General features: G+C 58.9%; 52 protein-coding genes, 1 tRNA gene and 3 pseudogenes (2 of these 56 cut by a window edge). 22 read left to right on the top strand and 34 right to left on the bottom strand.

From position 1 onward, the window contains the following. From DFR37_RS07880 to DFR37_RS07865, 4 genes are all read right to left on the bottom strand, one after another. On the bottom strand, positions 1-264 hold the 5' portion of the coding sequence (locus DFR37_RS07880; RefSeq protein WP_113932676.1) for a curli assembly protein CsgF. It extends 207 nt beyond the left edge of the window; the window shows 264 of its 471 coding nt (coding positions 1-264); its start codon is at positions 262-264; the stop codon falls past the left edge of the window. Then, positions 261-734, bottom strand: a complete 474-nt coding sequence (locus DFR37_RS07875) for a CsgE family curli-type amyloid fiber assembly protein (protein ID WP_170139858.1) — start codon at positions 732-734, stop codon at positions 261-263. The genes DFR37_RS07880 and DFR37_RS07875 overlap by 4 nt, the downstream gene beginning before the upstream one ends. Before the next feature lie 474 nt (positions 735-1,208). After that, positions 1,209-2,048, bottom strand: a complete 840-nt coding sequence (locus DFR37_RS07870) for a response regulator transcription factor (protein ID WP_113932674.1) — start codon at positions 2,046-2,048, stop codon at positions 1,209-1,211. A 237-nt stretch (positions 2,049-2,285) separates the two neighbouring features. Then, positions 2,286-3,155 carry an ADP-polyphosphate phosphotransferase gene (locus tag DFR37_RS07865; protein WP_113932673.1) on the bottom strand — a complete coding sequence of 290 codons (870 nt, stop codon included), beginning with the start codon at positions 3,153-3,155 and terminating at the stop codon, positions 2,286-2,288. 131 nt (positions 3,156-3,286) lie between these two features. Here DFR37_RS07865 and DFR37_RS07860 point away from each other — a divergent pair, with 131 nt between their 5' ends. Further along, the gene (locus DFR37_RS07860) at positions 3,287-4,006 is read left to right on the top strand and encodes a pseudouridine synthase (RefSeq protein WP_113932672.1); all 720 of its coding nucleotides are present in this window, start codon (positions 3,287-3,289) and stop codon (positions 4,004-4,006) included. A gap of 83 nt (positions 4,007-4,089) precedes the next feature. On the opposite strand, the gene DFR37_RS07855 is transcribed toward DFR37_RS07860, so the two are convergent. Continuing rightward, the gene (locus DFR37_RS07855) at positions 4,090-5,268 is read right to left on the bottom strand and encodes an MFS transporter (protein ID WP_242341750.1); all 1,179 of its coding nucleotides are present in this window, start codon (positions 5,266-5,268) and stop codon (positions 4,090-4,092) included. Between the two features lie 157 nt (positions 5,269-5,425). Here DFR37_RS07855 and paeA point away from each other — a divergent pair, with 157 nt between their 5' ends. After that, entirely contained in the window at positions 5,426-6,721 is a 1,296-nt protein-coding gene (paeA, locus tag DFR37_RS07850) for a polyamine export protein PaeA (RefSeq protein WP_113932671.1), read from the top strand. Between the two features lie 39 nt (positions 6,722-6,760). Here the strand turns inward: paeA and DFR37_RS07845 are convergent, their stop codons facing one another. From DFR37_RS07845 to DFR37_RS07820, 6 genes are all read right to left on the bottom strand, one after another. After that, entirely contained in the window at positions 6,761-7,345 is a 585-nt protein-coding gene (locus DFR37_RS07845; protein WP_113932670.1) for a hypothetical protein, read from the bottom strand. A gap of 104 nt (positions 7,346-7,449) precedes the next feature. Then, the gene (locus DFR37_RS07840; protein WP_242341751.1) at positions 7,450-8,130 is read right to left on the bottom strand and encodes a GGDEF domain-containing protein; all 681 of its coding nucleotides are present in this window, start codon (positions 8,128-8,130) and stop codon (positions 7,450-7,452) included. A 29-nt stretch (positions 8,131-8,159) separates the two neighbouring features. Continuing rightward, complete coding sequence (locus DFR37_RS07835) at positions 8,160-8,549, bottom strand: DUF1987 domain-containing protein (protein WP_113932668.1); 390 nt, start codon at positions 8,547-8,549, stop codon at positions 8,160-8,162. A 48-nt stretch (positions 8,550-8,597) separates the two neighbouring features. Further along, on the bottom strand, positions 8,598-9,200 hold the full coding sequence (locus DFR37_RS07830; RefSeq protein ID WP_242341752.1) for a SiaB family protein kinase: 603 nt from the start codon (positions 9,198-9,200) through the stop codon (positions 8,598-8,600). Further along, positions 9,197-10,429, bottom strand: coding sequence for a SpoIIE family protein phosphatase (locus DFR37_RS07825; protein WP_379881369.1), 1,233 nt, complete (start codon positions 10,427-10,429; stop codon positions 9,197-9,199). The genes DFR37_RS07830 and DFR37_RS07825 overlap by 4 nt, the downstream gene beginning before the upstream one ends. Before the next feature lie 251 nt (positions 10,430-10,680). Next, entirely contained in the window at positions 10,681-11,055 is a 375-nt protein-coding gene (locus DFR37_RS07820) for a DUF4168 domain-containing protein (protein ID WP_113932666.1), read from the bottom strand. A 308-nt stretch (positions 11,056-11,363) separates the two neighbouring features. Here DFR37_RS07820 and DFR37_RS07815 point away from each other — a divergent pair, with 308 nt between their 5' ends. The 3 genes from DFR37_RS07815 to DFR37_RS07805 all read left to right on the top strand — a co-directional run bounded on the left by DFR37_RS07815 (position 11,364) and on the right by DFR37_RS07805 (position 14,047). Then, positions 11,364-12,746 carry an MFS transporter gene (locus DFR37_RS07815; protein WP_113932665.1) on the top strand — a complete coding sequence of 461 codons (1,383 nt, stop codon included), beginning with the start codon at positions 11,364-11,366 and terminating at the stop codon, positions 12,744-12,746. A 103-nt stretch (positions 12,747-12,849) separates the two neighbouring features. Next, entirely contained in the window at positions 12,850-13,389 is a 540-nt protein-coding gene (gene def, locus DFR37_RS07810; protein WP_113932664.1) for a peptide deformylase, read from the top strand. Positions 13,390-13,510: 121 nt separating this feature from the next. After that, entirely contained in the window at positions 13,511-14,047 is a 537-nt protein-coding gene (locus DFR37_RS07805; protein ID WP_113932663.1) for a DUF2058 domain-containing protein, read from the top strand. A 41-nt stretch (positions 14,048-14,088) separates the two neighbouring features. On the opposite strand, the gene DFR37_RS07800 is transcribed toward DFR37_RS07805, so the two are convergent. Further along, a tRNA-Ala gene (locus tag DFR37_RS07800) sits at positions 14,089-14,164 on the bottom strand. A gap of 170 nt (positions 14,165-14,334) precedes the next feature. On the opposite strand from DFR37_RS07800, the pseudogene DFR37_RS23640 reads away from it, so the two are divergent. Together DFR37_RS23640 and DFR37_RS23635 are read left to right on the top strand one after the other, a co-directional pair. Next, positions 14,335-15,321, top strand: a pseudogene (locus tag DFR37_RS23640) (Cache 3/Cache 2 fusion domain-containing protein); the annotation flags it as partial. 30 nt (positions 15,322-15,351) lie between these two features. Continuing rightward, positions 15,352-16,374, top strand: a pseudogene (locus DFR37_RS23635) (methyl-accepting chemotaxis protein); the annotation flags it as partial. On the opposite strand, the gene DFR37_RS07790 reads toward DFR37_RS23635, so the two are convergent. From DFR37_RS07790 to DFR37_RS07775, 4 genes are read right to left on the bottom strand one after another with little or no spacing between them, the layout of a single operon-like run. Then, positions 16,367-17,221 carry a carbohydrate ABC transporter permease gene (locus tag DFR37_RS07790; protein WP_113932661.1) on the bottom strand — a complete coding sequence of 285 codons (855 nt, stop codon included), beginning with the start codon at positions 17,219-17,221 and terminating at the stop codon, positions 16,367-16,369. The pseudogene DFR37_RS23635 and the gene DFR37_RS07790 sit on opposite strands and share 8 nt — an antisense overlap. Before the next feature lies 1 nt (position 17,222). Further along, on the bottom strand, positions 17,223-18,152 hold the full coding sequence (locus DFR37_RS07785; protein WP_113932660.1) for a carbohydrate ABC transporter permease: 930 nt from the start codon (positions 18,150-18,152) through the stop codon (positions 17,223-17,225). Beyond that, a complete protein-coding gene (locus DFR37_RS07780) occupies positions 18,149-19,183 on the bottom strand; it encodes an ABC transporter ATP-binding protein (protein ID WP_113932659.1) in 1,035 nt (344 codons plus the stop codon). Before DFR37_RS07780 ends, DFR37_RS07785 begins: the two co-directional genes overlap by 4 nt. A 50-nt stretch (positions 19,184-19,233) precedes the next feature. Then, positions 19,234-20,619: an ABC transporter substrate-binding protein gene (locus DFR37_RS07775; protein WP_113932658.1), complete on the bottom strand. Its 1,386-nt coding sequence runs from the start codon at positions 20,617-20,619 to the stop codon at positions 19,234-19,236. Between the two features lie 138 nt (positions 20,620-20,757). Between DFR37_RS07775 and DFR37_RS07770 the strand changes: the two genes are divergently transcribed. Both DFR37_RS07770 and argG read left to right on the top strand, forming a co-directional pair. Beyond that, the gene (locus DFR37_RS07770) at positions 20,758-21,378 is read left to right on the top strand and encodes a nucleotidyltransferase family protein (protein ID WP_170139856.1); all 621 of its coding nucleotides are present in this window, start codon (positions 20,758-20,760) and stop codon (positions 21,376-21,378) included. Between the two features lie 68 nt (positions 21,379-21,446). Further along, positions 21,447-22,799 (top strand): argininosuccinate synthase, encoded by a 1,353-nt coding sequence (gene argG / locus DFR37_RS07765; RefSeq protein WP_113932656.1) that lies wholly within the window; start codon positions 21,447-21,449, stop codon positions 22,797-22,799. A 187-nt stretch (positions 22,800-22,986) separates the two neighbouring features. Here the strand turns inward: argG and argF are convergent, their stop codons facing one another. Then, positions 22,987-23,928: an ornithine carbamoyltransferase gene (argF, locus tag DFR37_RS07760; protein ID WP_113932655.1), complete on the bottom strand. Its 942-nt coding sequence runs from the start codon at positions 23,926-23,928 to the stop codon at positions 22,987-22,989. A 137-nt stretch (positions 23,929-24,065) separates the two neighbouring features. Between argF and DFR37_RS07755 the strand changes: the two genes are divergently transcribed. From DFR37_RS07755 to DFR37_RS07745, 3 genes are all read left to right on the top strand, one after another. Then, positions 24,066-24,380: a DUF3579 domain-containing protein gene (locus tag DFR37_RS07755; protein WP_113932654.1), complete on the top strand. Its 315-nt coding sequence runs from the start codon at positions 24,066-24,068 to the stop codon at positions 24,378-24,380. A gap of 366 nt (positions 24,381-24,746) precedes the next feature. Beyond that, positions 24,747-25,208, top strand: coding sequence for a (2Fe-2S)-binding protein (locus tag DFR37_RS07750; RefSeq protein ID WP_113932653.1), 462 nt, complete (start codon positions 24,747-24,749; stop codon positions 25,206-25,208). 10 nt (positions 25,209-25,218) lie between these two features. After that, positions 25,219-27,393: a xanthine dehydrogenase family protein molybdopterin-binding subunit gene (locus tag DFR37_RS07745; protein WP_170139855.1), complete on the top strand. Its 2,175-nt coding sequence runs from the start codon at positions 25,219-25,221 to the stop codon at positions 27,391-27,393. A gap of 16 nt (positions 27,394-27,409) precedes the next feature. On the opposite strand, the gene DFR37_RS07740 is transcribed toward DFR37_RS07745, so the two are convergent. The 10 genes from DFR37_RS07740 to DFR37_RS07695 all read right to left on the bottom strand — a co-directional run bounded on the left by DFR37_RS07740 (position 27,410) and on the right by DFR37_RS07695 (position 35,477). Further along, entirely contained in the window at positions 27,410-28,375 is a 966-nt protein-coding gene (locus tag DFR37_RS07740; protein ID WP_113932651.1) for a 2-hydroxyacid dehydrogenase, read from the bottom strand. 211 nt (positions 28,376-28,586) lie between these two features. Beyond that, on the bottom strand, positions 28,587-28,850 hold the full coding sequence (gene rpsT, locus DFR37_RS07735; protein WP_113932650.1) for a 30S ribosomal protein S20: 264 nt from the start codon (positions 28,848-28,850) through the stop codon (positions 28,587-28,589). Between the two features lie 208 nt (positions 28,851-29,058). Next, the gene (gene murJ / locus DFR37_RS07730) at positions 29,059-30,615 is read right to left on the bottom strand and encodes a murein biosynthesis integral membrane protein MurJ (protein WP_113932649.1); all 1,557 of its coding nucleotides are present in this window, start codon (positions 30,613-30,615) and stop codon (positions 29,059-29,061) included. A gap of 45 nt (positions 30,616-30,660) precedes the next feature. Next, positions 30,661-31,419: a 3-hydroxyacyl-CoA dehydrogenase gene (locus tag DFR37_RS07725; RefSeq protein ID WP_113932648.1), complete on the bottom strand. Its 759-nt coding sequence runs from the start codon at positions 31,417-31,419 to the stop codon at positions 30,661-30,663. A 78-nt stretch (positions 31,420-31,497) separates the two neighbouring features. Next, positions 31,498-32,154 carry an adenylate kinase gene (gene adk, locus DFR37_RS07720; RefSeq protein ID WP_113932647.1) on the bottom strand — a complete coding sequence of 219 codons (657 nt, stop codon included), beginning with the start codon at positions 32,152-32,154 and terminating at the stop codon, positions 31,498-31,500. A gap of 203 nt (positions 32,155-32,357) precedes the next feature. Beyond that, complete coding sequence (gene kdsB / locus DFR37_RS07715) at positions 32,358-33,122, bottom strand: 3-deoxy-manno-octulosonate cytidylyltransferase (RefSeq protein ID WP_113932646.1); 765 nt, start codon at positions 33,120-33,122, stop codon at positions 32,358-32,360. Further along, positions 33,119-33,307: a Trm112 family protein gene (locus DFR37_RS07710; protein WP_113932645.1), complete on the bottom strand. Its 189-nt coding sequence runs from the start codon at positions 33,305-33,307 to the stop codon at positions 33,119-33,121. Before DFR37_RS07710 ends, kdsB begins: the two co-directional genes overlap by 4 nt. A 19-nt stretch (positions 33,308-33,326) precedes the next feature. Next, the gene (lpxK, locus tag DFR37_RS07705; RefSeq protein ID WP_113932871.1) at positions 33,327-34,367 is read right to left on the bottom strand and encodes a tetraacyldisaccharide 4'-kinase; all 1,041 of its coding nucleotides are present in this window, start codon (positions 34,365-34,367) and stop codon (positions 33,327-33,329) included. 35 nt (positions 34,368-34,402) lie between these two features. After that, positions 34,403-34,819, bottom strand: coding sequence for an ExbD/TolR family protein (locus DFR37_RS07700; RefSeq protein WP_113932644.1), 417 nt, complete (start codon positions 34,817-34,819; stop codon positions 34,403-34,405). A gap of 40 nt (positions 34,820-34,859) precedes the next feature. After that, entirely contained in the window at positions 34,860-35,477 is a 618-nt protein-coding gene (locus DFR37_RS07695) for a MotA/TolQ/ExbB proton channel family protein (RefSeq protein WP_113932643.1), read from the bottom strand. A 608-nt stretch (positions 35,478-36,085) separates the two neighbouring features. Between DFR37_RS07695 and xseA the strand changes: the two genes are divergently transcribed. The 3 genes from xseA (at position 36,086) to pcaF (ending at position 39,576) form a co-directional block, all read left to right on the top strand. Then, entirely contained in the window at positions 36,086-37,417 is a 1,332-nt protein-coding gene (gene xseA / locus DFR37_RS07690; RefSeq protein ID WP_242341754.1) for an exodeoxyribonuclease VII large subunit, read from the top strand. Between the two features lie 183 nt (positions 37,418-37,600). Beyond that, the gene (sodB, locus tag DFR37_RS07685) at positions 37,601-38,179 is read left to right on the top strand and encodes a superoxide dismutase [Fe] (RefSeq protein ID WP_113932642.1); all 579 of its coding nucleotides are present in this window, start codon (positions 37,601-37,603) and stop codon (positions 38,177-38,179) included. A 191-nt stretch (positions 38,180-38,370) separates the two neighbouring features. After that, positions 38,371-39,576 carry a 3-oxoadipyl-CoA thiolase gene (gene pcaF / locus DFR37_RS07680; RefSeq protein ID WP_113932641.1) on the top strand — a complete coding sequence of 402 codons (1,206 nt, stop codon included), beginning with the start codon at positions 38,371-38,373 and terminating at the stop codon, positions 39,574-39,576. A gap of 64 nt (positions 39,577-39,640) precedes the next feature. On the opposite strand, the gene DFR37_RS23480 is transcribed toward pcaF, so the two are convergent. Further along, positions 39,641-40,213, bottom strand: coding sequence for a DUF192 domain-containing protein (locus DFR37_RS23480; protein ID WP_346724934.1), 573 nt, complete (start codon positions 40,211-40,213; stop codon positions 39,641-39,643). 21 nt (positions 40,214-40,234) lie between these two features. Further along, the gene (locus DFR37_RS07670) at positions 40,235-40,480 is read right to left on the bottom strand and encodes a cold-shock protein (protein ID WP_113932640.1); all 246 of its coding nucleotides are present in this window, start codon (positions 40,478-40,480) and stop codon (positions 40,235-40,237) included. A gap of 175 nt (positions 40,481-40,655) precedes the next feature. Here DFR37_RS07670 and clpS point away from each other — a divergent pair, with 175 nt between their 5' ends. The 7 genes and pseudogenes from clpS to DFR37_RS07635 all read left to right on the top strand — a co-directional run bounded on the left by clpS (position 40,656) and on the right by DFR37_RS07635 (position 51,303). Continuing rightward, positions 40,656-40,979, top strand: a complete 324-nt coding sequence (gene clpS, locus DFR37_RS07665; RefSeq protein ID WP_113932639.1) for an ATP-dependent Clp protease adapter ClpS — start codon at positions 40,656-40,658, stop codon at positions 40,977-40,979. 205 nt (positions 40,980-41,184) lie between these two features. Then, positions 41,185-43,506: an ATP-dependent Clp protease ATP-binding subunit ClpA gene (gene clpA / locus DFR37_RS07660; RefSeq protein WP_113932638.1), complete on the top strand. Its 2,322-nt coding sequence runs from the start codon at positions 41,185-41,187 to the stop codon at positions 43,504-43,506. A 66-nt stretch (positions 43,507-43,572) separates the two neighbouring features. Next, on the top strand, positions 43,573-44,838 hold the full coding sequence (locus tag DFR37_RS07655; RefSeq protein ID WP_242341755.1) for a paraquat-inducible protein A: 1,266 nt from the start codon (positions 43,573-43,575) through the stop codon (positions 44,836-44,838). Beyond that, positions 44,835-46,550: a PqiB family protein gene (locus DFR37_RS07650; protein WP_113932636.1), complete on the top strand. Its 1,716-nt coding sequence runs from the start codon at positions 44,835-44,837 to the stop codon at positions 46,548-46,550. Before DFR37_RS07655 ends, DFR37_RS07650 begins: the two co-directional genes overlap by 4 nt. Continuing rightward, entirely contained in the window at positions 46,547-47,179 is a 633-nt protein-coding gene (locus tag DFR37_RS07645; protein ID WP_113932635.1) for a PqiC family protein, read from the top strand. The genes DFR37_RS07650 and DFR37_RS07645 overlap by 4 nt, the downstream gene beginning before the upstream one ends. Continuing rightward, positions 47,179-50,739, top strand: a pseudogene (gene putA, locus DFR37_RS07640) (bifunctional proline dehydrogenase/L-glutamate gamma-semialdehyde dehydrogenase PutA); the annotation flags it as partial. The gene DFR37_RS07645 and the pseudogene putA, both read left to right, overlap by 1 nt. A 117-nt stretch (positions 50,740-50,856) precedes the next feature. Beyond that, entirely contained in the window at positions 50,857-51,303 is a 447-nt protein-coding gene (locus DFR37_RS07635; RefSeq protein WP_113932633.1) for a low affinity iron permease family protein, read from the top strand. Positions 51,304-51,320: 17 nt separating this feature from the next. Here the strand turns inward: DFR37_RS07635 and DFR37_RS07630 are convergent, their stop codons facing one another. The 5 genes from DFR37_RS07630 to ileS all read right to left on the bottom strand — a co-directional run. Next, positions 51,321-52,436 (bottom strand): calcium:cation antiporter, encoded by a 1,116-nt coding sequence (locus DFR37_RS07630; protein ID WP_113932632.1) that lies wholly within the window; start codon positions 52,434-52,436, stop codon positions 51,321-51,323. Positions 52,437-52,502: 66 nt separating this feature from the next. After that, complete coding sequence (dut, locus tag DFR37_RS07625; RefSeq protein WP_113932631.1) at positions 52,503-52,952, bottom strand: dUTP diphosphatase; 450 nt, start codon at positions 52,950-52,952, stop codon at positions 52,503-52,505. A gap of 63 nt (positions 52,953-53,015) precedes the next feature. Next, the gene (gene coaBC / locus DFR37_RS07620) at positions 53,016-54,242 is read right to left on the bottom strand and encodes a bifunctional phosphopantothenoylcysteine decarboxylase/phosphopantothenate--cysteine ligase CoaBC (protein WP_113932630.1); all 1,227 of its coding nucleotides are present in this window, start codon (positions 54,240-54,242) and stop codon (positions 53,016-53,018) included. Between the two features lie 47 nt (positions 54,243-54,289). Further along, on the bottom strand, positions 54,290-54,826 hold the full coding sequence (lspA, locus tag DFR37_RS07615; RefSeq protein WP_113932629.1) for a signal peptidase II: 537 nt from the start codon (positions 54,824-54,826) through the stop codon (positions 54,290-54,292). After that, on the bottom strand, positions 54,819-56,318 hold the 3' portion of the coding sequence (gene ileS / locus DFR37_RS07610) for an isoleucine--tRNA ligase (RefSeq protein ID WP_113932628.1). 1,338 nt of this gene lie beyond the right edge of the window; the window shows 1,500 of its 2,838 coding nt (coding positions 1,339-2,838); the start codon falls outside the window, past its right edge — the gene reads right to left on this strand; its stop codon occupies positions 54,819-54,821. The genes lspA and ileS overlap by 8 nt, the downstream gene beginning before the upstream one ends.

The raw sequence follows: 56,318 nt of genomic DNA, 5'->3' as shown, positions 1-56,318 counted from the left end.
GAATTGTTGCAGCGGGGTTTTGGCGGTTATGGCCGACCGTGCGGCCGAACCCGAGTCCAGGTCGGGGTCGGTGTATTTGTTTTGCGCTTGCGCTGAATTCAGCAGTACTGGGCCGTTGAGCGGACTACCCCCAAAGGAAGGATTCAACGGAAAGTAAACTAACTCTGATGCTGTAGCCGGGGCAAGGGCCACTTCGCAGGTGGCTGTGACACAGGCTGCAAGCAAGGTTTTTTTTAAACCGCGTATGAATGTTTCAGGTTTCATTGCAACTCCTCGCTGGCAAGATCGTGATCCTTGTAGAGCAACTGCTGCATATCCAGATCGATGACGGATTTATAGACAATCCCAACCGCTTTTTGACTAATGGCTTTTACCGCCGAGCGGGTGGGCGACAGGAAGGTACGGAAAATTCGCCTATTCCTGTACTGAACCCAGATTTCACTGCCACGAATAGCTGTGGGACGCTCGACGATAGAGATTGAATACTGTTCACTCTTTTCCCGAGTCCTCCAGGCTGAAGCAAAATATTGATAGAAGTCGAATCCCACTACCGTAATCGTTCGATTGAGGACCACCCCCGTCGATCCGTCTGCCGGTTGGCCTTGCACCGGCGGAGGCGCCACCGCCGCCAAGGCCTCCACGGCGTTCTGGGCCTGAGCGCAGGACAGTGCTCCGGCGAGAAGCAGTGCGCCTGTCGACTGCATTTCCAACCGCCGAAATAGTGCCGTCGCCATAAGGTCTCTCAAAATTAAATTGCGGTGAAATGAGTTAGCAAACATTACGAGTTGAAATAATCGTAATTGCCAAGATCTGAATGGAATAGCGGCTTGAATCCCCGGGCCGTCGTTCTGCCTGGCTGGGGCTACTGCGTTATATGGCTGGGGGTATTGAGCTGCATGGCCGGGGCTGCCAGATCGACGCGGCTGGGGCTATTGCACTGTATGGCCCGGGCTCTTTGGTGGCCCGAGCCGGAGCTATTGCCATATCCGGCCCGGGCCGTGCAGCCCGACAAGTGCCATACGGGAATTTGTCTCGGGCAGATGCTTCGATGGGGTAAGCACATATCAAGGAAGTTGCCAAGACAAGCACACAGAAATGTGATCAGGCGTAAAAGCACAGGCCTCTTAAGCAAGGATCAGATCGACGAAGCCGAGATGCGGTTGATTCCGCATGGAGCTGCCAAAAAGAGTTTTTATAGTTGTATGGATTTACTCGTTAATGGCATTGCGCTTGCTTGCGCGCAGCGGCTGCATAAATGTCGGGAACAGGCTTGTCTGCTCATTGCATGGGGCTATGGGTGCAACAGAGGACTTCGAGATGACGCTCTGAGGAGAGTTTGACATTCTTAGCTTCGCGCCCTGGGCCAGGGCGACAAAGACCGCTTCGCTTCGATTGTGCGCCCCCAGCCTTTGATAAATGGCTTCGAGGTGACCTTTTGTTGTTGCCATGGAAATGGTCAAGTGGCGGCAGATGAGCTTTACAGGATGGCCTTGGGCCAAAAGAACAAGCACTTCATATTGACGTGAGCTGAGTCCGAGCATTTTTGCTTCATTGGTGTCGAGCTCTTGTATGAGCTCTTCGTCGGAATCCCGTTCCCCGTATGAATGAGGCGCAGGATGGATCGCAGGCGATATGCTGCCATGAGCGGCATTGAGCATAGGCGGGACGGAAAGGCGGGAGCTGTTTTTATAGCTGACCACCGATCGGATGGATGACAGGATGGTTTCAGCACCGGATGCCTTGGATATATAACCTGCAACCAAGCCCGGCAAATTGATCCAGGAAGGAGGCGGAGAGCTTGTGTCGGAAAGCAGGACCACGCGTTTGGGTGCATGAGCGCGTCGAACTGCTTGTATCAAGATGTTGATGCGTTCGTCGGGGTGAGCTGCCAAAAGGGCAATATCCATACGGTTTGCGTGCGGAGGACTTTGGTATAGATCGTGATAATCCTGAGCTGTGATCCGGTCGGCCGGTGTAATACCTGTCATTAGCGTAGAGAGGCCCAGCCGAAGCAGCGGATGCGGCTCGACGATAACAATGTATACCATGAACTCGCTCCCGCAGCAGTAATCCGTAGACAGATAAATCTCTTGGCGCTTGCTCAACCAAGAAGGGGAATGTGACGATGCTTCAAGATACTTAAAGTTACCAATATGTGGCTATATGTATCTTTTTACTTATATTCTTACTTGTACCTGAAGTCAAGCAGGGAACTCCCGATGTGCGCGTTTACTAGTGAAACGCGTGCGGTGCAGTACCTGCTGCGACGGCGACCTGACACAGCGTCATTGACTGAGCTCTTTGCGGATTACCGCTTGTTCTTGCAGCCGCGTCTTATCTACCGTCGGAAACGCCATTTCAAGGCCTTTCAGGGTGTCGACGATGATGCGCGAGACGATCAGGCGCATATTGTCCTTGTCGTCGGCCGGCACGATATACCACGGCGCTTCCTGGCTGCTGGTAGCGCTTATGCACTGTTCATAGGCCTTCATGTACTCATTCCAATATGCACGTTCGGTGACATCCGTGGCGCTGAATTTCCAGTTTTTTTCGGGCGTGTCGATGCGCTCGATAAAGCGTTTGCGCTGCTCGTCTTTGGAAACATGCAGGAAAAATTTCATGATTCGCGTGCCATTGCAAAATAAATGGCGTTCATGGTCGACTATCGAGCGATAGCGTTGCGTCCAGATAGCCTCATCCTGATGCGGCGCATCAGGTATGTTCTGCGCGGCAAGAATTTCCGGATGCACGCGCACCACCAGCACTTCTTCGTAGTACGAGCGGTTGAAGATGCCGATCTGTCCTCGCTGGGGAAGCCGAAGCGTAGTGCGCCACAGGAAGTCGTGCTGCCGTTCAAGCGTGCTGGGTTGTTTGAAGCTGTGGACCTGGCAGCCTTGCGGGTTGATGCCCGACATCACGTGTTTGATGGTGCTGTCTTTGCCGGCGGCATCCATGGCCTGGAATATGAGCAGTACCGCATATTGGTTGCTGGCATACAGAAGCTCTTGTTGCTCGGTAAGTTCCTTAACTTGCTTGGCAAGCGCGTCTTCATAGTCGTTTTTGGATTTATATAAAGGTTGGCTTTGAGTCGATCGCGTATCAAGATTGACTTTAAGGCCTTTTTTTATGCGGTATTGCTCTGGGTCTATTTGCATTGAACGCCCCGGACTGATTGGATTGTGTCGATACCCTGCCTACACCGCCGTCGCGCAGTCGGCAACGCAACTGCGGAGTTTGGAGCGAGCCTTTCGAGTATATTCGCAGGGTGAATCTACATGGAAATTAAATGCGCCTGGACAAGTACCTTTGTGAAAGCACCGATCTGACACGCTCGCAGGCCCGCACCGTGCTTGCGAGCGGCGAAATTACCGTCAATGGCGAGGTGGTCAAGCGCGGCACGCATATTATGCAGGACGGCGACGACGTGCAATGGGAGGGCGAATCCCTTGCCATCATTGGCTTGCGCTACATCATGCTGAACAAGCCGGCCGGCTATGAGTGCAGCCTTCGCAACAGCCAGCACCCTTCGGTGATGAGCCTGATCGACGTGGACAAGCGCGATCGGCTGCATACGGTAGGACGGCTCGATGTTGAAACCACGGGGCTGATCTTGATTACGGACGACGGCCAATGGACGCATCGCATCATTTCGCCGCGCCACCGCTGCGATAAGGTCTACCTTGCCACGCTGGCCGAAACCCTTCCTCAGAATGCCGGAGAACTCTTCCTGGCCGGTGTGTTGCTGGAAGGGGAGGACAAGCCCACGCTGCCCGCCGTGCTCGAAAGGGTCGACGAACGCAGCGCACGCCTGACGATCCAGGAGGGCAAGTACCATCAGGTCAGGCGCATGTTCGCGTCCCTGGGCAATCTTGTGCTTGCCCTGCACCGCGAACGCATCGGCCCGGTTTCCCTGGATGCCGACCTGCAACCCGGAGAATCGCGTTATCTGACGCCGGCCGAGGTGGCCGCCCTGGCTCAGAGCAGCGACGGCGACGCGCCCGCCTGACCGCGGCATGGGGGGCGCTGCATGTCGTCTTTGCGTGCGGCTCGCGAGGTCCACGGGCTGCGGTTCAGGTGCATCTCGCCGAGCTAGCGCAGTCTGGAAGAAATGCTGTGTGCAAACCATGCACCGATAAGCGGCAAAGCAATCATGCTGGCGATAAAGGCCGCGCCAATGCCGTATTTGTCGACCAGTATGGCGACGGCGCCGATACCCAAAGACTGGCCCAGAAAAAGACTGCATGCAAACAGGGATACCGCCGTCCCGCGGGCATGAGGCGCCATTTGGGTGGCGTTGACCTGCAAGGTGTTGTGCAGCATGTAAAAGCCCAGCCCCGCGACCAGGCAGGCCGGTACGGCCCATGCCCAGTGGCTGCTGAAGGCCAGCAAGGCAAAGCCGGTTCCCATTAACGCTCCGCCGATTCGAGCCAGGCCTTTTTCACCGAAGCGGCGCAACAGGTGGCGTGCCAGGAATGTGTAAGCCAGGCCGCCTGCGCCATATAAAGCAACGATTGCGCCGGCGGCGGTAAGCGGCAGACCGAACCGGCTATGCAGATAGGTCGGGATGAACACCAGGGCGCTGAAGACGAACGCGCCTTCGATCAACGCCAAGGTCAAGATCCGCCGCGCCCACGCCACCTGCAGCACGCCGCGCATCTGGACAAGAAAGCCGGGCTGCCCAACGCTGGGGTCGGGCTTGGGGGGCAGCGCTCGCAGCAACATAAAAGCGACGCCGCCGAAAAGCGCGGTCAGCAGAACGAAAGCGGCCCGCCAGTCAAGCAGGTCGGCGAACAGCCCGCCCACCCACTGCCCGCCTATCATCCCGGTGATGGTGGCGGACAAAAACTTGGCAAGCACGCGCTGCCGGTCGGAATAGGGCACCGAGTCGCCGATATGCGCCATGCCAAGCGGAATGATGCCGGCCGTGACTGCCCCCGCTATTGCACGCATGACTGCTACTGCCGTCATTGACGAAGCAAAGACCAGGGCAAGATTGATAAACGCGCAGGCCGCCACGGCGTAGGTAATGACCCGCTGCTTGCCGTAGCGGTCGCCGAGCGGTCCGTAGACCAATTGCAGGAAGCCGTATGCAATGACGAACAAAGAGATCGAACTGGCGGCCGTGCCGGTGCTGACCTGGAAGGAGGCGGCCAGGCTGGGCAGCAAGGCATCGCAAATACGCATGCCCGCCATGCTGGCGAAGCCTGCGGCGGCAATCAGATAAAACGTTCCCTTGTGCATGGAATCTTCGTTGACGGATGTTTGCATGTTGATTGTGTTGTTATTCCATGGACGTGGCGTCTTGACGGCGTTCGGCAAGGCAGATTGCCGATGTATTCTGTATCATTTACAACAGGCTGCTCGAAGAGGCGGCTACGGGGTGGGTTATCGAGCCGGCTGTCTGGAACTTAGGTAAGGATATTTCGTGAGTCTAGCTCAGAATATTGTGGTGTTGGTGGCGCTCGTGCTGGCGGCCGGTTTCCTTTCTTTGACGGAAATCGCCCTTGCCGCGGCACGAAAAATAAAGCTCAAGCTCATGGCGGAAGCCGGCGACGACAGGGCGCTGAAGGTAATGGCCATACAGGCGCAGTCGGCCAGTTTTTTTGCCGCCTCGCAAATTGGACTGAACGCGGTGGCCATCCTGGGCGGTATTTTGGGCGAAGCGGCTTTCCGACCTTATTTTCTTGAACTGCTGAACTATGTATATACAGGAGCCTGGGCCGGGCAAATCAGCTTCGTGCTGTCGTTCGTGTTTGTCACGCTCTTGTTTGTTTTGTTCTCCGACCTTATGCCCAAGCGGCTGGCAATGATGGCTCCAGAGCGTTTTGCCGTCGCCGTGATCAATCCGATCAATTTTTTCATTCGCCTTTGCAGGCCGTTTTCATATGTCCTGAATCTGGTGGCGAATTTGTTGTTCCGCTTGTTCAATGTAAACACCGCGCGCGAAGACAATATTACCTTCGACGACATATCGGCCGTGGTCGAAGCCGGAGCGAAGGCCGGCGTCTTGCAGCAGCAAGAACAGCACTTCATTGAAAACGTTTTTGAGCTTGAGTCGCGCCTGGTGTCGTCTTGCATGACTACCCGGGACAGTGTCGTGTTTATCGACCTGAGCGAGCCCGAAGAGAGCATACGCCAGAAGATAGCCCTGCATCCTTATTCGAAATTTCCCGTCTGCGACGGTGTAATCGACCATGTGATCGGATATGTCGATACACGGGACATTTTGGCTCTTTGGTTGAGCAAGCAGTCTCCATTCCAGATCAACGAGGCCAGCCTGCGCACGGTCTTGATCATTCCCGACACCTTGAAGTTGTCCGAGCTGCTGGACAAGTTCCGCGCTTCCAAAGAAACTTTTGCTGTGGTCATCAATGAATATGCGCTGGTCATTGGGGTGATCACGCTTAGCGACATCATGGTCACCGTCATGGGAAATTGGGGCAGTCCGATGGACGAAAGCCATCAAATTCTAGAGCGTGACGATGGATCATGGCTGATCGACGGCGGTACCGCCATCGAAGAGCTTAAACGCGCCATGGGCATCGACCAATTGCCAGAGGAAGAGAACTACGAAACCGCGGCGGGCTTCATGATGTTCATGCTGCGCAAGGTTCCCAAGCCTACCGACAGCGTTGAATACGCGGGCGTGAAGTTCGAAGTGGTCGATGTGGACCACTACCGCATCGACCAACTGCTGGTAAAACGCGTTGCGCCCGACTGAATTTATCGCGATGTGGCCCTGACAGGCACAACCGGCAGGCTATACGCCAGTGGCAAGCTTTGCCATGACGACAATGATCGCCACCTGCATGACGCCCTGGCTTGCCACGACATAATAAAAGCGGCTCATCATCCGACGGATTTTTTCGCCGTCGGGCCTGGGCTTTTGCAGCTCGAGGCAAACGCGCAAGCTTGTGGGCAATAGATAGCCAAGCCCCTGGATGGTCATTAAGGTAATCAGGACCAGGGCGGCGGCGATCCAGCCGAACTGAGGCCAGGGCATCTGCATGAAGCCGAGCCGGACGGCCAGGAACCAGCCCGAAGTGCCGGTAAGGACGGACAGCGTCGGCAGAAGGAACAGCGTAACCGGCGTCAGCCGGGTGAGGACTTCTTTGCGTACGGGTACCGAAACCTTGCGCAGGATAGGGCCGATGACAAACCCCATGAACAGGTCGATGCCGGTCCAAAGCACGCCGCTCATGACGTGGACCCAGTTCAGGAACCACACGTTGCCGTAGGTGATTGCGAAACTCATCACGAGCAGGGCTGCCGCGACGTACCACAAATAATGCCATCGGATCAGGCGTATCTGCCCGCCGGGAATTTCGCTGGTCGACTCTGCCATATTGCCTCCAACTCGCTGCTGGCTTTCGTAATGACGCTGGCCGTGCTTTTGATGTTACTGCGAATTCGGCAAGCGGGTAAAACCAGCCGATCGACAATATCGGGTCAGTAAGCGACCACCTGATTGCGTCCCAGGTTTTTGGCTTGGTAAAGCGCTGCGTCGGTGTTGGAGTAGGCCAGCTCGAAGGCGGTTCCTGACACGTTCCAACTGACGCCAAAGCTGGCGGTGACTGGATGCGAGGACGGCAGGCACGAAAAAGCTGTCCCGGCGATATGTTGGCGTATTGATTCGGCGATGGAAACCGATTCTTGCAGTGCCGTGCCGGGCAAAAGTATGGTGAACTCCTCGCCGCCCACGCGGCCGATCTCGCCACGGCCAGCCAGAGTGGCGGCCAGCCGGTCGACCAGCTCGCATATGACGGCGTCGCCGGTGGGATGGCCGAATGTGTCGTTGATGCGTTTGAAGTAATCGATGTCCAGTATGATGACCGACAGCGAGGTCTCACGCAGGTGGCGTTGCGCCTGCTCGAACACCGCACCGCGGTTCAGGGTTCCGGTCAGGTTGTCGTAGCGTGCCTTGTAGTCCAGTTCAGCGCTTAATTGCCGCAGCTTGGCATTGACTGTGTTCAGCTCCGCCTCGGTGCGATCGCCATGCCGGATCAGGCGGTGGGTTTCGCGCATCAGGCGCTGGAAGTGCTGCACCAGGTCCACCAGGGCATGCCGATATTGCCCGGCGTCCAGGTTCGTCTTCGCTGCCGCTTCCTGGGCACGCATGAGAGCCGTCATTTCCACTTCAAAAAGCTCTGTGTCCACCATCAGCCTTGTACCGCGTGACCCAGGAAGGTCAGGTGGACGAAGTCTTCGCGCAGTTCCTGGCCGAATTCATAGATGGTGTCGTCTTCTTCGTCGTGGTACCAATTCAGCAGGATGGGCGTGCCGGTAGCCGCGGCCTCGTTCAGCAGGTCGAACAAGGAGAAGAGCATCTTGGTGCTTGAACTATTGAAGTAGGTCAGGGCAACGCTGACGGCTATCGGCGTTTGCGAGCTGTCCTGTTCGAGGAAGCGGCGCGCGGCACTGATGATTTCGCTCCAGAACATGGCGGCGTTCTCTGGATAGGCCTCTCCCTTGAGAGACAGCTCGCGCTCGTCGAACCGGAAGTCGACCTCGGGGGAGCTGGCACTGGCGGCGATAAATATATTGTTCATAGTCTTGTGTTCAGAAGAATGCGGTGCAGGGATCGTACATGTCGGCATTCATATAGTGGCTTGCAGGTAAAAGAGGACGTTTTCGCTGTCCTGGGTCGGTATGAACTCGAACTCCAGGGGCTCGCTGGCATCACGGGCCATGGTCAGCAGACCCAGTCCGGCCCCCTTGCTGTCCGGCAAGGTTTCAGAGCGCAAGGTTTGTTTGTATTCACGCTTGATATCGTCGATGGTCAGCGAGTGCAAGTGCTCCAGCTTTGTGCGCAGTTGTCCGGCAATGCTTGTATGTACGGGATTGACGCAATGAAGATAGTAGCGATCCGCATCCGTGGAAATGCAGATTGAACCGTGTCGCACTTCATTGTTGAAGTGAGGCGTATCGTTGCACGTATAGGCGTCGACCGAATAATGAATGATGTTCTGCGTCATTTCAATGAAGGCCGAAAACAGTTTGCGCCGGGTCATGCCGGCCGCACCGACATGTTCGATGCGCATTTTCAAGGCCTCGGCAACGGCGGCGATGATGGTCTGCGAAAAGTAGCCTTCATAGTAGAGAATCACATTGCGCTTGCCTGCCCACTGGCATAGGATGCGCCAGTGCAGGCTTTGTGTGTTGTTTGTCGAAGCTGGAGAAATCATGGTGGCTGAGTTCATTCAAGGCGCAGGTTCAAAAGGGTGACATCATCCCGGCGTGTTTGGGCGCCCTGGTATGTTTGGAATTCCTCCATCAGTAGCCGCGTAAGTTCCGGCATAGGCCGGGCGCGGTGCCGTTGCAAGGCCAGGCGCACCCGTTTTTTACCGTAGGCAATGTTTTTGCGGCCGCCGATCTGGTCGATCAGGCCGTCGGTAAAACAGCACAGGATGGTACCGTGTGCAAGCTGCGCGCTATGGTTGGTCCAGACCGCGTCGGCGGGAGTGTCCGCATAGCCCAATCCAAGGCGTTCGCCGTCAAGGGATTGCACATTTTCCTGGTCGGGCGCCAGCATGAACAGCGGCATTTTTGCGTGTGCGCTGGTCAGGGTCATGCTGGCGTCGTCGAACCAGAAAAAGGCGGCGTCCATGCCGTCGTTCGAGTGGGCGTGCTGGGTGGCGGAGTGCTGTCCAAGCGCCAGCTTCACGCCTCGGTTGACCGTGGCCATCAGCAGCGCGGGATCGCGCGCCCCATACTGGCTCAAGGCATGGGTCAACGAAGACGATGCAATCAGTGTCAGGAAAGCGCCGGGCACGCCATGGCCGGTACAGTCGGCGATGGCGGCGAACCAGCCGTCTTCGTAGCGCTGGAAGTGGTAGAAATCGCCGCCGATGATGTCGCGGGGTTCCCATACGATGTCGACGTCGCGCAAAGTGGCATGGATGGCATTCAGTGATTCGCTGAGCATGGCGCGTTGGATCACGCTGGCGTAGTCTATGCTTTGCATGACCTGGCGGTTTTTTTCTTTCTGCAGTTCGACAAGGGCATGCATCAGATCCAGGCCCGCGCCAACGCCGATGAATTTATCGTTCTCCAGAATCAGAAAGCCGTCGGCGAGCGTCTTGTCGCCGAACTCGACAGCACGGGCGGCCAGTGCTTCGATAGGGGTATTGACGTCGACCATCAGCGGCGACTTGTCCATGAAAGCGATGCAAGTTTTCTTTTCATATAGCTCGCGATAATAGGGCCGGGACATTTGCGACATGAAAATGTTGCGACTGATCAGCCCGATAGGCCGATCGTCATCCAGAACGGGCAAGCTCACCAGGTCGCGGTTTTCGCCGAAAATCTGCAATACCTGGGCGTTGGTTTCGTCGGAATTGATAGTCGGAACCTTGATCACCAGCGATTGGGTGGCTGGGTGTTGCAAGGCGGCCATGTGCGCTGGCGATGCGCTGAATTTTTGGGTCACAATAAGTCTCGGCACGCAAATACATGAAAACACAAACCCTTCGTGTATGGCCCGTTTTCGATGAGTGGCTGAATGATAGTCATATCTTGTTACCATCGTGTGACACTAGCCTTGCGGCAATCCGCCAGATGATCACGCTGCGCTTGCATTGCCTGTCCGGATCCGAGCCGGTACCGAACGCTCCGGCAAAAAAATCCCGACACTGGAGGTCGGGATTGTCGGGCTATTTTGGCCTTGGCCAGCTAGTCCATCTATTTGTTGGCCATTGATTGAAGCCGCTGCAGCAGCTTGGGGTCTTGCTGGGCAGCCTGGTTCAGGCCATTGAACTGATCCACCGTCATGCCTTCTTCATGTATTGCCTGGACCATTTTGTCGTCGGCTTCCTTGATGACCTTCGTCTTGGAAGCCTCGTCGTTCGTCGTTTCCAGCTTCGGGGTGTATTCCTGCGAAATTACGGCCACTTTTCGAGAAGCACTGATGAACTTGTTCAGCTGTGCATCGGTGTAGTTTGCGGCGGGCGCGGCCATAGAGTTTGGGGGGCTTGCTTGCTGCGCCATCACCGTGCCGCTTGATAGGCCAAAAGCTAGTAAGCCGGTCGAGAAAATGATGGAAAGCCTTTTATGCATGCGTTCTCCTTGCGTGCCATGAATGAGCCTTCATCATGACAACGATTGACCAGACTACAAGTGTTTTCTGTACACAGAGTTGACGAGGGGAAACGCGGGGTAACGGCAAAGCACGGTTCGCCCCGGAACCGTGAGTATTTGGCGAATTTTTTACGTTTTGACAACAGTGTGCGGCCGCATTGAAGGCTTGTTTATCGGCGCAAGCACCAGAAGCTGTGGCTGTATCGGTCGGGGCTCAGACCAGGCTTTAGCCTCGCCTCGCGTAGAATGAAGGTCAACTTCCCACCTTGCCGCCCGTAAACCTTCGTATGACCCACACCGTTGGGACGCCAGTGCGTCGAAATACTGTCTTTGCCATTATTGCGATGGCGCTTCTCATGATGTCGATCGACTTGACCATCGTGGCCACAGCGCTGCATGCCATCCAGCAAGGGTTGGACACTTCCATCAGCCTGGCGGGCTGGACCATCACCGCCTATTCCTTCGGCTTTGTGTTGATGCTTCCCATCAGCGGCAAGCTTGCCGAGCGCTTTGGCCGGCGCCGGGTTTTCATGGCCTCTTCGTTGGTATTCGCACTGGCCTCGCTTGGCTGCGGGATGGCAGGCAATATCTATGCGCTGATTTTTCTGCGGACGCTGCAGGCCGCGGGAGGCGCCGGTTTTACGCCGACGGCCACCGGCATCATTGTGGATCACTTCGGCGCGGCACGCGACCGCTATGTGAGTTTTTTCGGCAGCATTTTTCCGGTGGGCGCCATGATAGGCCCTATCTTCGGCGGATATTTTGTTGCCTACGCATCCTGGCGCGATGTGTTTTACGTGAATGTGCCCATCGGCTTGGCGATTTTCCTGCTTGCGTGGCGCTTCATACCGCATGATCACCCCACAGGCGATGCTCCAGCCAAAGACATGGACATTGCGGGAATCGCCTTGCTCGGCTGTGGACTTCTGGCAGGGATGCTTGCAGTGACCGTACTGGGCGAGAAGCAGGGGATGGGTAATCTGGCAATGTTCATCGTTCTGCTGCTTCTGGCCGGCCTTATCCTCGTGTTCTTCTTCCGGCATGTGCGGCGCAGTCAGGCGCCTTTTATCCATCCGCGCTTCATTTACGGCCCGAATTTCGGCGCGGTGAATCTGGTCAACATGATCTTCAGCGGCTTTGTCATTGGAGGCATGGCATTGGTCCCGCTGTATGCCGTCAACCGCTACCATATCAGCGCGGTCGGGTCGGGCACCTTGCTTACCGCCCAAGGGATTGCGGCGATGGTTTGCTCGCTGGCGGCCGTCATGGCGCTGCGTCGCACGGGTTATCGCCTGCCGCTGTATGTGGGCAGTGCAATGACCATTGCCGGCTTGATCTTGCTTGCCCTGCCGCCCATTGCCGGCATCTCGCCTTATACCTGGCTTGCCTTTGCGGCGTTTTTGGTCGGCGCCGGAAATGGCGCCATCAATCCAGCCATGCGCAATGCCGGGCTGCAACTTGCCCCGGAGTCGTCTTCCATGTTGGCGGCGCTGCGCACGTTGGCGTTGCAGATCGGCTCGATTGTCACGGTATCGGTGGTGGCGGCCGTCCTGGCTCACCAAAGCAATATGGGCGAGACTCTAGCTTGGGTTTATGCCGTGCTTGCCGCGATCAGGCTGCTGGCGCTAGTGTTGGTGCCGTACATCCCCGAGCAGCGCGGCGCCTGGTAGCGCCCTGACCAGCCGCCACTTAGCCAGGCCCAGGCCGGTCCGGTTTCATGCCTGAAGCTGGTATGCTGGCAGCTGAATTTGCTGGAGCGTATTTGCCGACACCATGACCCTACATACTATTTTGAAAATGGGCGATCCGCGCCTGCTGCGTGTGTCTCGGCCTGTCACGGTGTTCGACACTGATGACTTGCACCGCCTGGTGGGCGATCTGCAAGACACAATGCGGGCGGCCAATGGCGCGGGTCTGGCCGCACCGCAGATTGGGGTGGACCTGCAATTGGTAATTTTCGGCTCGCACGAGAGCAATCCCCGCTACCCCGATCGTGCTCCAGTGCCGCCCACCGTGCTGCTCAATCCGGTGATCACCCCGCTGGGAAGCGAAGAGGAAGAAGACTGGGAAGGCTGTCTGTCGGTGCCCGGGCTGCGCGGAAAGGTGCCGCGCTGGAAGAGCATCCGCTACCAAGGTTTTGACGTTTACGGCAATCCGATCGATCGCATGGCCGAGGGCTTTCATGCGCGCGTAGTGCAGCACGAATGCGACCATTTGTGGGGCAAACTCTATCCGATGCGCATGCGCGATTTTTCGCAGTTCGGTTACACCGAGGTGCTGTTTCCCGAAATTGACGCCGCCGAAGACGACTGAAGGCAAGCCGTCTTGGCGCTGCGTCTTGAGGCTATACTTTCTTCCATGAAGCGGAACCTTTGCTTTTCCTTGCAGCTGCAGGCCGCCGGTTCCAAACACAACCTTCCACGGAGCAACACATATGGTTTCGCTGCAAGAGCAGCTTTTGAAAGCGGGTCTGGTCGACAAAAACAAAGCCAAGCGGGCCAACCAGGATAAAAGCAAGCAGAAGAAGGTCGAACGCCGAACCGGCACGCAAAGTGTCGACGAGGCAAGGCTGGCCGCGCTTGATGCGCAGCAAAAGAATCTAGAGCGAACCCGCGAACTCAATGCCCAGCGCGTTGCAGCGGCCAACCAAAAATCGATTGCGGCGCAAATTGCGCAGATGGTGCAGCAAAGCCGCCAGAGCAAGGGCGCAGGCGAAATTGCTTACAACTTCACCCACGGCAAGACGATTGAACGGCTGTATGTGTCGGCCGCGGTTCGGGCGCATTTGATAGCCGGGCGCCTGGTGATTATCCGCCTGGGCGATGCGACCGAGCTGGTGCCCAGAGTAGTGGCGGACAAAATAGCGGAGCGCGATCCTTCGCTGGTTGTGCGGGTGAACAAGGCCAGCACCGAGATCGACGAGGACGATCCGTATGCCGCCTTTCAGATACCCGACGACCTGATGTGGTAGCGTAAAAAAATCCCTACCGCTAGCGGCAGGGATTTGAATTTTGGTGGAGACGAGGAGGATCGAACTCCCGACCTTCGCATTGCGAACGCGACGCTCTCCCAGCTGAGCTACGTCCCCAGAGCGCTTATTCTACAACTTTTTTTGCGCGGTGCTGAGCCTTCCATTAGGGGCGGCGCCGGTGCATTGACTACCTCCATTCTGTCCATGCCGGCTGTTTTTGGACTTGGGGCTAATTTTTACGCATCTGCTGCCGTTAATGCTTTGTAGGCTTTCGCTCCACAAAGAATATGAAATCGGACGGTAGACAAATGAAGGTAAGCGGCTCTCGCAGATACGGATGGTTGGCCCGGCAAAGCATGTCCTTGCGCGTGATTTTGGCGGCATTGGTGGTGACAGTGCTTGTCATGGGGACCATCGCCGCGGTGTTGGCGCGCCAAAGCCAGGTCAAGGGCGAACAAACGGTGGACCGCGAGATGCGCGCCGCGTTGGCGGCGGTGGACCAGTCCTTGCAACTGGTGTTCAGTTCGGCCAGCCAGCGCGGGCGTGAACTGATGCCTGCTTTCCTTGATATTCTGGGCGGGGAACCGACCGCCGACGGCTCGCTCTACCCTACGGGCGAAGCCGGGGAAGTTCCGGGCCTGTTGGTGAATGGCTTCGTGGTCAATGGCGACACCTCGCCGCTGGCCCGTTTTCAGAAATATACGGGGGCCGATCCGGCCATTATCGTCCGGGGAAAAGACGGATGGGTGCGTGCCGCCACGCTGCTTGAAGACGACAAGGGCAACAAGCGCATAGGCAGCAAGATTCCGGCCGACGACTTCCTGGCCCGCACCCTGGACAAAGGGCAAGACTATACCGGCCTGGTGCAGCGCCGCGGCAAGTGGTATGCAATGAGCGTGCGCGTGCTTTACGACGCCAATGCCAAGCCGATTGGCGGCTTGACCATACGGGTGGATGTGGACGGCGATGTGCAGCGTTTGCTGAACTGGGTCACCATGATCAAGGTCGGCGAGTATGGTTCGCTGGCCATTCTGCAAAAGGCCGCCGACGGCAAAGGCTGGGCGTTTGTGGCTGGCGGCGGGGCAATGATGGGTACGCCGCTGGCGGCGCGCTACGATGCCGCCGACAGTGCAAAATTGGCTACCCTGTTCAAGGACACAACGGGCTTTGCCCGCGCTGACTTGAAAGAGACGGGGGATACGTTCGTGGCCTGGAAGCAGGTGGAAAACTGGGACTGGCTGCTGGTCAGCACGGGGCCGCGCGACGAATTCTTGGCGGCCAGCAGGCAAGATCTGAAGATCCAGATGCTCGTGATGCTTGTGGGGGTCTTGTTGATTGCAGGCCTGGTCGGTTGGCTGTCGTCGGCAACTTTGCGTCCTGTGCGCGACATGATCACGGCCATGGTCCGGGTGGGCCAGGGCGACTTGTCGGTCGACCTGCCCCAGGTGCCCGCCCGTTCGCGCAACGAGGTTCATATATTGTTCGGCAGCTTGCGCCATATGCAGGAAAGCCTCAGCGGCACAGTAACGGCGGTACGCCGCAGCGTCGAAGAGATCAGCGTCGGCTCGAACGAGATTGCGGCGGGCAATACCGATTTAAGCAGCCGCACCGAAGAGCAGGCCGCATCGCTGCAGGAAACGGCGGCCAGCATGGAGCAACTGGCGGCCACCGTCAAGCAAAACGCCGAGAGCTCGGCACTGGCCAACCAATTGGTCGGCAGCGCCTCCGAAATAGCCGAGCGCGGCGGCGCGGCCGTCGGGCATGTGGTTACCGCGATGGACGACATTTCCCAGAGCTCGCATAAGATCGCCGATATTGTCAGCGTTATCGAAGGCATAGCCTTTCAGACCAATATTCTGGCCTTGAATGCCGCGGTCGAAGCCGCACGCGCGGGCGAAGAGGGCAGGGGGTTTGCCGTGGTGGCTGGCGAAGTGCGCAGCCTGGCCTTGCGCAGCGCCGACGCAGCCAAAGAAATCAAGCATCTGATCGGCGATTCGGTCAGCAAGGTCACGGAAGGCACGCAATATGTCGAACGCGCGGGCGCCACGATGCGCGAGCTTCTGACCTCGGTCAACCAGGTCACCAACATCATGAGCGAGATTTCGGCCGCTTCGACCGAGCAGTCCACGGGCATCGACCAGGTCAATATGGCGGTCATCCAAATGGACCAGGTGACCCAGCAGAACGCGGCTTTGGTCGAAGAGGCCGCCGCCGCCGCGGGTTCGCTGCAAGATCAGGTCAAGCATCTGTCCGAGGCGGTAGCTGTGTTCAAGCTCAAGGCGACCGAAATCATCGACGCTCCGTCCGAAGTCCTGGCTCTTACTTGATCGCTCCCACGGTAAAGCCGGCGACAAAGCGGTCGACGAAAAAGTTGTAAAGAATTGCGATGGGCACGCTGACGATCAGGCAGGCGCCCATCAGCGATCCCCAGAAATATACGTCGCCGCGCACCAGGAAGGTCGGCACGCCTACGCTGACCGTGTATTGCGATGAACTCGTAATGAAGGTCAGGGCGTAGATGAACTCTTGCATGACCAAGGTCAAGGTAAAAATGACGACCGTCAGGATGCCGGCGGACGACAGCGGCACCACAACCTTCAGGAAGGCGCCGAACCGGCTCAGGCCGTCCATCATGGCGGCCTCTTCAATATCGTGTGGAACTGCTTTGAAGAATCCCATCATCAGCCAGGTGCAGAACGGTACGGTGAAACTGGGATACACCAGCACCAGCGACCAGAGCGAGTCTTGCAGGCCGAGTTCGCCGACGATGCGCGAGAACGGAATGAAAAGAATGGTGGGCGGTATCAAGTACGTCAGGAAGATGCCGATGGCCAGTTGCCGGCCCCAGCGCCCGGACAGGCGGGCCAGGCTATAGCCCGCGGGCACCGCCAGCAACAGCGTAATAGCCACCACGATCACCCCGACCAGCAAGGTATTCCAGACCCATTGCAGGTATTGCGTCTGGAAGAACAGTACTTGCAGGTTTTCCAGAGTGGGCGGGGCGTTGAAAAGAAAAGGATTGTTTTTGGTGTTGACCAGGTCCAGCGTGCTTTTGAATGTGGTGATCAGCATCCAGTAGAACGGGAAAGCGGTAAATGCAACGAACGCCGCCAGAATCAGGAAGTGGCCTATCCGCGTGCCCCAGCGTTTTGCGGGTGTTGTGGCGTAGCGCATGTCAGGTTACCTCCGTGCGGCGTGCAATGGTCAGCAAAAGTATGACAACCGCCACCAACAAGGGGAACAGGAACAAGGAGATTGCCGCCCCTTCGGCCAAGTCGCCGCCAGGGACTCCGGTAAAGAAGGCCAGGCTGGCCAGCACCTGGGTGGTGTCGAAGGGGCCGCCGCGAGTCAGGACATAGACGATGATCATGTCGGTAAACGTAAATACAATCCCGAACAACAACGCAATCAGCATTATCGGCAAGACCAGTGGAATATTGATGCGGAACAGATGGCGCCAGAAGCCGGCTCCATCCATATAGGCGGCGTCATGGATGTCTTGAGGAATGCTGGATAGCCCGGCCAGAATAATCACGGTGGCCAGCGGCAGCAGGCGCCATACGTCCACCATGACAATCGAGATCATCGCCAGGTCGGGTTGTCCCAGCCAGATCGGCCAGACGTTGGGGCCCAACAGGCCCAGCGCGCGCAGCGTCCAGTTGATGATGCTGTAGACCGGATCGAAAATCCATAGCCAGCCTATGGTGCCCAGGGAGATGGGCGCAACCCATGGCAACAGAATAAGCAGCCGCACCAGCCACTTGCCGCGAAAATCGTTGTACAGCGCCATCGCCAGAACCTTGGCCAGTATCACTACCACTACTTGCGAGACAATAGTGAAGACGAAGGTGTTCAGCATCGAACGCCAGAAAGTGCCGCTTTGGACAATGCGGTGGAAGTTGTCCAGGCCCACGAAGCTCAGTGTGGTGTTGCCGACGGTTGCGTTCGAAACGCTGTAGTACATGGAAAGCAAAAACGGAAACCCGACGAGCAGGGCTATGTAGACCACGGCTGGAGCCAGCATCCAGCGTCCCAGCCGGGCATCGTGCCCGCTTTGGCCTGGTGGCGGGGGGAGGGGCGTTGGCACTGCGGGGGCGGTGCTCATGGCGTGGCCTCGATGCGCAAGCCGGTGTTGGCGTCGAAGTAGCGCAGATCGCGCCGCCGTACGGCAAAATGGTAGTGTTCGCCAGCGGCAAGCGGCGTTTCGACGGTGCATGGAATACGCGAGATGACTTTGACTTGCGGCATGGGTGATTCCAGCGTGCCGTACAACAGCCTGTCGGATCCCAGGTTTTCGATGCGCGTAACGTGAAAGGGAAAGAGCTGCAGCGCATCGTTCTGCGCGGGATAGGCTTCTTGGGGCAAAAAGTGTTCAGGGCGAAACCCCATGGTGGGCCTGCCCTCTTGCTCTATCAGGTTCATGGGCGGGGCGCCGATGAAGGTGGCTACAAAGGTGTCGGCAGGCTCCTCGTACACTTGTTTGGGCGTGCCCAGTTGGTGAACGACGCCATGGTCCAGAATGGCAATGCGGTCGCCCAGCCCAAGCGCTTCGACCTGGTCGTGGGTGACATAAATGGTGGTGGTGGCCAGGCGCCGCTGAAATTGCTGCAATTCTTCGCGCGCGGCGATCCGCAGTTTGGCGTCCAGGTTGGACAAGGGTTCGTCCAATAAAAAGGCAGCTGGTTCACGCACCACGGCCCGTGCCAACGCGACGCGCTGGCGTTCACCGCCCGATAACTGGCGCGGCTTGCGTTGCAGCAGATGTCCTATCCCGAACATCTTGGCCGCCCAGTCCACTTTCTTGGCGATCTCGGCGCGGTTCATGCGCTGGGTCTGAAGCGGGAACGCGATATTGCGAGACACGCTTAAATGAGGGTAGAGGGCGTAGCTTTGGAACACCATGGCCATATTGCGGGCGCGTGGCGGCAGGTTTACCACGGACTGGCCGTCCAGCAGGATATCGCCCGATGTGGGCTGCTCCAGCCCGGCTATCATGCGCAGCAAGGTGGTTTTGCCAGAGCCCGAAGACCCCAGCAAAACCAGGAATTCCGCTTCATGCACCGATAAATCGATGCGGTCGACGGCATTGGTGCCGTCGAAGCGTTTGGTCAAAGCCCGGGTTTCCACAGTAGCCATTTTTCTTGTCCTTTAAATGCATGCCGGCTTTATGCGGGCTTGCCGAAAGGTCAAAGCGCGCCTTTCTGGCGCCATTTTTCAAAAATCCGCTTGCAAGTGGCGTGCGCGTCCTTGATAGCGTCTTCCGGGCTGATGTTGCCGGTGGCCGCTTTGGCGAACATGGTATTGAGCACCCAGGTATTGAAGATTTCGTCGGTGGCGGCGTTGGCGTATCCGGGATAGCCGACATTGGTGGCCTGGTTCATAAGCTGCCCGAGGACTTTGTATTTGTCATGCGGCTGGCCGTTGGGGTCGTCGGCAATGAGTTTTTCCAGGTCGGGCACGGTGCCCGGGAAGCTGGGGAAGTTATAGAATTGGCTGCTGAGAAAGCCCTGTCGGAAATTGTCGATGTAATCCACCAGGAATTTCTTGGCTCCGCTTATGTTCTTGGCAAATTTCCAGATTACATAGCAGTCCATCACGTGTTCCATGCCAATGCGCCGGGCCGGCCCTTTAAGCGCCTGGGTCAATTGAATATTGGGTGTGATCGGGATATGTTTGTTTTCACCTTCCCGAGTGATGGAGATGGCGTTCAGGCACAGCGAGACTTGGCCGGCCAGCATGGCACGGTTGTTGGACGACGCGTCCCAGGCCAGGACCTGTGGCGTCATGGTGTTTTCGTACAGCGACTTGACGAACTTGACGGCGTCCAGCGTTTGCTTGGAGTCCAGCACGACCTGGCTGTGTTCATCTTGCACCGAGCCGCCAAAGGCATACAGAATCGTGCGCATGGCCATGGCCGTGTCCAGTTCGGCCGAGAGGCCTATGCCTACGCCAAGATGGTGCTGCTGCTTGATTTTGGTGCCTGCCGCCAGCACATCGTCCCAGGTGTCGGGTGCGGCCATGCCCACGCTGTCCCAAAGATCTTTGCGGTAGTTGACCGGGTCGGGCACGAAGCTGTCCGAAAAGGCGTAGTACTTCTTGGTTTTGGGGTTGTAGGAACTATGCAGGGCCAAGGGAACGGGCTTGCCGTGTTTTCGCTCGCACTCTTCGTAGATTTCGCGGTGGTCGATAACCTGGTCTTCGTATGCAGGAGGTGGTGACAGGAACATGAACAGGTCGTGTCCCTGCTGGGCCGAGACTTCAGCCGCGGCGCGGGTGGCCAAGGCGGGAATGCCGACATGGTCGACAACGACATCAGTATCGTTTTTTTGGCCCCATTCCTTGACGTAGGTATGATCGAACCACTGGTCGTACGCGGGCACGAAGTGGTTCCACTGCAGTATTTTGAGGGTGTTCTTGGCTGCGTAGGCGTTGCGGATGAAGACAGGCCCGGCAATACTGGCCAGGCCGGCGGCGCCGACCGCTTTCAGGACGCGGCGTCTTTGAGTATCAGGGGGAGAGGCTGGCTGGACAATTTGTGTTGTACAGTCGGTTCGTATGGAGTCGTCTGCCATGGTTGTCTCCTTGTTTGAGAGAAGCAGGCATTCGTCCTGATCCGAGCAGCGAGTGCCCATACAGGAAATAATAATCTTCAGTGGGCACAAGATACAGAAATGCAAAGAACTTTTTCAAATATTACCGATGGGGGTTTTATGTCGTCCCAGAACACCGGGGTGACCGCCATTGTGCTGGCGGGAGGATTGGGCCGGCGCATGGGCGGGCCCAATAAGTTGCTGCTGCCCTTGCAAGGACAGACCGTGGTAAGGCGCACGGTGCGTCAAGCGCTGGCGTCGCGCTGTGCGCGGGTGCTTGTAGTGCTGGGCTTCGAGGCCGAGCGGGTGCGCCGCGAACTTGAAGGCTTGCCGGTCCAGTTCGTCCTGAACGAAGACTTCCAGGAGGGCATGGGGTCTTCGGTGCGCGCGGGTGCGGCGGCGGTGCCGGACGACAGCGCCGTGGTCGTGTGCTTGGCCGATATGCCGTTGGCCGGGGCGGACGTCATCGACGCCTTGATCGACGCCTATGAGACGGGCGGGGATATTCAGGCTTGCCAGCCGGTATATGAAGGCAAGCGCGGTAATCCGGTCTTGTGGGGCCCAGCCAGCTTGCCGGCCTTGCGCCAACTGCGCGGCGATGAGGGGGCCCGGCGGTTGTTGGGCGGATTGGGCCAAGGGCTGGCGCTGGTCGAGGTGGGTTCGGACGGCGTCCTGCTGGACGCCGATACGCCCGAAGACCTGCGGCATCTGGATAATCGGGCCGGCCTGGGGCGCGCCTGAGCGCCGCCGCAAGATTACTTGGCGCTTACGTAGTAGAATTTCAGCTTTAAGTTTTTGGCTTTTACGCAATGACAACCATACTCGAGAACGTTCCGGTCGGCCAAAAGGTCGGCATCGCTTTTTCCGGCGGACTGGATACCAGCGCGGCTTTGCTCTGGATGAAGCATAAAGGCGCCTTGCCTTACGCTTACACCGCAAACCTGGGCCAGCCCGACGAGTCCGACTACGATGCCATTCCCCGCCATGCGCTCGAGTACGGCGCCACCAAGGCGCGGCTGGTAGACTGCCGTGCTCAGTTGGTTGCCGAAGGCATTGCCGCCTTGCAGTGCGGTGCTTTCCACATCAGCACAGCCGGCGTTACGTACTTCAACACCACGCCTATCGGGCGCGCTGTCACAGGCACCATGCTGGTGGCGGCCATGAAGGAAGACGACGTCAATATCTGGGGCGACGGCAGCACATACAAGGGCAACGATATCGAACGTTTTTATCGCTATGGCCTGCTCACCAATCCGCAGCTTAAAATCTACAAGCCCTGGCTGGATCAAACCTTTATCGACGAACTCGGCGGCCGGGCCGAAATGTCCGAATACATGCGCGAGGCGGGTTTCGACTACAAAATGTCGGCCGAGAAAGCCTATTCAACCGATTCGAACATGCTGGGCGCCACCCACGAAGCCAAAGACCTCGAGCACCTGAGCTCGGGCATGCGCATCGTCAAGCCCATCATGGGCGTGGCTTTCTGGCGTGACGACGTTCAGGTCAAGGCCGAAGAAGTCACTGTTCGATTCGAAGAGGGTCGGCCGGTTGCACTGAACGGCGTCGAATATGCCGACAGCGTCGAACTTCTGCTTGAGGCCAACCGTATTGGCGGTCGCCACGGCCTGGGCATGAGCGACCAGATCGAAAACCGCATCATCGAAGCCAAGAGCCGCGGCATCTACGAAGCTCCGGGCCTTGCGCTGCTGCATATCGCCTACGAGCGCCTGGTCACAGGCATCCATAACGAAGACACCATCGAACAGTATCGCGTCAATGGCCTGAAGCTAGGCCGCTTGTTGTACCAGGGCCGCTGGTTCGACCCGCAAGCCATCATGCTGCGCGAATCGGCGCAGCGTTGGGTGGCGGGCGCCATCACCGGCGAAGTCACGCTGGAACTGCGCCGCGGCAACGACTACACGCTGCTGAACACCGAGTCGGCCAATCTTACCTATCAGCCCGAAAGGCTGACTATGGAAAAGGGCGCGTCCATGTTTTCGCCGCGCGACCGCATCGGCCAGCTTACGATGCGCAACCTGGATATTGTCGACACGCGCGAAAAACTGTTTACCTACGTGAAAGCCGGTTTGCTGGCGCCTTCGGGCGGCACGTCGCTGCCCCAGTTGAAAGACGCCAAAGAGCAGGGCAAAGACAAAAAATAATCGCAGTACCTGTCTGCGCTGTTTGCCGCTATTGGCATGAAAAAGGCCGGCATCCTTGTTTAGGGTTGCCGGCCTTTTTGTCGCCTGCGTGGGGCATCTTTTGCCGCCGGGCCGCCCCAAGGCAAAAAACGCCCCCTTGGGGGGCAGCAAGCCGCGTAAGTGGCGCAGCGTGGGGGCATTCTAGCTTTCAGTCGACCTGCCCAAGCAGCAGGAACTCCATCAGCGCTTTTTGAACATGCAGACGGTTTTCGGCTTCGTCCCAGACGACGCTTTGGGGGCCGTCGATGACGTCGCCGGTTACTTCTTCGCCACGGTGGGCGGGCAGACAATGCATGAAGACGGCCTTGCGGTCGGCCACGGCCATCATCTCGGCGTCAACGCACCAATCGTTGAAGGCGCGGCGACGATCGTCGTTTTCGGCCTCGTAGCCCATGCTGGTCCAGACGTCGGTAGTGACCAGGTGGGCGCCCTGGCAAGCCTCGAGCGGGTCGGAGAATTGCTGCAGTACGCCCGACGGCGGATTGCCAACGCGCCGGGCATCCAGCTCGTAGCCCTCAGGCGCGGAAACATGCAGGCGAAAGTCCAGCATCTCGGCGGCCTGCAGCCAGGTATAGGCCATGTTGTTGGCATCGCCTATCCAGGCAACGGTTTTACCCTTGATAGGGCCCAGGTGCTCGATAAAGGTGAATATGTCGGCCAGTATCTGGCAGGGGTGGAATTCGTTGGTCAGGCCGTTGATGACCGGCACGCGCGAATGCGCGGCAAAACGCTCGATACGCGTTTGTTCGAAGGTACGGATCATCACCAGGTCGACCATGCGCGAAATGACCCTGGCGGTGTCTTCGATAGGCTCGGAGCGGCCCAGTTGCGAATCTCCTGTGGTCAGGTGGATGACCGACCCGCCCAACTGATACATGCCGGCCTCGAACGAGACGCGGGTGCGCGTGCTGGCTTTTTCAAACACCATGGCCAGGTTGCGGTCGTGCAGGGTGTGGTGCGGCTGATAGCGTTTGAACTTGTCTTTGATGAGGTGGGCGCGCGCAAATACGTAGTTGATTTCATCGGTGGTCAAGTCGCTGAACTGCAGGAAATGACGCAGCGGGCCGGTTTGCGAAGTAGCGTGAGACATGTTGAGCCTTGATTCAAGGGTAGATACGTGTAGCAAGAGGCTATCATATACAATTGCGGCGCGCGGCGACAAACGCGGCGCGCTCAAAACAGTACGGGCAAAACAGTACAATAGGCACGTAGTTTCTGTAGGGTTCTATGTCAGTCTTAGTGCAGCAGTTCATCATTTTCGGCGTAACCAACGAAGGTAAACCGTTTCGTCCCAGCGATTGGGCCGAACGCCTTGCGGGCGTCATGTCCAGCTTCCGTCCTCCCGGTTCCACCGGCGGGCATCTTACTTATTCGCCTTATGTCGTTCCCATGGTCATCGACGGCATCCGCTGCGTGGTGGTCGACCATCGCCTGCGCGAGCTTGAACCCCTGGCCTGGAACTTCGTCTACGAATTCGCGCAGGACAACCATCTGAAAACGGCCGAAAAACAAATACAAGACCGAAGCCGCCCAGTTACCTGACTGGGCTTTTTTTATTTGGGCAGAGACGCGCAGCGGTGAAGCGTAGGGGCTTCTTCTTTTGCCGCCGGGCCGCCCCAAGGCAAAAGGCGCCCCCTTGGGGGGCAGCGAGACGCGCAGCGGTGAAGCGTGGGGGCTTCTTTTGCCGCCGGGCCGCCCCAAGGCAAAAGGCGCCCCCTTGGGGGGCAGCGAGACGCGCAGCGACGAAGCGTGGGGGCTTTCGTCCCTCTTTTGCTTTTCTACGGGTAAAACCATGATTGCGGAAAGCCGGCTATCCCGCTATTGTGTTCTAACCCTATATCCAGTGTACTGAATCTGCTTGGGCGCGGGGTTCCGATTTCATATTAAAAAGATGGAGGCTTAGGCAAAATGGTCAATTTCACTCTAAACGGCGAGGCGGTATCCGTGGATGTCGCCGACGATACGCCATTATTATGGGTCCTGCGCGAAAACCTCGAGCTTACCGGTACCAAGTTCGGTTGCGGCATTGCGCAATGCGGTGCCTGTACGGTGCACCTGGAGGGCCAGCCTACACGCTCTTGCGTGCTGCCCGTGGCGGCGGTCAAAGGCAAGAACATCACCACAATCGAAGGTCTCATGAAGACCGCGCCGGGCAAGGCGCTTGAAACGGCTTGGGTAGCAGAACAGGTCGCGCAATGCGGTTATTGCCAGTCGGGCCAGCTCATGACAGCCGCGGGCGTACTCAAAAACGCCAAGGGCCCTTTAAGCCGCGAAGAAGTCCTGGACCAGATGTCCGGCAATCTTTGCCGCTGCGGAACGTACAACCATATTGCGGCCGCCGTCGTCAATGCTCAGAAAGCCATCGCTTAAGGGGGGAATCATGGAACTTGAATCTACTTCGCGCCGCTCCTTCCTCGTTGGCAGCGGGTCTGTGGTCGTTGGCGTCATGGTGGGCGGCGCCGGTTTCGGCAGCCTGGTCCAGGCGGCCGAAACAGCCGCAAAAGGCAAGGGGGGCTATAGTCCCGTGGCGTGGGTCAGCATCGGCGCCGACAACAATACTATTATTTATTCGCCGGGATCCGAGATGGGACAGGGCACAATGACGTCCGTGCCTTCCATCCTGGCCGACGACATGGAACTGGATTGGGCCACGGTCACGGTCCAGAAGTCGCCCAGTAACGCTAAACTGTTCGGCAATCCCAAGTTCGGCGGCGGCATGGTTACCGGGTCGTCGCGTACGGTTGTCGGCTATTACGAAGTCATGCGCCTGGCCGGCCTGCAGGCCAAGCTGGTGCTGACAGGCGCCGCCGCACAGGCATGGGGCGTACCGGCTGGTGAAATCACGGCTGAAAAAAGCGTCTTGAAGCACGCCGCCAGCAAGCGTCAAATGACCTACGGCGAAGCGGCCGCGCAAATCAAGGCGCCGGTCGAACCGCCCAAAGTCGACAAGAGCATGCTTAAACCCATGTCCCGATTCAACATTATTGGCAAGGACATTACTCGTGTCGACGTAGCATCAAAGTCCAATGGCACGGCGCAGTTCGGTATCGATTTTCGCTTGCCCGACATGGTGTGGGCCGCCGTCATGCATACCCCGGTACAAGGCGAAAAACCCGTCACCGTGGACGATGCCGCGGCGCTGGCTGTCAAGGGCGTCAAGAAAATCGTCAAGTTGCCCAATGGGGTTGCCGTGGTGGCCAGCTCGTTTGCCATAGCGCGCAAAGCCCGCGATCTGCTTAAAGTGACATGGACGGACACCGCCAAGGCCCGCAGCTACAACAGCGAGGAAGCGCTTAAAGAATATGTGGCGCGTTCTGAAAAACTGGACGATGCCGGCGACGTCTGGGACAAGCGCGGCGACGCCGTTGCCGCTCTTAAAGGCGCGGCACGCAGCTTCCAGGCCACTTATACCAGCGATCACGTCGCGCAGTGCACCATGGAACCCATGAACTGTACCGCGCGCATCGATGGCGACAAGGCCGAGTTCTGGCTGCCGTCGCAATCGGCCAGCATTGTCGTCGGCACTGCGGCGGCGGTGGGCGGTTTCAAGCCGGAAAACATCACCGTAAATATCACGTTACTGGGCGGCGGCTACGGCCGCCGGGTCGAGGCCGACTATGCCGTGGATGCCATTTTCCTGGCCAAGGCCATGCCAGGGGTTCCCGTCCATGTAATCTGGACGCGCGAAGACGACTTCCAGCGCTCCCGGCCCAGGCCCATGACCGCCCAGCATTTGGTGGCCGGGGTCGACGACAAAGGCAAACTGGTCGGCTGGCGGCATCGCCTGGTGTCCGAAGGGATTTATTCCCGGGTCAGCGCCAAGGCCTACAAGGACGCCGGCAATAAGGACGCTCCCGTCATGGAAGGCGCCGATGGCGTGTACGAGGTGCCCGATCTGCTGATCGAGCATGGCCTTGAAACGCGAGGCGTGGACGTTTCATTCTGGCGCGGGGTAGGCGCAGGCTATACCAAGTTCGCCATTGAAACCTTCATCGACGAGATAGCGCAGGGGTTAGGCAAAGATCCACTGCAATTGCGGCTGGATTTAACTAGCAAGACGCCGCGTGCGCAAGCTGTGCTGCGTGAGGTCGCCAATATGGCGGGCTGGGACAAGCCTCGGCCCGATGGCAGGGCGCTGGGCCTGGCATTTTCGGACACCTGGACGACGTTCATTGCCATGGTTGCCGAAGTCTCGATCAAAGACGGGCGCCCATTGGTGCATCAAGTGTGGGCGGCGGTCGATTGCGGCCATGCCATTGCGCCCATCAACATTAGGGCGCAGGTCGAAGGGGCGGCTATTTTCGGCTTGTCGGCGCTGCTGAACGAAAGACTGGTCTACAAAGGCGGCGAAGCGCAATCGCACAACTTCAACCAATACACCTTGTTGCGCGCCAACCAGGCCCCACCAATCGAAGTCAAGGTCATGCCGACCGACAACCATCCGGGCGGCATGGGCGAGGTAGGCCTGCCGCCTATGGCGCCGGCAGTTGCCAATGCGGTGGCCAAGCTTACCGGCAAGCGCATCCGTTCACTGCCTTTTCCTAAAATCGTTTAGGCCGATAGCCTGAGCATCAGCGCAAAGGGGGAACAAGGTTAATGACCTTCCCCGTTTGCGCAAAAGCTATTGCGTTGTCGACAAGCAGGTTAAACATGTCGCGCCGGGTTTCGACGGTAGCGCTGGCCACATGCGGCTGCAAGAGCACATTGTCCAGGCTTTTAAGGGCATCCGGTACATGGGGCTCGGCTTCGAAGACATCCAGGCCTGCGGCGCCCAGCCTGCCTTCCTGCAAGGCCAGGGCCAATGCCGCTTCGTCAACGACCGACCCGCGCGCAATGTTCACCAATATGCCTTGCGGGCCCAGGGCGTCCAGCACGGGACGGTCGACCAGGTGGCGGGTGGCGGCGCCGCCGACCGTTGCCAGCACCAGAATGTCGGCCCACGAGGCCAGTTCAAGCAACGAGCCGGCATACTCCCACGGTACATCGCCGCGCGCCTTGCGGTTGTGATAGCGCAGTTGCATCTTGAAGCCCGCGGCGCGCTCGGCAATGGCTTGCCCTACACGGCCAAGGCCTACGATACCCAGTTTTTTCCCGGTGACCTTGTTGCTTAACGGGAACATGTTTTGCATGCTCCATTGGCTGGACCTTACATAGCGGTCGGCGGGCGCGATGTTGCGTGCCGTCCCCAGGATAAGAGCCCAGGCCATATCGGCTACGCAATCATTCAGGACGTCCGGCGTGTTGCTGACTTGTATGCCTTTGCCTTGCGCATGCAATACGTCTATGGAGTCGTAGCCAACGCCTACGCTGCAAATGGCACGCAAGTTGGGCAAACGGTCGATAAGCTCGGCCGGTGTAGAGGTAAGCGCGCTGCTCAGCAATACCGTAATGCTGTCCCGGTGCTGCTGGATGGCTGCGTCCGCGTCGGCGGCTTCCCATGGGCGGATGATGGTGAATGCCTGCTCCAGGCGAGCCTGTCCTTGCTCCGGCAAGGGGAAGTTGAACTGTTGCAGCAAGGTAGGCTTGGGCTGTGCCATGGCAGCTCTCCTTTTTATACTGGCTTGCGCCTGCCGCCTGCCGCCTGCCGCCTGCCGGGGAACGGCGGACAGTCGGGAGCGCGATGCGATCAATCGATCAAATAGCACACAGTTTATCCCGGGCGACCGCCAATAAAAAAACAGGACGCTCATGCGTCCTGTTCGTTGCGGGCGTTGGGCCTGCGGTTTTGCCAATTAAGCAGTGTACTTATCAGGCCAACGCTTTGACAGCAGCGGCAAGGCGGCTTTTATGACGGGCAGCCTTGTTTTTATGAATGATGTTTTTGTCGGCGATGCGGTCGATGACGCTGCTGGCTTTCTGGAAAACCTCGGTGGCAGCGGCTTTGTCGCCGGCTTCGATGGCCTGGCGAACGCGCTTGATGGACGTGCGCAGCATCGAGCGCAGGCTGGAATTATGTTTGTTAAGCGCTACGGATTGACGTGCGCGTTTGCGGGCTTGTGCTGTATTGGCCATAAATGTGTGCTTCTAACTTTTAAAGGTTGTCCAAGTTGCTACGTAGCGGTGCTTGTTTATATAGCGTGCCAGGTACCACACTGGGCCCTTAAGGCTGTTGCTGCGGCTATTGCCTTGCTGCATCAGCGCCTGCTGCTAAAAACTGCCTACCGCCAAATAGCTGCTCTTAAAGTAACTTAGATTAATTGGCAAAGAGGGTAAGTATATATTAGCGGGCACGCCTTGTAAAGTCTCTTGGGCGAAAGCCGCACAAGAACAACACCGCGAAATACACCAGTCCTGCCGCGGCCAGTACGCCGCCCAGCCATAATGCGCGCATTCCGGCGTGATTGCCCAGAGCCAACCAGTCCAGCCGTTGTTGGGCGGCAAACAGAACAGCGCTGAATACGGCGATTGCGGGCAGCAGGCGCAAAAAGAAGCGCCCCCATCCTGACCCTGGCCGGTATATTTTGCGCTTATACAGCATGAACAGCAGGAACAAGGCATTGACGGTGGCGCCCAGCCCAATGGACAGCGCCAGGCCGGCGTGCGCCAGCCATGGTACAAAAATGAGGTTGAACACCTGCGTCAGGATCAGCACGAATACTGCAATCTTCACCGGGGTGCGGATGTTTTGCTTGGCATAAAAGCCGGGAGCCAGGATTTTGACGGCCAGCAAGCCCAGCAGACCCACCGAGTAGGCCATGACGGCCAATTTCGTTTGGCCCACGTCATAGGCGCTGAACGCCCCGTAGTTGAACAAGGTGGCGACCAGCCCGTCGGCCAGCAGCGCCATGCCCAGTGCGGCCGGCAGGCCCAGCAGCACGATAAGGCGCAGTCCCCAGTTGAGCAGGGCGTTGTAGCCTTCAGCGTCGTCGCGCGCATGGGCCGCCGAGAGGCTGGGCAGCAGCACCGTCCCCAGGGCAATGCCCAGCAGCGCGGTGGGAAACTCCATCAGGCGGTCGGCGAACGACAGCCATGTGACGCTGCCGCTGGCCAGCCAGGTGGCAATATTGGTGTTGATCAGCAAGGAGATTTGCGCCACCGACACCCCCAGAATGGCCGGCAGCATTTGGCGCATGATGCGCTTGACAGTGGGGTCGGCCCACGCTTGGCGCAGCCTGAGCGAATAGCGCGGCAGCAGCCCCAGGCGCGCCAGCGCCATCCACTGTATAAGCAACTGGGCAATGCCGCCCAGCATGACGCCGATGGCTAGGGCGTAGATGGGGGTGTCGAACCAGGCAGTGATGAAAAGGCAACTGCCTATCATTGCCAGGTTCAGCAGCACCGGCGTAAACGCCGGCACGGCAAAGCGGCTCCAGGTATTGAGTACGCCCGATGCAAAAGCAACCAGCGACATGCAGACAATGTAGGGAAACATCATGCGCGTCATGTCGACGGCGGCGGAAAATTCATTTTGCTTGGAAGCGGCCAGCATGCCGCTGGCCATGGCGCTGACGACCCACGGCGCGGCCAGGATGCCCAATAGCGTGACCAGCATGAGGGCCGCGGTCAGCAGCAGGGCAACCTTGTCCAGCAGGGTGCGCACGTCTTCCGGCGATCCCTGGGTGCGCACCTGCCCGAGTATCGGAACGAAGGCCTGCGAGAAAGCGCCTTCTGCAAACAGGCGGCGAAGCAGGTTGGGAATGCGGAAGGCAACCCAGAACGCATCAGTAAGTGGCCCGGCGCCGAACGAACTGGCGATCAGTATGTCGCGGATCAATCCTGTGATCCGGGACAGCATGGTCAGGCCGCTGATCGTCGCGGCCGAGCGTAGCAGGCTCATGGCGATATGTCGGCGGCTTTGATGCGGGTAGTGGCCAAGGCCGGCTTACTTTGGCGCCATGCGGATGGCGCCGTCCAGCCTGATGGTTTCGCCATTGAGCATTTCGTTGCCGATGATGCTGTTGACCAGCTTGGCGTAGTCTTCCGGACGGCCCAGGCGCGAAGGGAACGGGATGCTGGCGGCCAGCGAATCTTGCACTTCCTGGGGCATGCCGAAAACCATGGGTGTGCCGAAAATGCCGGGGGCGATAGTAACGCAACGGATGCCCAGCTTGGACAAGTCGCGCGCGATGGGCAGGGTCATGCCAGCAACGCCGGCCTTGGAGGCGGCATAGGCGGCCTGCCCGATTTGCCCGTCATAAGCCGCTACCGACGCGGTGTTGATCAGCACTCCGCGCTCGCCGGTGGGCTCGGGCGTGTTTTCCGCCATGGCGGCGGCGGCCAGGCGCGACATATTGAAGGTGCCTACCAGGTTGATCATGATGACCTTCTGGAATAGGTCCAGGGGGTGCGGTCCGTTCTTGCCTACGGTGCGCGAAGCCGGCGCCACGCCGGCGCAGCTGACCAGCCCGAACAGGCTGCCCAATTTAAGGGCAGCCGCAATCACGGCCTGGCCATCGGCTTCCTGGGTAACGTCGCAATGTACGTAAGTCTGGCCCAGTTCGGCGGCCAGCTTCTGGCCGGCCTCGTCCTGGACGTCGGCCAGCACCACTTTGGCGCCTTCGGCAACCAGCATGCGGGCAGTGCCTGCGCCCAAACCCGAAGCGCCGCCGGTAACGATAAACACTTTGTTCTTGATTTCCATAGTCTCGTGTATGTTGATCTAGTTAATTTGGAGACGCGCAGGTAAGGGATGAACCCGCTTGCGCGTTGCTGTGCACATTCAGGCCTGCAAGGCCTGGGCAATACGGGCCTGGATTTCGTCCACCGAGCCCACGCCCGACACTTGCCGGAATGCCGGGGCCTGGCTGGCGCCCGAATTGGCCCAACTCGAGTAGTACTCGACCAGCGGGCGGGTTTGTTCCTGGTAGACGGCCAGCCGATGACGCACGGTTTCTTCGCGGTCATCGTCGCGCTGCACCAGAGCTTCGCCGGTTACGTCGTCGATACCCGCCGTTTTGGGCGGGTTGAACGTAACATGGTAGCTGCGGCCGCTAGCCGGGTGCACGCGCCGCCCGCTCATGCGCTCGATGATGTTTTCTTCGGGCACGACGATTTCAACTACATAGTCCAGCGCGATATTGGCTTCTTTAAGCGCATCGGCTTGCGGAATAGTGCGTGGAAAACCGTCGAAAAGGTAGCCGTGCTCGCAGTCGGGCTGTTTCAGGCGGTCGCGTACCAGGCCGATGATAAGATCGTCGGACACCAGTCCGCCCGCGTCCATGACTTTTTTGGCTTCCAGGCCCAGCGGCGTTTGCGCCTTGACAGCGGCGCGCAACATATCGCCCGTGGAAATTTGGGGTATTCCGAATTTCTGGGTGATGAACGCAGCTTGGGTGCCTTTGCCGGCGCCGGGGGGACCGAGCAGAATCAGTCGCATGAATACCTCCTGAGGAATGCTTATTTTTAATTTTTCCGATTATGCCGCAACGCAACAATTTATGCACGATCTTGGCGGCCGGAATGGTTTAAAGACAGCTTGAACAAGTCTGGACAAATGGCGCCGGCTTTGGGGGCGGAGCCGTTTGGCACGAACGAACGCGCTGCGAGATTTTTTCAGGCTGTCCTTAATTCGAAGACGATTTATAACCGATTTGCAAAGATGTTGCGTACTCTTTCCAGATCTTCCTGCGTATCGACGCCCGCGGCGGGATGTTCGCGAGCAGTGAGGACGGCAATAGCGTAGCCATTTTCGAGCGCCCGTAATTGTTCAAGCGACTCGAAGTGCTCCAGCGGACCGACAGGCAGGGCGGGAAATATTTTGAGAAAGCTGGCGCGGTATGCGTACAAGCCGATATGGTGCAGTGCGGGAAGCTTGGGTGCCAGGCGCTGCTGCCCGTCGGCCAGCTCGTCCCGGGCCCAGGGTATGGGCGCACGCGAAAAATACAAAGCTCGTTGCCGCGCGTCGCACACTACTTTAACGGCGTTGGGGTTGAACAGGGTTTGCGTGTTGCCGATGGGGGCCGCACATGTGGCAATGGCCGCGTCGGGATCCTGCGCAAGCAATTGAGCAACCGCGTTGATTTGCGCCGGGTCGATCAGCGGCTCGTCGCCCTGGACATTGACGACTATGGTGTCGCCGCTCCAGCCCATCTGCTGGGCGACCTCGGCCAGGCGGTCGGTTCCGGTAGCGTGATCGGCGCGAGTCAGCGCGGCATCGAAACCGTGCGCCATGGCGGCCGCCTGGATGGCGGGGTCGTCGGTGGCGATGATGACGCGCGCGGCCTGTGATCTGGCTGCCTGCTCGGCTGTGCGCACCACCATGGGTTTGCCGGCGATGTCCAGCAGCGGCTTGCCGGGCAGCCTGGTCGAGGCGGCGCGAGCGGGAATGACTGCAACGAAGCTCACGCGGCGTCCGGGGACGGCGCAGGTTGCAAGGAACGCGCTTCGCTTTCCAGCATGACCGGTATGCCGTCCCGGACGGGAAAGGCAAGCCGGTCCGCAGCGCAAATCAGTTCGTGGTTTTCGCGGTCGTGGCTTAAGGGGCCTTTGCACAGCGGACAAACCAGGATTTCGAGCAAGTGAGAGTCCACAAGCGGCTCCAAGTAAACGTCAAACCAAGAGTTTAATGCCGCCGGCCTTTTTTTTCTCGGTTATGGCATGCAATTTTTCATTTAGTCCGTCCAGCCAGCCAATATCTGAAAACTGCGGGGCGACGTTGACCACCCAAATACGGGGATCATTAAAGCGCGCGCATTTCACTGCGTCCTTGGCCGTGATCAAAATCACGTCGGCGTTCAGCGCGGTGAACGGCGAGCTGCTGTAGGGATCGTGGTCGGGCAAGGCTATTGCGGCGTCCAGACGCAGGCCGTGGCCGCGCAGCATGGAAAAGAAGCGGTCGGGCTGGCCTATGGCCGCAACGGCGGCAATCGTGCCCGCCGCGTGGCGCGCCAACCATTCTGGCCAGGTGGCGCTTAGGTCCGAGGCCAGATGTTCGACGCGTTCGGGTTGCAGCCTCATGCAAAGTTGCAGCGCACCGACGGGCAAAGGAGGCGGAGCCGGCTGGCTGGCGGCCACGTTGGTAATCAGGTAGTCAACCTGGGCCAGTTTGGCGGCCGGTTCGCGCAACGGGCCGGCGGGCAGCATGCGCCCATTGCCCAGGCCGCGCGCATCTTGCACGACAATTTCCACATCGCGTTGCAAAGCCAGGTGCTGCAGTCCATCGTCCGAGATAATCACGTCCACCTCGGGGTGGGCGCGCACCAGCGCCTGAACCGCCAGGACGCGCGATGGATGAACCGCCAGCGGAGCTCCGGTGCTGCGTGCAATCAGGGCCGGTTCGTCGCCGAAGCCGGCCGCATCAAGCCGGCCTTGCCCGACCTTGGCCCGAGCTTCGAGCTTGACGCCGTAGCCTCGGCTGACAATGCCGGGGTGCCAGCCCTTGGCCCGGAGCGCCTGGGTCAGGGCAATGACGACTGGCGTTTTTCCGGTGCCGCCGACGAGGATATTGCCCACCACCACGATCGGCCGCGGACCTGCAGGCCAGTAGCTGGCTTGCTTGCGATAGCGCTTCTGCTTATATAGAACCGCCAGATGCGCCAGCCATGACAAAGGCAGCAGCAAAGTGCTGGCCAAGCCTTTGGTTTGCCACATGCGGTGTATGCCGTCCACAAGGCGTGCCGTTGCTTTCAAGGCGTGCTCTGGGTGGCGAAGTTGACGCGATGAATGCCGGCCTGGCGCGCGGCTTCCATCACCCGCACTACCGATTCGTGCGAGCTTAGCGCGTCGGCGTTGATGATTAGCGTGGCGTCTTCTGTCTTCTTGGCGTCATTTTGCAGGGCGGCGGCAATGTCGGCGGTTTCGCGCCCTGAAATCAATTGACCGTCCAGCGCGTACAGCCCATCCTGGCTGACCGCGATATTGATGGCCTGCTTGTCGCTGGAGGCGTCGGCGCTGGCTTCTGGCAGGGCGATCTTCAACTGGCTGATGCGGGTGAACGACGTGGTCGCCGCAAGAAAAATAAGAATGACGAGCAGCACGTCGATCAGCGGGATCAGGTTGATGTCCAGGTCGTCCTGGTTGCGGTGTCTGCGGCGAAAATTCATGTGGCGGCTCCGGCCGAAGGCCTGGGGATTTTCATGGCGGCTAGCCTTGCCGGCGAGGCGGCTCTTTGCCCAGCATACGATTCAGCGCGCTGGCCTGGCGTTCCATCTGGTGCAGAAAGTGTTCGACCCGGGAACGGAAGTAGCGGTGGAATATCAAGGCTGGAATAGCGATAAGTATGCCGAAGCCGGTGTTGTACAGCGCAATGGAAATGCCGCGCGCCAGTTGCGAGGGATCCGCGCCGCTGGGCGAATAGGCGCCGAAAATCTCTATCATGCCGACGACCGTGCCAAATAGCCCCAGCAACGGCGACACGACGGCCACGGTACCCAGGGCCGGCAGGTAGCGGTTTAGGCGGTGCGAGACGTCGGCGCCCGCATCCTCAATGGCGGTTTGGCGCAGGTGCTGGGGTTCGGCGTTGACTGCGACGACTTCGGCCAAGATGCGGCCCAGGGCGGAATCGGCCGCCAGCAAGCGCAGGGCTTCCGGGGTGTCTTTGCCCTGGCGGACCATGTCCATGACCTGGGACAGCAGGTCGGGCGGCAATATCAGCTTTTTCCGCAGAGAGAGAAAGCGCTCGATGATAAGGGCCAGCCCGAATACCGACGTAAACAGCAGCAGCCAAATGGGCCACCCGGCATCATGCATGATCTCAAGCAAGGTTGTTCTCCGCCGTGCAACGGCTGTTAGTGTAATGGGAATTGCATAATTCTAATGGTAGTTTAGCTCTTGCAGACAAAGCCTTATCCGCAAAATGGCGTAGTACTTGCGTCGCGAGAAATCGACTGCCCATAAAGTCCGTATAGCGCCAAAAAAGAAGCTAAAGTCGCATGCCGCAATGCTCTTGGGCGTCTATCCACAGAAACTGTGGATAATTATGTGCATAAGTGGGCGGATAGGCTTGCTTTGATTGGCCTGGAGGTTCGGTGGCTAATTTAAGTCCACTGATCATTTTTTACAAAAAACATTTAATATCAAATGGTTAGAGTTTTTATTTAATACTTTTTTTAGATTTGGCCTAGATTGGCATGATATTTCACTAAGATGACGATCTCTTGTTTCCTGTGGACAGAGTTTCAGGACTCTATTTAAATAATCAAGCCGGCAGGGGGGGGGTCGGGGTTCCCCCCCGGTTCTTTACCGGCTTGCCTGCGTGCTCCGGCACTGCCATCCATCGCCGGCCTACGGTATTATCCAGGGATTCATTTCATGGTTGCCTTCTCCGCCTTTTGCCGGATAGGCGCCGCGTTCATTTCCAGGATATTTGCGTGCTGAAAAACGAAATCGTCTTGTCCGTCGGGCAGCTTAACCGGCAGGTCGGCCAACTGCTGGAAGGGCATTTTTCACAGATATGGGTAAAAGGCGAGGTCTCGAATTTCACTCAGGCCGCCTCGGGGCATTGGTACTTCACCATAAAGGACGAACGTGCCTCGGTGCGGGCCGTCATGTTCCGCGGCCGTGCTTCGGCGGTGGGGTTCGTGCCCAAGGCAGGCGAACGCTTCGAGTTCCGGGCCTCGGTCACTTTGTACGAAGCCCGCGGCGACTATCAACTGCAGGTCGAAACCCTGAGACGGGCGGGGCTGGGCGATTTGCACGAAGCTTTTCTGCAATTAAAGGAAAAGCTGGCCGCCGAAGGCCTCTTCGACACCGACCGCAAGCGGCCGATCCCCGCCATACCCAGAACCGTCGGCGTCATTACGTCGCTGGCTGCCGCGGCGTTGCGCGATGTGCTGTCGGCGCTGGAGCGCCGCGCCCCGCAAGTGCATATCATTATTTATCCTGCGCCGGTACAAGGCGCAGCCGCGGCGGGGCAATTGGCCGAGGCGTTGAATGCGGCAATACAGCGCAACGAGGTCGATACGCTTTTGCTGGTACGCGGTGGGGGCAGCCTGGAAGATCTCTGGAGCTTTAACGACGAGACCTTGGCGCGCGCCATCGCGGCCAGCCCCATTCCGATAATTTGCGGGGTAGGGCACGAGACGGACTTCACCATTGCCGATTTTGTCGCCGACATTCGCGCTCCGACCCCAACTGCGGCCGCCGAGCTTTGCTGTCCGCCCCGCCAGACGCTGCTGACGCATGTCGCCGCGGCGGTTGGCTCCTTGACCGCACAACAGTTGCGCTTGATCGAGCGCGCATCCCTCAGGCTTGACCGGGCTTTGGCCATGCTGGTTTCTCCGCAACAGCGCCTTGCGCAGCAAAGCGAGCGTTTGCAGGTCTTGAAGAACAGGCTGGCGCGTGCGGCGGGGGCGCCCTACGAAAGGCGTGCGGCAAGCCTGGACGCGCTGCAATCGCGCTTAATGCGTGCCGCGCCGCAATCGGCGCGCCTGCGCCGCGAATTGCAGCATAACGTTTTGCGCTTGTCCGCCGCGGCCCCGCGTCAACTGGCGCAGCAAGGTGCGCGTTTGTCGGCGGCCTTTCTGACCTTGCAGGCTTTGAGCCCCGCCAAGATTCTGGGCCGCGGCTATGCCATAGTGCGCGATGCCCAAGGAGAGGTGGTAAAAAATGCGTTAGACTTAAGTAAGGGAGACCGCCTCAATCTGGAATTGGCACAAGGCAGTACTGATGTCGAAGTGCTGCGCGCATCCAGTTTATTGTAGGACTTGGCCGTCCCGCGTCCTTGACGCCGGGCATACCAGATCGATTGCCCTCGTTATTGCGAGGTTAATCGTCGTTCGGTCACTGCTTGCCTATACAATTAAATTTTTGTTGGTCACCCGATTTTTTGTTGGTTGTCCGAGTTTTAATCGGTTAAACAAGGCTTTTTTTGAAGGATATTGAACATGGCATTTACGCTTCCACCCCTTCCTTACGCTCTTGATGCGCTGGCACCCACCATTTCCAAGGAAACCCTCGAGTTTCACTACGGAAAGCATCATCAAGCTTATGTCACCAACCTGAACAACCTGGTTGCCGGCACCGAATTCGAATCCGCTTCGCTCGAAGATATCATCAAAAAATCGTCCGGCGGCGTTTTCAACAATGCGGCTCAGGTCTGGAACCACACCTTCTACTGGAACAGCATGTCGCCCAAGGGCGGCGGCGAGCCCACCGGTAAATTGCTTGAAGCCATCAATGCCAAATGGGGCAGTGTTGCCGCATTCAAAGAAGCCTTCAACAAATCCGCAGCCGGCAATTTTGGCTCGGGCTGGACATGGCTCGTCAAAAAGGCCGATGGTTCGCTCGACATCGTCAATACCAGCAATGCAGCCACACCGCTGACTACCGCCGACGTAGCCTTGCTGACCTGTGACGTCTGGGAACATGCGTACTACATCGACTACCGCAATGCCCGTCCCAAGTACCTGGAAAGCTTCTGGAACCTGGCCAACTGGGATTTCGCGGCCAAGAATCTAGGCTGATCCATCTGCCTGGCCTTGGAGCCTTCTTCGAAGGCGCCCTGAAAACCCACTGCAAAGTGGGTTTTTCGTATGTGCGATAAGATAATGGGTAGCTGCGACGGCTGGTCCGTTATCGCCTGTGTTCCAACGGGCAGGCTTGTCGGCCCGCCCGTTGTTCCCCCTTTATTACTTGGCTGCTTCAGGTTCATACTATGACTACTCATGCTTTTATCTGCGACGCAATCCGTACTCCTTTCGGGCGCTACGGCGGTTCGCTAGCCACTGTTCGTGCCGACGATCTGGGCGCCGCCCCGATCAAGGCGCTGATGCAGCGCAATGCCAATGTCGATTGGTCGCGCCTGGACGATGTCCTGTACGGTTGCGCCAACCAAGCCGGAGAAGACAACCGCAACGTTGCCCGCATGGCGCTATTGCTGGCCGGCCTGCCGGTAGGCGTTCCGGGCGGCACGGTCAACCGCTTGTGCGGTTCGGGCCTGGACGCCATCGGCACGGCCGCCCGCGCTATTCGCTCGGGCGATGCCGGCTTCTTGCTGGCCGGCGGTGTCGAAAGCATGAGCCGTGCGCCTTTTGTCATGGGCAAGGCCGAGTCCGCGTTCTCGCGCAGCGCCGCCATCTACGACACAACCATAGGCTGGCGCTTCGTCAACAAGCTCATGAAGTCCCAGTATGGCGTCGACTCCATGCCTGAAACGGCCGAGAACGTGGCCGACCAGTTCAAGGTGTCGCGTGAAGACCAGGATATCTTTGCCTTGGCCAGTCAGGCCAAGGCTGCGGCCGCGCAGCAGGCCGGCATACTGAAAGAAGAAATCGCAGCAGTTGCCGTGCCGCAACGCAAGGGCGACCCTATCATGGTCGACACAGACGAGCATCCTCGGGAAACCACCATGGAAGCCCTGGCGCGCCTGAAGCCGATCGTGCGGCCCGATGGCACGGTTACGGCCGGCAATGCGTCTGGCGTCAACGACGGCGCCTGCGCCCTGATCCTTGCCTCCGAGTCCATCGCCAAAGAGCAAGGCCTGGTGCCGCGTGCACGCGTTGTGGCCATGGCAACCGCCGGCGTCGAGCCGCGCATCATGGGCATGGGGCCGGCTCCCGCTACGCAAAAAGTATTGGCTATCGCCGGACTTACGATAGACCAAATCGACGTTATCGAACTGAATGAAGCGTTTGCTTCCCAAGGGCTTGCCGTGATGCGGCAGTTGGGGCTGGCCGACAACGACCCGCGCGTCAACCCCAATGGCGGCGCAATCGCCCTGGGCCATCCTCTGGGCGCCAGCGGGGCCCGCCTGGCCATCGCAGCCGTCAACCAGTTGCACCGCAGCGGTGGACGCTACGCCTTGTGCACTATGTGCATCGGGGTAGGTCAGGGTATTGCCGTCATTCTCGAGCGCGTTTAATTCCCGGCCTTGGGGCCTGCACGGGGTAGCCAGCGCAGGCGGCCATAGAGGCCGCGGGCGGGGCTTATGGCTTGGGCAGGCCGGATACCTTGGCTGGTGCTTCGATTGAATGGCTCTTGAACCAGCCCTGCGCCATTTCAAGGGCGTAGCGGACGGGCCGGACCGGGCAGTGCGAAGTCTCGTCGAAGGGCTGCATATCCGCAATATTGGCTATGGTGCCGTCATCGTCGATAAAGGCGATAGAAAGCGGCAGCGGCGTGTTTTTCATCCAGAAGCAGTGCATGTCGGTGCGCTCGAAGACGAAAATCATGCCGTGGTCCGGCGGTAAAGATTTGCGGTTCATCAGGCCATGGGCACGACTTGCCTCGGTTGCCGCGATTTCGGCATTGACGGCATGTCCATCCACCGAAATGTCGACCGTGGGCAGCAGCATGGCTTGTGCACCGGCCACATGCGGAATTAAACTGACAGCCAGTACGGCGGCCAGGCCCGCGACGGCATTCAGGGCGGTTTTCAGTGCGGCGGCAGTGCTTCCCAGGCTTAAAAAAGCGCTACCGGCCGGGCTTGGAATAGCGGTTTTGGGACCGAAAAAAACGGGGCTCGCGGGCCCCGTTGCTTTAAAGAATGGTGTGGACATTTTTTATTATAGTGTTTGCGTTTAGGCAGCCGTGATGTTGAGAGCTTGTTTCCCCTTGGGGCCCTGAGCGATTTCAAAGGCTACTTTCTGGCCTTCCTTGAGGGTTTTGAAACCGTTCATTTGAATGGAAGAAAAGTGAGCGAACAGGTCTTCGCCCCCGTTATCCGGTGTAATAAAGCCAAAGCCCTTGGCGTCATTGAACCATTTAACGGTTCCTGTCAGTTTTTGACTATCTTCAGGAGTGGAGGTGGTGCTTGAATCAGACATACGTACTGCCTCTCGACTTTAGTGTAAGGTTGAAACTGGACTACAAGGGTTACTTTTAGCCTCGAAAATCCTGGTGACGCTACCAATAACTGGTAACACGCAGAACATTACGATAATGCGTAACTTACCCTGAAATAGTCAACTATGGTAATTACTTATATTTAATAATTTGTTTATGGCTATCAACACAGATACTCAACGCGATACAGTGCTCGATCGCCAGGACACCCGGCTTGCCCCGCCGCCGATGTACCAGGTGGTTCTGCTGAACGACGACTACACGCCAATGGAGTTCGTCGTAAATGTTTTGCGCCGCGTTTTTGGCAAGAACGAAGATGAGGCGGCACGTATTATGCTAAAGGTCCATCACGAGGGGCGTGGCGTCTGCGGCGTTTATCCCCGCGACATCGCGGCCACGCGGGTCGAGATGGTGCGCCAACTGGCACAGGCCAGGCAGCACCCTTTGCAATGCATCATGGAACCTGCGCCCGACGCTTAGTGTCTAATTCCACAAGCGGCGCACATGCAGGTATAGTTAGATATAAGCGTGTCATTATGTTGTTTTATGCTGGTTGGCAATCGATTTGACGTTATCTGGTAACACCCGTGTTGTTTCCAGGCAGTGCAAGCAATACGATCTGGCAATTTAGTCATAGAATGGAATTAATCGATGTTTGTCCGCTTCGTAATGCAATGGAGGAAGCGTGATCTCTGAAGAACTTGAAGTCAGTCTGCACATGGCCTTTGTCGAGGCCCGTACGGCTAGACATGAATTTATTACCGTCGAGCATTTATTGCTTTCGTTGCTGGATAATGCAGCCGCAGTGGAAGTACTAAAGGCTTGCTCCGCCAATATCGAGGGCCTGCGCCAGGATTTGCGCAAGTTCATCGCTGAAAACACCCCGGTTTTCCCCGGCGAAGAAGAAGTCGACACCCAGCCCACATTGGGTTTTCAACGAGTCATCCAGCGTGCCATCATGCACGTTTCGTCGGGCAGCTCCAATAAAAATACCGTTACCGGCGCCAATGTCCTGGTCGCCATGTATGGCGAAAAAGACTCTCATGCCGTGTACTACTTGCTTCAGCAAGGGGTAACCCGGCTGGACGTGGTCAACTTCTTGTCGCATGGCATAACCAAGACAGCCGAAGAACCCAGCGTTGAACCTGCCAAACAGGTCAACCCCGAAACGGAGCACAAGTCCGACCAGCAGAAATCGCCGCTGGAACTCTATGCCCTCGACCTGAACGCCGAGGCCCGGCAAGGGCGCATCGACCCGCTGATCGGGCGCGAGCTTGAAGTCGAACGCGTCATTCAGGTGCTGTGCCGCCGCCGCAAGAACAACCCCTTGCTGGTGGGGGAAGCAGGCGTTGGCAAAACGGCAATCGCCGAAGGCCTGGCCTGGCGCATTACGCAGGGCGACGTTCCGGAAATCCTGGCCAACGCGCAAGTGTTCGCGCTGGATATGGGCGCTTTGCTGGCGGGTACCAAGTACCGCGGCGACTTCGAACAGCGCCTCAAGGCGGTGCTCAAGTCGCTCAAGGATAACGTCAATGCCATTTTGTTCATCGACGAAATCCACACGCTGATCGGCGCCGGTTCGGCGTCGGGCGGTACGCTCGACGCGTCCAACCTGCTTAAGCCGGCGCTGTCGTCCGGTCAGCTTAAATGCCTGGGCGCCACAACCTATAACGAATATCGCGGCATCTTCGAAAAAGACCACGCGCTTTCGCGCCGCTTCCAGAAGATCGACGTGGCCGAGCCAACGGTCGAGCAGACCATACAGATTCTGCGCGGCCTGAAAGGCCACTTCGAAGCCCACCACGGTGTCCGTTATTCGGCCGCGGCCATTACGGCTGCCGCCGAGCTGGCGGCGCGCCACATCAACGACCGTTTCCTGCCGGACAAGGCCATCGACGTTATCGACGAGGCTGGGGCGGCGCAGCGGTTGTTGCCGCGTTCGCGCCAAAAGAAACTTATCGGCAAAGTCGAAATCGAAGCCACTGTTGCCAAGATTGCGCGTATCCCGCCGCAAAGCGTCTCCAGCGACGACCGCAACAAGCTGGCTACCCTCGAACGCGACCTCAAAACCGTGGTGTTCGGCCAGGACCCCGCCATCGAAGCCTTGGCCAGCTCCATCAAGATGGCCCGTTCAGGGTTGGGCAAGCCCGACCGGCCGATAGGCTCCTTCCTGTTTTCCGGGCCCACCGGCGTGGGCAAGACCGAGGTCGCTCGCCAACTGGCTTTTACGCTGGGCATCGAGCTTATCCGTTTCGATATGTCCGAATACATGGAGCGTCACGCGGTATCCCGCCTTATCGGCGCTCCTCCGGGCTATGTGGGGTTCGACCAGGGCGGCCTGCTTACCGAAGCCATCAGCAAGCAGCCTCATTGCGTGCTGCTGCTCGATGAAATCGAAAAGGCCCACCCCGACGTCTACAACATCTTGCTGCAGGTCATGGACCACGGTACATTGACCGACAACAATGGCCGCAAGGCTGACTTCCGCAACGTCATCATTGTCATGACCACCAATGCGGGGGCCGAAACGCTCAATCGCACCACCATAGGTTTTGCGGCGCCCGAAAAGACCGGCGACGAAATGGCCGACATCAAGCGGATGTTCACCCCTGAATTCCGCAACCGGCTCGACGCCATCATCGGGTTCACGCCGCTTGGGCGCGACGTCATCCTGCGCGTGGTCGACAAGTTCCTGATGCAGCTCGAAGACCAACTGCACGAAAAGCGCGTCGAGGTCGTCTTTACGCAAGCGTTGCGCGACTTCCTGGCCAAGAAGGGCTTCGACCCCCTTATGGGCGCGCGGCCCATGCAGCGTCTTATCCAGGACACCATACGTCGGGCCCTGGCCGACGAACTGCTATTCGGGCGCTTGGTGGGCGGCGGTCAAGTTACGGTCGACATCGACGAGCACGAAAAAGTCACGCTCAACATTCCGCCAGACCAAGGCAAGGATGCCAAGGCAAAACCGCATCCGCCCGTCAATTCGGAAATCGAGCTTGTCGACTAACCGGACCGGGCCCAACGGCTGACAATGGCTTTTCAGCCGCTTATTGCCTGTCCCCACTGCGCTTGCATGCATAGGCGCCTGCCCATCGAGGCAGGCGCCATCGCATTGTGCACCCGCTGCGGCTCGCCTTTGTATCGCCAAAGCGGCATTTCACTGCGGGGATGGCTGGCCCTGGTATCTGCGGCGTTGATCATTTTCATCATTGCCAACTGCTTTCCCATTGCCACCTTGGCGACTAAAGGCTTGACCGTCAATGCCACTTTGGTCGACGCCTTGGCGCTTACCTGGCGGCAGGGCCACGAGTTCGTGGCGATCATGACCGGCCTCTTTGCTTTCGGTTTTCCGTTGGGGCAAATTCTGTTTCTGTTCTGGGCTCTCCGGGCTCTGCTAAGCCGCCGCTTGCCGGACGATTTTCATTATGGATTGCGCGTTTTACGCACCATTTCGGCCTGGAGCATGATTCCGGTCCTGTTATTGGGAATATTGGTGGCCATCGTCAAGCTCTCGGGCATGGCAGCGTTGACCGTCGGGCCAGGCCTGTGGGCTTTTGGCGCGTTAAGCGTCATGATGACCATCCTGAGCCGGGTGTCGGCGCATAGGCTGTGGCGCTATGCCGAAGACGCCGGCCTGGTTCCTGCTTCCGGCGCTTTGCTGCGCAAGGGCGACACGCCCGCGGCCTGCCTGGCTTGCGGCTATGTGCAGCCGTTGGCACACAACTCCGGCAATGCTTGCATGCGTTGCCGCGCGCCGTTGCACAGGCGCAAGGTCGATCCGGACGCGCGGGTATGGGCGTTCTTGATCGCGGCCGCGATCTTGTATATTCCCGCCAACGTTCTGCCGGTAATGAATGTGCGCTTGCCTACAGGGGTGACTTCACATACTATTTTGGGCGGCGTGGTCGAGCTTTGGCGTCTGGGTTCCTGGGACCTTGCCATTATTGTTTTCGTTGCCAGTGTGGTGGTTCCCATGACGAAACTATTTGCGTTGGCGGTTCTCATGGTAAAACGCCGGTGGCAAGGTCCTTTGGTTCAACGGCAGCGTACGCGGCTGTACGAGCTGGTCGAATTCGTTGGGCAATGGTCGATGCTGGACGTTTTCGTGGTCATTTTGCTTTCTTCCATGGCCGACTTCCCGGGTGTGTCCCAGATCACCGCCGGGCCTGGCGCTGCCAGTTTTGGAGTTGTCGTGATCTTGACAATGTTTGCCGCCATGAGCTTCGACCCCCGGCTAGGCTGGGATGAGGCGGTAAAAGAAAAAGTGGACATGCGGAATATACCGGAGACAAATTTGAACGCCGAGCCAGGACACAGGGTCCCAAGGAACAATGCATGACGGACGACCCTAATAAGCCATCGCAACCGGCGGCGGGCCCGGTCCAGACAAACACCGGCAATGACGACAACACCGGCAATGGCAATGACGGCATTCCAGCTCCGCGGATAACGCCAAGACGCGCGGCCCGCATTTCGTGGATATGGCTGGTACCGCTGGTTGCCGCCCTGATCGGCGCTTCGTTGCTGGTCAAGTCGTGGCTGGAGACGGGGCCGGTGGTGACCATTCGCTTTCAATCGGCCGACGGGATTGAAGTCGGACAGACCAAATTGCGCTACAAAGATGTTGTCGTCGGTGTGGTCAAGGATATCCGCGTTTCGCGCGATCGATCCAAGGTGGTGGTGAAGGCGCAATTGAATCGTGAAGGCTCACAATACATCACGCGCAAAGACACGCGGTTCTGGGTGGTGCGCCCGCGTCTGGGCATCAGTGGCGTCTCGGGTTTGGGCACCTTGTTGTCGGGGCCATATATTGGCGTGGACACGGTTCGCGGCAGCGAAGACGGGCCGGCGGTGTACGAGTTCATTGGGCAGGAAAAGCCGCCTGAAGTTGCCAACGACCGTTCGGGGCGCAGGTTTGTGCTGCAGGCGGCTGATCTGGGCTCGCTGGAAATTGGCTCGCCTGTTTATTATCGGCGTATTCCGGTCGGACGAGTTATCGATTATCAACTGGATGAAAGCGGCCGCACAGTCAATATCCAGATTTTTGTCGATGCGCCCAACGATAAGTTCGTTACCTCAGAATCCCGTTTCTGGAATGCCAGCGGCATTGATTTTTCACTGAGCGGTTCCGGCGTGGCAATCAAAACAGGGTCGCTGGCCTCGGTGATTGCCGGTGGCATTGCTTTCGCCACGGCCGATGAAGAGCAGGCCAAGCCGGTGCCGGCGGATACGGTATTCACCCTCAGCAATAGCGAAGTCCAGGCAATGGCCGATCCCGACGGCACACCGTTTCGTGTCGACATGATCTTTCATCAGTCGGTGCGAGGCCTGAAGGTGGGCGCACCAGTCGAATTCCGCGGCCTGGCGCTGGGCAAGGTAGTGGATATCGACCTGGAGTTCAACCCCAAAGAGGTCCAGTTCTATGTACTGGTCAAGACCATGTTGTATCCGATGCGTTTTGGCGATGCCTACGACCAATTAAGCCAGTTCGAGAAAGGCGCGGATTATTCCGGCCAGTATTTGCTTGGGCCTCTGGTCCAGCAAGGTATGCGGGCCCAGATCCAGCCGTCCAATCTATTGACCGGCCAACAGTTGATTGCGCTGGACTTTTTCCCCGATGCGCCGCCCGTCAAATTCGACAGCAGCAAGATGCCCATAGTTTTGCCGACCATCGCCGGAAGCTTCGATCGTCTGCAGCAGCAAATCAGCAGCATTGTCGGCAAGATCGATGCCGTACCGTTTGCAGGCATCAGCAACGATTTGCAAAGCAGCCTGAAGTCATTGAACCAACTTTTGAAAGGGCTTAACGGCAAGGTGAGCCCGCAGGCTGCCGCTACGCTCAAGTCGGCGCAGAACGCCCTGAACAAGGTCGACAATATGCTGACCCAGGAATCTTCCACTGGCGGTAATTTGAACAATGTGTTGCGCGAGCTGACGGCGGCGGCAAAGTCCTTGCGGGCGCTGGGCGATTATCTGCAAACCGACCCGGCCGCCCTGGTGCGAGGGCGCAGCGCCGACAAACTGCCTACCGTCGACAGGAGCCGGCAATGAACATCTGTAAGTTATTTTTTGGCTTGATCGCCGTTGCGGGCCTGGCCGGCTGCGCGGCGCCGCCGGCCAGCCAGTATTACACCTTGATGCCGGCCTCCAAAGCGGCTACGCCGCAGACCCTGCATAACGGGAAGTACGCCATTCGGGTGTTGCCTGTATCGGTGCCGGAGCAGGTCGACAGGCCCCAGATCGTGCTTGGTACGCCGAACAGCGCCGAAGTAACGCTGCTTAATGGATCCCTGTGGGCGTCGCCGCTGTCGGATGAAATTCGTCAGGCCTTGTCGTCGGAGTTGTCCGCGCAATTGGGCGTATTGAGCATTCCGGCGGGCCCGGTGCCGGACAAGCTGGCGCTTTGGCGTATTGGCGTAACCGTGCAGCGTTTCGATTCCTTATACGGACGGCATGCTCTGCTGGACGCAAGCTGGCGGCTGGAGCAGCAGGGCCGTGAAGACGGTTCCTTGAAGCTTTGCCGGACTGTGCTGCAAGTGCCCGTTGCCGAAGGGGTGGTGCCCATGGTCGAAGGGCAGCGGTTGGCGGTGCAGTATCTGGCGGCCACGATCGCGGCGCAGCTGTCTGAAAAAAAGCTTGATGTTCCGGCCGGGCGCATCATAATAAATGGGTGCGCTTAAGAAGCCTTGATCCTTCCGGGGGCCTGCGCGGCGCCATTCGCGCTGCGCACCGCCTCCCTGAAACCGAATGCGTGCCTGAACTTCTACAGCGCGCGGGGCCGTCTTGCAGCCCTCCAGCCGCGCAGTTGGCGCGCCATCTTGTACAGAATTTGCGCCGCAAGCATGGCGGCGCTATCCAGGATTTGATCCACGAGTTCTCGCTCTCCAGCCAAGAGGGCGTTGCATTGATGTGCCTGGCGGAGGCTTTGCTGCGCATTCCCGACAGAGCGATGCGCAATACGCTTATTCGCGAAAAAATCGGTACTGGCGGCTGGGAGGCGCATCTTGGCGGCTCGCAATCCATCTTTGCCAATGCGGCGATCTGGGGCCTGGTGCTGACGGGCCGGTTGTTGGATCGCAGGCAGAGCGGTTCCTTGTCCCAGGCGCTGGTCCGGCTTATCGGCGCGGGCGGCGAACCCTTGATCCAAAGAGCGGTAGGCATTGCGGTTGGGCTGATGGGCGAGCAGTTCGTTGCGGGCAAGACCATACAGCAGGCCCTGGCGCGAGCCGTGGACAACGAGGCCCGAGGGTTTCGCCATTCATACGACATGCTGGGCGAGGCGGCGCTGACGGTCAAGGACGCCCAACATTATTACGATGACTACGTAGCGGCCATCCACGCCATCGGGGCAACAGTGCGGGGTCGCGGCGTGTATCAAGAGCCGGGCATATCGATCAAGCTATCGGCCCTGCATCCGCGCTATTGCCGGGCGCAGCGCGCGCGGGTGCAGGCCGAACTGCTGCCCAGGCTGGTGTCGCTGGCCGCGCTGGCGCGCCGGTATGGCATGGGCATGAATATCGACGCCGAGGAGGCCGACCGCCTGGAACTGTCGCTGGACTTGCTCGAAGCCCTGTGCATGGACGACAGCCTGGCAAACTGGGACGGGGTGGGCTTCGTCGTGCAGGCCTACCAGAAGCGCGCACCTTTCGTTGTGGACTATCTTGCGGACCTGGCCCGGCGCAGCGGCAGACGCCTGATGGTGCGCCTGGTCAAAGGCGCCTATTGGGACAACGAAATAAAGAAAGCGCAGGTGGAAGGCATGCCCGGCTATCCTGTATATACGCGCAAAATCTATACCGATGTTTGCTATATTGCCTGCGCCAGGCGCCTGCTGGCCGCCGCCGATGCGGTGTATCCGCAATTTGCCACCCATAACGCTTTGACGCTTGCGACCGTCTACTACTTGGCGGAAGACTTGGGCCGCGGGCCTGGGCAATACGAATTCCAGTGTTTGCATGGCATGGGCGAGTCGCTGTACGAGGAAGTAGTGGGCAGCGTCGCGCAAGGCAAGCTTGGGCTTCCCTGCCGAATTTACGCCCCTGTGGGGCCGCATGACCGCCTGTTGGCATACCTTGTCCGCCGCCTGCTCGAAAATGGAGCGAATAGCTCGTTCGTTCACCAGATAAGCCGAAACGACGTCGCGATCGAATCCCTATTGCGCGATCCGGCGGAGCAGGCGCTGGCTTTGCAACCTTTGGGCCGCGCGCACGACAACATAGCTTTGCCCGCGCAGTTGTATTCGCCCGAACGGCTTAATTCGCAAGGCATGGATTTGGCGGACGAGTCGTGCATTGAAGCGTTGTCGGCCGCGTTGGCGGACGGCGCGGCCGTGTCCTGGCAGGCCGGCCCCATGTTGCTGCATGGGCCGGCGTGGGATGAACGGCGGGCCTTGCCGGCGCTTAATCCGGCCGACCGCCGTGATACCGTGGGCAGCGTCGTCCAGGCCACGAAGCAAGAGGCGCAGCAAGCGGTGGCCTTGGCTCAAGAGGCGGCGCGCGGCTGGGGGGACGTGCCTGTCGAGGAGCGTGCCCGTTGCCTGTTGAATGCCGCGGACACCCTGGAAAAGGATCGGTTGCGCCTGATAAGCCTGATCGTACGGGAAGCGGGCAAAGCCTTGCCGGCGGCCGTGGCGGAAGTGCGTGAAGCTGTCGATTTCTTACGTTATTACGCAGCGCAAGCTCGTGATTTGCCCAAGCGCTCGCAACCGCTGGGACCCGTGGTTTGCATCAGCCCCTGGAATTTTCCGCTGGCCATTTTTGTTGGCCAGATTGCCGCGGCGCTGGCGGCCGGCAATACGGTATTGGCCAAACCGGCTGAGCAGACTAGCCTGATTGCAGCCCAGGCGGTGGCCGTCTTGCATGCGGCCGGCGTTCCCGCGGACGTATTGCAGCTTTTGCCGGGCGATGGCGAACGACTGGGTGCAGCGCTGGTTGCGGACGCGCGGGTGCAAGGCGTTGTTTTCACGGGCTCGGTGGCGGTTGCCAAGGAAATAGCCCGCGTTCTGGCGCAGCGCCTGAATAACGGCGGGCGTGTTGTTCCGCTCATTGCCGAAACAGGCGGCATCAACGCCATGGTGGTCGATTCTTCGGCGTTGCCCGAGCAGGCTGTAGCCGATATCCTGGTCTCGGCCTTCGATTCGGCGGGACAGCGGTGTTCGGCCTTGCGACTTTTATGCGTGCAAGAAGATGGCGCCGACAAGCTGCTTGAAATGCTGGGCGGCGCCCTGAAAGAGCTACAAGTCGGTTTGCCTTGCCGCCTGGACACCGACGTCGGGCCGCTTATCGACCAAGCCGCGTGGACAGCGGTCAACCGGCATATCGAAGGTATGCGCTTTGCGGGGTTTCGCGTTGAACAGCTTGCGCCCGGTGCAGATTGCCGCCATGGCACGTTCGCCGCGCCGACGCTGATAGAGATCAATGCCGTGGCCGACCTGGATAAAGAAGTTTTCGGGCCGGTGCTGCACATTCTGCGTTACAAGCGCGAGGAGCTGGATGACATCATCGATGCGATCAATGCCAAGGGCTACGGCCTGACTTTCGGCGTGCATACCCGCGTTAACGACGTGGGCACGGACCTGGCGGGACGCATCGCTGCGGGGAACGTCTATGTCAACCGCAACATGGTGGGGGCCGTCGTGGGCGTGCAGCCTTTCGGCGGCGAAGGCATGTCGGGTACGGGACCAAAGGCGGGCGGGCCGTTGTATTTGCCGCGTCTGGTAACACAAGCTCAGCCCGACCCGCAGGTTTGGGGCTCCGACTTTGGTCAGAAAGGCTCTGAGCTGCTGTTGCCCGGCCCGGTGGGGGAGTCCAATGTATACCGCCTTATGCCGCGCGGCACGGTGCTGTGTCTGGCCCGTACTGAACTGGGAGCGCAAGCGCAACTGGCCGCCTGCCTTGCCGCAGGCAATCGGGCATTGTTCGTGCGTAATGAGGCCAGTGCCGCCTTGGCCGCATCCACGCCGTCTGGACAGCGGGACAGCATAGAGCTGGCGCCCGAAGATGTGTTGTATCGGCCTCAGGCTTATCAGGCAGTCCTGTGTGAAGGCGACGCCGCCGCGGTGATACGTTGCCATCAGGTCGTGGCGGCGCTTGACGGGCCTATCGTGGCGTTTCAGGGCTTGAGCAGCGAAGCCTTGCAGCGGGGCGAGCGCTATGAGCCGCGGCAGTTGGCAAGAGAGCGCAGCATCAGCGTCAACACGGCTGCCGTCGGCGGCAACGCGAATCTTTTGGCGATGGACTGAGAGTCATTGCCTCTATTGAATGAATCGTTCTTGAATCGTTCGGTGTAAGAGCGGGGCGCAGGCGCGGGCATGTGAATTGCTGGAGTACGGGCTGAAACGAATAAACGGGACACTCCAATGACCGACGAACACGGCAAGTCTCGGGCCGCCGCGGCGAGCATTCCGCAGGCCGATACGAGGGGGCGAGGCAGCGCCAGGCATGGGGTCATGAGGCTCTTTGATGAGTTCGCTTCGCGCGTTACAAAATGGGCCGGATCGCCGGTGGCGTTCACATTGGCCTTTGCCTTGGTGCTGGTCTGGGCTATTACCGGACCAATATTTCACTTTTCGGAAACATGGCAATTGGTCATCAATACGGGCACGACCATCGTGACCTTCATGATGGTCTTTCTTATCCAGCAAAGCCAGAACAAGGATTGCCAGGCCGTGCACCTGAAGCTGGATGAACTGCTGCACGCAATGAAAGGCGCCCGCGATGACATGATCGACATTGAAAGCCTGACTCCTGAAGACCTGGAGCGGCTGGGGGAACAATTCAAGCGAAAGGGCAGGCCCCTGCCGTAGTTCCGTTAAGAGAGCGTCTAGAGGCCAAGAAAGGCAAGCATCAGGAATGTGGCGAAAAGCACAAAATGAGTCATGCCTTCGATGGCGTTGCTGTGGCCGTCGTTAAGATTGATGGCGGCGGCGACCAGGGTTATGGCTACCATCATCGTCTGCACCGGAGTCATGGCCATCTGAAGCGGCGTGCCGGTGAACAAGGCCAGCGCTTCCATTACCGGCACGGTAAGGATTACCGTCGAGAGGGAGGCGCCCATGGCGATATTGACCACCGATTGCATCCGGTTGGAAAGAGCGGCGCGCAGAGCGGTAAGGATCTCGGGGCACGCCGAAATGGCGGCCACCAGCAGGCCGACGATTATGGGCGGCGCGCCCAAGCCCGCCAGGCCGATGTTCAGCGACTTGGACATCACTTCGGCAAGTGCCCCGATAACCACGATTCCCAATACCAGAAGCAGGATGGAAGCCTTCAGGGAGGCGGGGTGCTGCAGATCTTCCGGGGGCCGATTGCGCTTTTGGGGATAGTTATAACTGAAGAAGTAGCTATGAGCGCCGACCTGCATGCGCAGGAACAAGCCGTAGAGCAGCAGCATGGCCGCAATGGTAAATGCCGAATAAATATGCCGGTCGGACGACGGAATGAACTCGGGCACGATCATGGATATTCCCATGGCGGTCAGTATCATGACCCCATAGGTTTTGCCGGAGTCATCGTTGTAGTCTTGTTCGCCGTGTTTCAGCCCCCCCATCAGCGCAGCCAGACCCAAAATGCCGTTGATGTCCAGCATGACGGCCGCATAAATGGTGTCGCGTACCAGAGTAGGCGATGATTCATGGCTCATCATAATGGCCAGGACCACGACCTCGACCAGCACGGCCGACAAGGTCAGAATCATGGTCCCATAGGGGTCGCCGACTTTTTCAGCCAGCACTTCGGCATGGTGGGCGACTCGCAAAGAAGCGCCAACGATGGCCAGGACAAGCGCTGCCGCGACGGCGAGCGCGGCGGCGCGGCCGGCACCGAGCAAAGCATGTTCGAACGAATATGCCAGCACGCCGGCCAATATGGCAACAGCCAGTAGCCGCTCTTGCCTTGCCGCTTGATGCACCTGTGCGAAAAGAATGGTCGTGCCTCCCATGCGTCCTGGACTCAATGGGCTACATCATAGAGCCGGCGGTGCGCAAAAGCCGCCGGCCTTGCCCGACTAGGCCCTGCCTGTGCTGCCGAATCCTCCGGCGCCGCGTGCGCTGTTTTCGAAGTCCTCGACAATATCGAATTCGACTTGCTGTATGGGTACGACTACCAGTTGGGCCAGGCGTTCCATGGGCTGCAGCAAGAATTCGGCCTGCCCCCGGTTCCAGACCGACACCATCAGCGGCCCTTGATAATCGGAGTCGATCAGCCCAACCAGATTACCCAATACGATACCGTGTTTATGGCCCAGCCCCGAGCGGGGCAGTATCATCGCCGCGTAGCCCGGGTCGGCAATATGTATCGACAAGCCGGTTGGCACTAGCGTGGTGGCGCCTGGCGCAAGGGTAATGGCTGCGTCCAGGCAAGCGCGTAAATCGAGCCCTGCCGAGCCTCCTGTGGCATAGGCGGGCAGGCAGTCGTTCATGCGGGGATCGAGGATCTTCAGGGCAATTTTTTTCACGGTGAAATTAAATTCAGTCAGTTTGAGAAGAACAGGCCCGATGCGGCCTGAAATGGGGTGGCTTCAGGCTGGCGCGTCGCGGCCGGGTATAGGCTTGCGCGGCAAGCGCGTTGCAATGGCCTGTACCAGTTGGCGCGCGGCCTGCAGCTTGGGTAATGCGGGCAAGGGGTGCGCGCCGTCGTCGTCGAAAAGAATAAAAGTGGTGTCGTCGGCGTTCATGGAGTGTTGGGCAAGGTTGCCCACCAGCAAGGGAACGCCTTTGCGCCTGCGCTTGGCTTCGGCATGCTCGTGCAGGTTTTCGGTTTCGGCGGCGAAGCCCACGCACCAGGGGCCCGACGCAAGCTGGGCGACTTCGGCCAATATGTCGGGGTTTTGCGCAAACTGTAATTCGGGTGGTTCGCCCACGGCGTTTTTCTTGAGCTTGTTGCTGCTGGCGTTGGCGATATGCCAGTCGGCTACGGCGGCAACCGAGACAAAGATATCGGCGGTGGCCGCTTGTTGCATGATGGCGCCGTGCATTTCCCTGGCGCTTTCAACGTTGATGCGCGTGACGCCGTATGGTGTTTCAAGCGCTGTCGGGCCTGACACCAGGACAACCTGGGCGCCTGCCTCGCGCAGCGCCCGTGCAATGGCGTAGCCGGTTTTGCCGGAAGAGCGGTTGGTGATGACGCGTACCGGGTCGATGGGCTCGGAGGTCGGGCCGGCGCTGACGAGCGCCGTTTTACCGGCAAGGACCTTGGGTTGGGCAAAGCCGATGATCTCGGCCAGCAGTTCGTGAGGCTCGAGCATGCGGCCGCTGCCTATTTCGCCGCAAGCCTGGTCGCCGACGCCCGGCCCCAGTATTGTGGCCCCGTCGGCCTTGATCTGGGCGACATTGCGCTGGGTAGCCGGATGCATCCACATTTCGCGATTCATGGCCGGCGCCACCAGCAAAGGGCATCCGCCCTTGGCTACGCACAAGGTGGAAAGCAGATCGTCGGCCAGCCCGTGGGCCAGCTTGGCGATGAAGTCGGTGCTGGCCGGCGCAACGACTATGGCTTCCGCGCCGCGCGTCAGGTTGATGTGGGCCATGGAGTTGGGCACGCGCGTGTCCCAGGGGTCCAGGTACACGGGCCGGCCCGACAGGGCCTGCATGGTCGTGGGCGTAATGAAGTGGGTGGCTGCCTCGGTCATGACGACGTCGACGATGGCGCCATGGTCGAGCATGCGCCGCACGAGCTCCGCTATTTTGTAGCAGGCAATGCCGCCGGTCATTCCAATAACGTATCGTTTGTTGTCAAGATCGGGCATAGAGGGCCTTGAAAATGGCTTAGGCTTGTTGCGGCCTGAGTGGGGCGCTAGGCGTGGCGTGCGGCCTTGCGGCGTTCGCGCCGCATGCGCCGGATTTCGTCCAGGATAAGCAGTGCCGCGCCCACGCTGATACCGATATCCGCAATATTAAAAGCCGGAAAATACCAACTATCCCAATAAAACAGCAAAAAATCAATAACGTGACCATGTTGCATGCGGTCGACCAGATTGCCGACCGCGCCGCCCAGGATGGCGGTAAGCGAAGTGCAAAACAGCAATTGGCGGGGATGGCGGTACAACAGGTTAAGAATAAGCCCGATGGCGCCCAGGGCAATAATGGTAAACAGCCACCGCTGCCAGCCTTGGCCGTCGGCCAGAAAGCTGAATGCAGCCCCCGGGTTGTACAACAACGTAAAGTCGAAGAAGGGCAGGATATTCCAGCGCTCTCCGTATTTCAGGCTGCCATCGAAATAGCCTTTGGTGAGTTGGTCGGCCACGACAATGGCCAGTGCGCCCAGCAGCCAGTACGTGAAGTGGCCGGGCTTGCGGGTGCGAGCAGTGCTTTGAGGTTTGTTATCAGGCATATTGGCGTAGTTCGCCCTTGCCGAACAAATTGCTGGCGCAGCGCCCGCAAATGGTCGGATGGTCGGGGTTGCTGCCGACATCGTTGCGGTGGTGCCAGCAGCGTTCGCATTTCTGCGCGGCGCAGGGGGCGACCTGGATGCGCAGGCCTTCGGGCTGCCGGTGCACCGTTGCGCGCGACACAATAAAGACAAAGCGCAAATCGTCTTCAAGCGAGGCCAGCAGGTTGTAGTCGTCTTCGCCGGCATGGATGTCCAGCTCGGCGGCCAACGACGAGCCGATTTCGCCGGTGCCGCGCACGTCTTCGATCTTGCGCATGACGTCGGCGCGGATTTCGCGCAGGCGCTGCCATTTTTCGGCAAGCACGCCGGCATCGACCTGGTCGGGCAGGGCGTGGAACAGTTCGGTGAAAATGCTGGGCGCATCGGCCGTGCCGTGCAGGTCTTTCCAGGCTTCTTCGGCGGTGAAAGAAAGGATCGGCGCCATCAGCTTCAGCAGCGTATGCGTGATGTGGTACAGGGCGGTCTGGGCCGACCGTCGCGCCACACTGTTTTGTCCGGCGGTGTATAGCCTGTCTTTAAGGACGTCAAGGTAGAAGGCGCCCAGGTCTTCAGAGCAAAAAATTTGCAGGCGCGCCACGGCGGGGTGGAATTCGTAGCGCTTGAAATTGGCCAGGGTTTCGCGCTGCATCTGCTCGGCCATGGCCAGCGCGTAGCGGTCGATCTCGAACATTTGGTCCAGCGGCACGGCATCGGCGCGGATGTCGAAATCGCTGACGTTGCCCAGCAGGAACTTGAGCGTATTGCGGATACGGCGGTAGCCCTCGACAACGCGCTTGAGGATTTCGTCCGAGATGGACAGTTCGCCGGAGTAGTCGGTGGAGGCAGTCCAGAGGCGCAGGATTTCAGCGCCCAGGGAATCGGAAACCTTTTGCGGCGCAATGACGTTGCCGACGGATTTGCTCATTTTGCGGCCGGCGCCGTCGACCACGAAACCGTGGGTCAGCAGCGCTTTGTAAGGAGGCGCGCCATATAGCATGGAGCTGGTCAGCAATGAAGAATGGAACCAGCCGCGATGCTGGTCCGAGCCTTCCAGATACAGGTCGGCCGGCCATTTCAGTTCGTCGGCGTGCGAGCCTTTGAAAGTGTGGTTTTTGCCGCCCAGCACGGTGGCGTGGGTACTGCCCGAGTCGAACCAGACGTCGAGCGTGTCGCGGTTTTTCTCGTATTGGTCGGCTTCGTCGCCCAGCAGTTCGCGCGGGTCCAGCGACTGCCATGCCTCGATGCCGCTTTTTTCGACGCGCTGCGCCACGAGTTCCAGCAGTTCGCCGGTGCGCGGATGCAATGCTCCGGTCTCTTTATGCACAAAGAAAGCCATGGGCACGCCCCATTGCCGCTGGCGCGAAAGCGTCCAGTCGGGCCGGTTGGCGATCATGGCATGAAGGCGCGCACGGCCCCATGCCGGATAGAATTCGGTCTGCTCGATGCCTGCCAG

Source organism: Eoetvoesiella caeni (genome assembly GCF_003315175.1).
GTDB classification, from domain to species: domain Bacteria; phylum Pseudomonadota; class Gammaproteobacteria; order Burkholderiales; family Burkholderiaceae_B; genus Eoetvoesia; species Eoetvoesia caeni.
This window is presented reverse-complemented; position numbering and strand designations above follow the sequence as displayed.

Excerpts from the sequence above, each read along its gene's own strand:
- DFR37_RS07670 (WP_113932640.1), bottom strand. The coding sequence starts at position 40,480 with ATGTCTGATTCAAGCACCACCTCCACTCCTGAAGATAGTCAAAAACTG.
- sodB (WP_113932642.1), top strand. The coding sequence starts at position 37,601 with ATGGCATTTACGCTTCCACCCCTTCCTTACGCTCTTGATGCGCTGGCA.
- DFR37_RS07835 (WP_113932668.1), bottom strand. The coding sequence starts at position 8,549 with ATGAACAATATATTTATCGCCGCCAGTGCCAGCTCCCCCGAGGTCGAC.
- DFR37_RS07860 (WP_113932672.1), top strand. The coding sequence starts at position 3,287 with ATGCGCCTGGACAAGTACCTTTGTGAAAGCACCGATCTGACACGCTCG.
- DFR37_RS07655 (WP_242341755.1), top strand. The coding sequence starts at position 43,573 with ATGCATAGGCGCCTGCCCATCGAGGCAGGCGCCATCGCATTGTGCACC.
- DFR37_RS07855 (WP_242341750.1), bottom strand. The coding sequence starts at position 5,268 with ATGCAAACATCCGTCAACGAAGATTCCATGCACAAGGGAACGTTTTAT.
- DFR37_RS07875 (WP_170139858.1), bottom strand. The coding sequence starts at position 734 with ATGGCGACGGCACTATTTCGGCGGTTGGAAATGCAGTCGACAGGCGCA.
- DFR37_RS07845 (WP_113932670.1), bottom strand. The coding sequence starts at position 7,345 with ATGGCAGAGTCGACCAGCGAAATTCCCGGCGGGCAGATACGCCTGATC.
- rpsT (WP_113932650.1), bottom strand. The coding sequence starts at position 28,850 with ATGGCCAATACAGCACAAGCCCGCAAACGCGCACGTCAATCCGTAGCG.
- DFR37_RS07820 (WP_113932666.1), bottom strand. The coding sequence starts at position 11,055 with ATGCATAAAAGGCTTTCCATCATTTTCTCGACCGGCTTACTAGCTTTT.
- pcaF (WP_113932641.1), top strand. The coding sequence starts at position 38,371 with ATGACTACTCATGCTTTTATCTGCGACGCAATCCGTACTCCTTTCGGG.
- DFR37_RS07775 (WP_113932658.1), bottom strand. The coding sequence starts at position 20,619 with ATGGCAGACGACTCCATACGAACCGACTGTACAACACAAATTGTCCAG.
- lspA (WP_113932629.1), bottom strand. The coding sequence starts at position 54,826 with ATGCCTGATAACAAACCTCAAAGCACTGCTCGCACCCGCAAGCCCGGC.
- DFR37_RS07740 (WP_113932651.1), bottom strand. The coding sequence starts at position 28,375 with ATGGCACAGCCCAAGCCTACCTTGCTGCAACAGTTCAACTTCCCCTTG.
- DFR37_RS07635 (WP_113932633.1), top strand. The coding sequence starts at position 50,857 with ATGACCGACGAACACGGCAAGTCTCGGGCCGCCGCGGCGAGCATTCCG.
- argF (WP_113932655.1), bottom strand. The coding sequence starts at position 23,928 with ATGTCTCACGCTACTTCGCAAACCGGCCCGCTGCGTCATTTCCTGCAG.
- DFR37_RS07865 (WP_113932673.1), bottom strand. The coding sequence starts at position 3,155 with ATGCAAATAGACCCAGAGCAATACCGCATAAAAAAAGGCCTTAAAGTC.
- adk (WP_113932647.1), bottom strand. The coding sequence starts at position 32,154 with ATGCGACTGATTCTGCTCGGTCCCCCCGGCGCCGGCAAAGGCACCCAA.
- DFR37_RS07725 (WP_113932648.1), bottom strand. The coding sequence starts at position 31,419 with ATGGAAATCAAGAACAAAGTGTTTATCGTTACCGGCGGCGCTTCGGGT.
- clpS (WP_113932639.1), top strand. The coding sequence starts at position 40,656 with ATGGCTATCAACACAGATACTCAACGCGATACAGTGCTCGATCGCCAG.
- DFR37_RS07745 (WP_170139855.1), top strand. The coding sequence starts at position 25,219 with ATGGAACTTGAATCTACTTCGCGCCGCTCCTTCCTCGTTGGCAGCGGG.
- DFR37_RS07700 (WP_113932644.1), bottom strand. The coding sequence starts at position 34,819 with ATGAATTTTCGCCGCAGACACCGCAACCAGGACGACCTGGACATCAAC.
- DFR37_RS23480 (WP_346724934.1), bottom strand. The coding sequence starts at position 40,213 with ATGTCCACACCATTCTTTAAAGCAACGGGGCCCGCGAGCCCCGTTTTT.
- DFR37_RS07785 (WP_113932660.1), bottom strand. The coding sequence starts at position 18,152 with ATGAGCACCGCCCCCGCAGTGCCAACGCCCCTCCCCCCGCCACCAGGC.
- DFR37_RS07750 (WP_113932653.1), top strand. The coding sequence starts at position 24,747 with ATGGTCAATTTCACTCTAAACGGCGAGGCGGTATCCGTGGATGTCGCC.
- coaBC (WP_113932630.1), bottom strand. The coding sequence starts at position 54,242 with ATGCCCGATCTTGACAACAAACGATACGTTATTGGAATGACCGGCGGC.
- DFR37_RS07770 (WP_170139856.1), top strand. The coding sequence starts at position 20,758 with ATGTCGTCCCAGAACACCGGGGTGACCGCCATTGTGCTGGCGGGAGGA.
- DFR37_RS07645 (WP_113932635.1), top strand. The coding sequence starts at position 46,547 with ATGAACATCTGTAAGTTATTTTTTGGCTTGATCGCCGTTGCGGGCCTG.
- DFR37_RS07650 (WP_113932636.1), top strand. The coding sequence starts at position 44,835 with ATGACGGACGACCCTAATAAGCCATCGCAACCGGCGGCGGGCCCGGTC.
- DFR37_RS07815 (WP_113932665.1), top strand. The coding sequence starts at position 11,364 with ATGACCCACACCGTTGGGACGCCAGTGCGTCGAAATACTGTCTTTGCC.
- DFR37_RS07840 (WP_242341751.1), bottom strand. The coding sequence starts at position 8,130 with ATGACGGCTCTCATGCGTGCCCAGGAAGCGGCAGCGAAGACGAACCTG.
- DFR37_RS07830 (WP_242341752.1), bottom strand. The coding sequence starts at position 9,200 with ATGAACTCAGCCACCATGATTTCTCCAGCTTCGACAAACAACACACAA.
- DFR37_RS07805 (WP_113932663.1), top strand. The coding sequence starts at position 13,511 with ATGGTTTCGCTGCAAGAGCAGCTTTTGAAAGCGGGTCTGGTCGACAAA.
- DFR37_RS07790 (WP_113932661.1), bottom strand. The coding sequence starts at position 17,221 with ATGCGCTACGCCACAACACCCGCAAAACGCTGGGGCACGCGGATAGGC.
- DFR37_RS07755 (WP_113932654.1), top strand. The coding sequence starts at position 24,066 with ATGTCAGTCTTAGTGCAGCAGTTCATCATTTTCGGCGTAACCAACGAA.
- DFR37_RS07870 (WP_113932674.1), bottom strand. The coding sequence starts at position 2,048 with ATGGTATACATTGTTATCGTCGAGCCGCATCCGCTGCTTCGGCTGGGC.
- DFR37_RS07630 (WP_113932632.1), bottom strand. The coding sequence starts at position 52,436 with ATGGGAGGCACGACCATTCTTTTCGCACAGGTGCATCAAGCGGCAAGG.
- def (WP_113932664.1), top strand. The coding sequence starts at position 12,850 with ATGACCCTACATACTATTTTGAAAATGGGCGATCCGCGCCTGCTGCGT.
- lpxK (WP_113932871.1), bottom strand. The coding sequence starts at position 34,367 with ATGTGGCAAACCAAAGGCTTGGCCAGCACTTTGCTGCTGCCTTTGTCA.
- murJ (WP_113932649.1), bottom strand. The coding sequence starts at position 30,615 with ATGAGCCTGCTACGCTCGGCCGCGACGATCAGCGGCCTGACCATGCTG.
- DFR37_RS07780 (WP_113932659.1), bottom strand. The coding sequence starts at position 19,183 with ATGGCTACTGTGGAAACCCGGGCTTTGACCAAACGCTTCGACGGCACC.
- argG (WP_113932656.1), top strand. The coding sequence starts at position 21,447 with ATGACAACCATACTCGAGAACGTTCCGGTCGGCCAAAAGGTCGGCATC.